Here is a 41,734-nt window from a genome sequence, read left to right on the forward strand (position 1 = left end):
CGAGGAGGTCTGACGCCCCACCGCCGGGGAGGCGTGATCGTCTCCCTGGCGGCCCCCGTCACCCGGCCGCGTCGTCGAGCACGGCCTTGAGCGACGCCTCCAGGATGTCCACCCCGGCGTGCAGGTCGTCCTCGCTGATCGTGAGCGGCGGGGCGATGCGGAAGATGCCCCCCATCCCGGGCAACTGGACGATGTTCATGTGCAGGCCCCGTTCCAGACAGGCCGTGGTGACGGCGTTGCCCAGCGCGTCGGCGGGCGCCTTGCTCGTCTTGTCCTTCACCAGCTCGATGCCCTGGAGCAGGCCACGGCCGCGGACGTCGCCGACGACCTCGTACCTGTCGTGCAGCGCCCGCAGCCGGTCGGCGAGCAGGCCACCCAGCTCCGCGGCGCGCGCGACGAGGTTCTCGCGCTCGATCACGTCGAGGACGGTCAGCGCGACGGCGGCCGCCAGCGGGTCGGAGACGTGCGTGGTGTAGAAGAGGAACCCGCGCTCGTGGCAGGTCCGCTCGATCTCGGCACTCGTGAGGACGGCCGCCACCGGCAACCCGGCGCCGAGGGTCTTCGACAGCGTCAGGATGTCGGGGGTGACCCCGTCGCGGTCGAACGCGTACATCGTCCCCGTACGGCCGAGGCCCGTCTGCGCCTCGTCGAGGATGAGCAGCATGCCGCGCTCGTCGCACATCTCCCTCAGCCGGCGCAGGTAGCCGGGCGGCAGCTCGATGATCCCGCCCGACGACAGGACGGGCTCGATGAGGCAGGCGGCGAGACTGCCGGACGACTGCTGGTCGACCAGGGAGAAGCCGAAGGCGAGCTCGCTCTCCCAGTCGTGCGAGCCGTCGGCTGAGCGGAACGGCGACCGGTAGGCGTTCGGGGCGGGCAGGGCCAGGTTCCCCGGCATCGGCGGGCCGTAGCCGCGACGCCCGGCCGAGAAGGTCGCCGACGCCGCCCCCTGGGTCATGCCGTGCCAGGAACGGTCGAAGGAGACGATCTCGTAGCGGCCGGTGAACAGCTTGGCCATCTTGATCGCGGCCTCGTTGGCCTCCGCGCCCGTGGTCAGCAGCATCATCTTGCCCAGCTCGGGGGGCAGGGTCGCGGTGAGCCTGGCGGCCAGGTCCAGCACCGGAGCGCTGAGCATGCCGCTGAACAGATGGTCGAGCGACGCGACCGCCGAGGAGACCGTCGCCACGATGTCAGGGTGCGCGTGGCCGAGGATGGCGCTCATCTGCCCCGAGGTGAAGTCGAGGATCGGCGTGCCCTGCCGGTCGAAGACGTGCGCGCCGGAGGCGCGTTCGATGACCCGCGGGGTGAAGGCGCCTCCGTAGCGGATCAGCAACCGGTCCGCCTCGTTCCAGAAAGTCTCGTCCCGGAAAGCCTTGTCCCGGAAAGCCTTGTCCCGGAAAGCCTTGTCCATCAGCCACCCCTTCTGCCGACCGCCGGATGCCCTATCTTCGACCGGCCGTACGAGCCGTAACAAGCGGGATGACCGCTTGACCCGTACCCCGAGGTACGGGTTTAGGGTCTGGCTGTGCGAGTGGGAGAGCTGGCCGTGCGGGCCGGGGTGACCATACGGGCGTTACGTTATTACGAGGCCGCCGGGCTGGTGGTGCCGACGCGGCTGGCCAACGGCTATCGCGACTACGATCCGCGGTCCGTCCGGCTGGTGGCGGAGATCCGGGCGCTGACCGGGCTGGGTCTGTCGGTGGAGGAGACGCGGCCGTTCGTGGAGTGCCTGGCCAGCGGGCACGGCGCGAGCGACGAGTGTCCCGCGTCGCTGGCCGCCTACCGCCAGGTGATCGACCAGCTTTCGGAGCGGATCGCCTCGTTGACGCGGCGGCGGGACACACTGGCCGCGCACCTGGAGTCCGCGGCCAACCGGGCGGTCGCCCCGGCCACGGCCGTCGAGCTGACCGAGTTCCCCGCTCCGGCCGACGACGGGGCCGCGGACCATCTGGCCGGGACGGCGATGCCCGGCGTGCGGTTGCCGACCACCGGCGGGACGACGATCCGGCTGGACGAGCTCGGCGCGGGGCGGACGGTGCTCTACGTGTATCCCCTGAGCGGTCGTCCCGGAGTGGATCTGCCGGAAGGATGGACGAGCATTCCGGGCGCCAGTGGCTGCACGCCGCAGGCGTGCGGCTTTCGCGATCACTACGACGACCTGCGCGCGGCCGGCGCCGAACGGGTGTACGGGGTGTCCTCGCAGCCGAGCGACTACCAGCGGGAACTCGTCGATCGGCTGCGGCTGCCGTTCGCGATGGTGTCGGACGAAGCCTTCGGCCTGCGGGACGCGCTGCGTCTCCCCACGTTCGAGGCCGGTGGCCTGACGCTCTACCGCCGGCTCACCCTGATCGTGAAGGACGGGATCATCGAGAAGGTCTTCTACCCGGTGTTCCCGCCGGGGCGGCATGCCGCAGAGGTGCTCGACTGGCTGGAGGAGCGGCGATGACCACGGTGGCCTGGCTCGGACTCGGCGCGATGGGCTCCCGGATGGCTCTCCGGCTCGTCCGCGCGGGCCACGAGGTGGTGGTGTGGAACCGCTCGCGGGCCCGAGCCGAGGAGCTCGCCGGCGCGCGGGTGGCCGCCACCCCCGCCGACGCCGTACGACACGCTGACCTGGTCGTCTCGATGCTGGCCGGCCCGGCCGCCGTGAGAGAGGTCGGCCCGGCGATCGCCGCGCAGGCCCGCGCCGGGACCACGGTGATCGACATGTCGACCATCGGACCGGACACGGTGACCTGGCTGCGCGACGCACTGCCCGACGGGGTCACCCTGCTGGACGCGCCGGTGCTCGGCAGCGTGGCCGAGGCCGAGGAGGGGACCCTGACCCTGCTGGTCGGCGGGCCGGACGACGCCGTCACGCGATGGACACCCCTGCTCTCCGAGCTGGGCCGCCCCGTCCACCTGGGGCCGTCGGGAGCCGGTGCGGCGGCCAAACTGGTGGCCAACAACGCCCTCATCGGGACCGTCGGCGTGCTCGCCGAGTCGCTGAGCCTGGCCGACGCCCTCGGGCTCCCCCGCGACGTGGCCTGGCAGGTCCTCGGCCTGACCCCGCTGGCGGACCAGGCCCGGCGACGCCGGCCCGCGATCGACTCCGGCTCCTACCCGCCCCGCTTCGCCCTGTCGCTGGCGCTGAAGGACGCCGGCCTCATCGTCGCCGCGGCCGAGAACGCCGGCCGGCGGATGCCGCTCGCCCGTGCCGGCCGTGCGTGGCTCACCGAGGCCGACGCGGCCGGCAGGGGAGGCGAGGACTACACCGCGCTCCTCGGCCACATCCTGGGCGAAGAAGATCAGCGGTGACGGTCCGCGCGGTCGTGTTCGACCTGGACGGCACCCTCGTGGACACCATGGCCGCGGCCCCGCAGGCCTACGCCGCCACCGTCCGCAGCCTCGGAGGGCCCCGGGTCTCCCCCGGTCAGATCGTCGAAACCTGGCACATCGGGCCTACCCCGACCGTGCTACGGCACTTCCTGGGCAGGGACATCACCGATGACGACCTCTCCTGCTTCTACGACCACCTCACCTCGTCCGTCACCGGTGTCCGCCCCTTCCCGGGAGTGGTCCCCATGCTCGACACACTCACGAGAAAGGGATACGGCCTGAGCGTCGTCACCGCCGCGACCAGACGCGCCGCTCTGTGCACGCTGAACGCGACACGCCTGGAGTCCTACTTCCCCGTGCTCATCTGCGGTGACGAGGTGAGCCGGCCGAAGCCCCACCCCGAAGGACTCCTGCGAGCCTGCCTGCTCCTGGGCGCCGACCCCACCGACGCGATCTATGTCGGTGACTCCGAGGTGGATCTCCACTGCGCTGTCGCCGCACGCGTGCCCGGCGTCCTCGCGGGTTGGGGCGGCTCAGCCGTACGAGCCCGCACGGTGGCGCGGCACCCGCACGACGTCGTCCACGTCGTCAACGCGGCCGGGCGCTGACGGGCTCGGGTACGTGAGCGCCGTGGGTCCGTCCCCTCCGGCGCCGTGCGGTCAGCAGGGCCTGAGGCGCTCGGCAGGCCACCCGGCAGGCGGAGGCAGGGATCTGCAACGGGCTTCCTCACTCGGCTGTGTGGGTGAGGATCGCGTCGGCCAGTTCCTGGTGGGTCTCCGGCGGCAGCGTGTGCCCCATGCCCGCCACGATCATCAGCCGTGCTCCCGGGATCTGTTCGGCGATGATCGCGCCGTGACCCGGTTTGACCGGCTCGTGGCTGCCCTCGATGACCAGCGTGGGCGCCTTCACCCGGTGCAGCGCGCCCACCGGCTCGAAGTCGGGGCCGGCCGCCGCGGCCAGCCGGTGGTTGGCCGCCGTCGACAGGTCGCGGGCCCGGTCATAGACGCGTTCCTGCAGCCGGCGGGCCGCGTCCTCGTCGAACGGCAGCCCGGTGCCGTGCAGCACGCGCTGCTCGGCGATCATGCCGTCGATCAGCGCGCGGCGGTCCTGGGCGGGCGGGGCGGTCATCAGCGTACGGAAGAACTCCACGAACTCCGGCTCCGGCTCCGGCAGGCTCCCCTCGGGCTGCGATTGCCCCGTCAGGGCCCGCAGGAGCACCCCGCCCTCGCCGCCGCCGAGCGGCGAGGAGGCGATGACGGTCAGCGACCGCACCCGCTCCGGCGCCTCCACGGCGATGAGCTGGCCGAGCAGCCCGCCCGCCGAGTGGCCCACCAGGTGGGCGCTGTCCAGTCCGTGGGCCTCCATCACACGGTAGACGTCGTTCTTGATGTCGTCCCAGGTGTACGGCTCGGCGGCGAAGTCGACGGTGCCGGACCTGCCGGTGTCGCGGTGGTCGTACCGGATCACCCTGCGGCCCCCGGCGGTCAGCCGGCCGACGAGCTCGTCCGGCCACAGGATGCCCTGCGACATCGAGCCCATGATCAACAGGATCGGCGTGTCCGTCTCGGCGCCGAACTCTTCGCTCCAGATGGTTACGTCATGCATGACTCAGAGCATGCCGTCCCGGGCTACGGGCGCCTTCTGTAGAACTACCAGCCGCGCCAGCTCCGTACGGGTGCCGATGCCCAGCTTCGGATAGATCTTGTACAGGTGGTACTCGACCGTGCGAGGGCTCAGGAAGAGCTGCGCGGCGATCTGCTTGCTCGACAGCCCGTCCGCGACCAGGCCGGCGATGCGCAGCTCCTGCGGGGTCAGCGCGTCGAGCACGCTGGGGGGCGGGGCGCCGCCGCTCTCGCCCGCCGCCCGCAGTTCCTCCTGCGCGCGCCGCGCCCACGGCCGGGCGCCGGCCCGTTCGAAGGTCTCCCACGCCATCCGCAGATGCGCTCGCGCCTGGCCCGGCCGCTGCGCGCGGCGCAGGCGCTCACCCAGCAGCATGGCTGTCCTGGCGGCCTCGAACGGATTGGTGTGCAGCCGCAGCGCCTCGCCGAAAGCCTCCTCGGCCGATTCGGTCAGGCCCCGGCAGCGGGCCAGCAGCGCGCGCGACTCGGGCGTCGCGGCGTGCTCGGCCGCCTGCTCGTAGACCGCAAGCGCCGCCCGCGCGCCGGCCGCGTCGCCCGCGCCCACCGCCGCCTCGATCCGATCCGGCATCGCCCGCCACGCCACGTTCGGATGCCCAGCGCCCGGCCCCGCCACCGCGATCGCCCGGAAACGGTCGTGCGCCGGCCCGTAGCGGCCCAGGCACAGCTCCAGCATCGCCAGCGCGTACGCGGCCACCCCCGCGCGCAGTCCCACCCGGTGCGGCAGGGCGATGGCCAGCGCCTCCCGGGCCAGCCGTGCGCAGGGCTCCTCCTCGCCACGCAGGGCCGCCAGCACCGCGAGGTTGGCCAGGTGCGCGGCCACCGTGTTCTCGTACCCGGCCTCCCGCGCCAGTGCCAGGCCCTCCTCCGAGACGGCTTGGCTGCGCGCGAGCCGCCCGGCGAGGCGGTCGGCGGTCGCCACGAACTCCAGCACGACGGGCAACTGACCGGTCATCCCCGACACCCTGGCCACCTGACCGGCCCGGGTGGCCAGCTCGGTGGCCAGGTCCCACTCACCCAGCGTGCCGGCCGCGGACGTGGCCCACAGATAGCCCGCCGCGTCCCCCAGCTCGCCGACCCGCGCCAGTGCCCGCCGCAGCAGGCCGGGACCGGTGGCCTCGCCGTCCAGCGTCAGACCGATCCCGGCGACCGTGTCCCGCAAGAATCCTTCGGGGTGCGCGGCCGCCCGCCGGCCGAGCTCGACCATGGCCGCCGTGTCGCCGACGTACGAGGCCGCCTCCATGGCGTCGGCCAGCATGTCCAGGCTGTCGCCCGCCGCCAGGATCCGCACGGCCTCGGCGGCGTTGCCCGAGTTCAGCTCGAACCGGCCCCGGAGCTGGGCGAGCTCCATCGCGAGCGTGACGTCCCCGCCGGCCCCTTCGCGTGCCTCGGCCAGCAGCGATTCCGCCTGTCCCGGCCGGCCGCCGAGCCAGGCCGCCACGGCGGCGTCCTTCAGCCGGACGGCGCGGGCGCCCGGCTCGGGGGTCAGCTCGGCGGCCCTGGTGAGGGCGACGGCGGCGGCGCCGTACCCGCCACGGTCACGAGCCCGCCCGGCGGCCTCCGTCAGAGCGGCGGCGACCGGCTCGGCCCGGCCCAGGGCGGCTCCGGCCAGGTGCCAGGCCCTGCGGTCGCCCGTGGTCAGCTCCGCCAGGACGGCGTGCGCGTGGCGGACCTCGGCGGGGGCGGCCGCCTCATGGATCGCCGATCGCATGAGCGGGTGACAGAAACGCACGCCGGTGCCCGACATTTCGCCCAGCCCGCTCTCCTCCAGTTCGGCGAAGGCCGCCGCCACCGACCCGGGCGTCAGCCGCTCGGCGGCACGCAGGACCACCGTGAGGTCGGTCTCGACGGCGGCGAGCAGGGCGACCTGCCGGGCGGGGGCCGACAGCGCGGTCACCCGGTCACCGAAAAGCCGGGCGCCGCCGGGCAGCGGGTCGGGCAGCGGCTCGCGGCCGGCGAGTTGCGCGGGCGTGAGCCGGGCGGCGATCTCGTTCAGTGCCAGGGGGTTCGCCCCGGTCAGCGTGATGAGTTCCCGTCTCACCGGGGCCGACAGCGGCCCGTGCCGGGACTCCAGCAGCTCGGCCGCGGCGTCCTCGGGCAGGCCGCGCACCTCCACCGTCGACGGCACGCCCTTGACGGAAACGTCGCCGCGGACGGCGAGCAGCATCGCGATCCGTTCGGTGCCCAGCCGCCTGGCGGCGAACAGCAGCGCGTCGGCCGAGGCCCGGTCGGCCCATTGGAAGTCGTCGACCACGCAGATCAGGCCCTCCGGGTCGGCGGCCTCGGCCAGCAGCGACAGTACGCCGGCGCCCAGCAGGAAGCGGTCGCCCGTTCCGCCGGCAGCCTGCCCGAGGGCCGCTCGCACGGCGTCGCGCTGCGGCCCGGGCAGCGCGTCGAGCGATCCGGCCACCGGCCGCAGCAGTTGGTGCAGCGCCGCGAACGCCAGGTCCGACTCGGACTCGACGCCGGTGGTCCGCAGCACCCGCATCGCCCCGCCCCGCGCGGTCGCCGCGTCGAGCAGGGCGGTCTTGCCCGCGCCGGCCTCACCCCGGAGCACCACCGCCCCGCCGCGGCCGTGGCAAGCCTGTGCGATCACCTCGTCGAGCGCACTGATTTCCGCATATCTGCTGTAAAGCACAGAAACCCACTGTAAAGGGGGCGCCAGTCCAGAAAGCCCTGCCGTAGATCGACGCCCCGCGCGCCCTTCCTGCGCCGGGCCGCGGCGGGTCAGGGCGCGGGGTGGACGAGGGCGACGCGCAGGATCCGATCGTCGCCGGGGCGGGCCGGGGTGCCGCCCCAGGTCGCACCGTCGGTGTTGGAGGTCGTGATCCACAGCGAGCCGTCGGGCGCCGGCTCGACCGTGCGGATCCGTCCGTAGCGTTCGACGAAGTAGGCGACGGGGTCGCCGTCCGCCCGGGGTCCGTCGACGGGCAGGCGCCAGAGCCGCTGCCCGCCGAGCGCCCCCATCCAGACGGCCCCGCCCGCGACGGCGATGCCGGACGGCGAGGCGTCGTCGGGATGGATGACGGCGATGGGGCGTTCGCCGTGCCCGCCGTCGCGGCCTTCGGACTCGGGCCATCCGTAGTCGCGCCCCGGGCGCAGGACGTTCAGCTCGTCCCAGGCGCGGTGGCCGAGCTCGGAGGCGTACGCGGTGCCGTCGGGGCCGAACGCGATGCCCTGCACGTTGCGGTGGCCGCTGGAGTAGACGGCGGTCCCCGAGGGGTTGTCCGGCGGTACGGAACCGTCGGGCCGGATCCGCAGGATCTTGCCGTTCAGTGACCTGTCGTCGGCCGCGTTCTCGGGCGAGAAGGCGTCACCGGTGCCGATCCAGAGGTTGCCGTCCGGCCCGAAGCGCAGCCGCCCGCCGTGGTGGCGGTCGGCGGTTTCGATGCCGTCCAGGACCACCCGGTCCTGGCGCAGGGAGCGCAGGTCAGGGGCGAGACGCAGCGCCACGACCCGGTTGGCGGGCGAGGACGACACGTACGCGTAGACGGTGCGGTCCCGCGCGAAGGACGGTGAGGCGGCCAGCCCGAGCAGGCCGCCCTCCGCGCTCGCCTCGACGCGGGGCACGGTGCCGATCGGCTCGGGGTCGCCGCCCTGCGGGATGCGCAGGACGCGGGCCGACGACCGCTCCGACACCAGGGCCGAGCCGTCGGGGAGGAACGTCAGGCCCCACGGCATGGCCAGGCCGCGGGCGATCTCGGTGACCTCTCCGGGGACCAGACCGCGCGTGAGGCGCTGGGACGCGCGGGGCTCCGGCGCCGCGCATCCCGGCAGCGAGACCAGGACGCAGAGGGCGGCGGCGGCGCCGAGGCGGCGGGTGCGGGAGTTGAGAAGCATGGCTGATCGGTCCCTTCATCTCGTTCGGTTCATGCGGCCGCGCCGTTGACGAAGACGGTCTGGCCGTTGACCCAGCGGCCGGGGCCGGCCAGGAAGGCGACGACCTCCGCGATGTCCTGCGGGGTGCCGAGCCGGTTCATCGGGCTCAGACCGGCGATCCGGTCGACGACCTGCTGTGGCTTGCCGTCGAGGAACAGGTCGGTGGCCGTGGGGCCCGGCGCCACCGCGTTGACCGTGATGTCACGTTCGCCGAGTTCCTTGGCGAGGATCGGGACGAGGGCCTCCACCGCCCCCTTGCTCGCGGCGTACGCGCCGTAGGTCGGCAGGTGCAGGCGGGTGACGCTGGTGGAGAAGGCGACGATGGCGCCACCCGGCCGGACCCGGCGCGCGGCCTCCCTGGCCATGACGAACGTGCCCCGCACGTTGACGCGCATCTGCCGGTCCAGCTCGGCCAGGTCCAGCTCGCGGACCGGTCGCAGCGCCATCACCCCGGCCGCGTTGACCACGACGTCCACGGGGCCGAGACGCTGCTCGACGGCGTCGAACGCGGCGGCGATCTCGGCCTCCTCGGCCACGTCGGCCCGCAGCGCGATCCCGCGGGCGCCGGCCGCCTCGATCTCGGCGACGGCCCGGTCCGCCTCCTCGGCGTTGGACGCGTACACGACGGCGACGTCCTGTCCCGCCGCGGCAAGCCGCGAGGCGACGGCCCGGCCGATCCCCCGTGATCCCCCGGTGACGATGGCGACGCGCGATGTGGTGCTCATGACTCCCCCTTGGGATCTACGCTAACAGTTTCATGTTAACGACGATATATCAACGCTATCATGACTTCGTTAGCGTTGGTGGGAGGCGTGGCGGGCGCACCGATCAAGTTTTCGCGCCGTACTCGTCTGTACAGATGAGATCGACTCACGGAGGCTGACACGATGCGGAAACTGATCTTCGCCATGAACGTGGCCCTGGACGGCTACATCGCCGCGGCCGGCGACGACATCGGCTGGAGCGGGCCGCCGAGCGACGAGCTGTTCCAGTGGTGGCTCGACCGCGAGCGGGCGAACGAGCTGCTGCTGTACGGGCGCAAGCTGTGGGAGACGATGAGCTCCTACTGGCCGACCGGCGACCAGCAGCCCGACGCCACCCCGGCGCGGATCGAGTTCGCGCGCAACTGGCGGGACACGCCGAAGGTGGTGTTCTCCTCGACGATCGACCAGGTCGACTGGAACGCCCGCCTGGTCACCGGCGACGCGGTCGCCGAGATCACCCGGCTCAAGGCCGGGGACGGCGGCCCGATGGCCATCGGCGGCGCGAGGCTCGCCGGAGCGGCCATGCGGGCCGGGCTGATCGACGAGTACGCCCTGGCCACCTACCCGGTCCTGGCGGGCGGCGGCACGCCGTTCTTCGGGTGCCTCCGGAATACGGCAGAAACGGGCCGCGCTCTTGATCACCGGTCGTTAAACTCCTGACTTCACGCTGGTTAGTGATGGTTCCGGAGGTTTGGGTGGCGTCGATCGATCGGACGGCGTACCCGAGGTTCGCGCGGGCCGTGTCGGCGCGGGAACTGGCGGAGGTGTTCACTCCGTCGGCAGTCGAGGTGGAGTGGGCGCGCGACAAGACGCAGGATGATCAGCATCTGCTGGCGTTGCTGGTGTGGTTGAAGGCCTACCAGCGGCTGGGATATTTCCCGAAGCTCAAGGACGTCCCTGCGGTGGTCTCCGAGCACATCCGAGAGGTGATCGGCCTGCCGGACAGGGTGGCGCTGGAGGATGTCGCGGAGCGGTCGGCCAAGCGGCATCGGTCGTTCGTGCGCCAGCGGATGGGCGTGACCTATGACGCGGCCCGGGTTCGGGAGGTGGCCGATGAGGCGATCCGGAAGGCGGCCGAGGCCAAGGACAACCCCGCCGACTTGATCAACGTGGCGCTGGAGGAGCTGGTTCGCGCGGAATGCGAGCTGCCCGGCTACACGACGCTGGATGAGATGACCAAGAAGATCCGCACCGAGGTGAACCGCGGGTTCTTCACGCTGATGTCCGCCCGGGTCGATGCCGGAGCCCGGACGAGGCTGGCCCAGCTGCTGTTGGTCGACCCCATCACCCGGCGCAGCGCGTACGACGGGTTGAAGGACGTGGCACAGGCCGCGTCGCTCAACAAGTTCAAGGGCCGTCTGGCGTTCCTGCGGGAACTGGACGCCCTCGGGCCGACCGAGGCGTGGCTGGAGGGGATCCCGCCGGGGAAGATCGCACATTTCGCCGGAGAGGCTAGGGTCACGGATGTCGCTGACCTGCGGAAGGTGCTGGACGAGGACAAGCGCCTCACATTGATCGTGAGCCTGCTGCACACGGTGCGGACCGGAGTGCGGGACGACGTGGTCACGATGTTCTGCAAGCGGCTCGCGACAATCCACAAGAAGGGCCGCGACCAGCTGGAAGCCTTACGGGAGGCGCACCGGGCCGAGTCCGAACACCTGCTGGGTGTGTTCGGCAATGTTCTGGACGGCGTCCGCGAGGCCGTCACACCCGCGGAGCCCGACGCAGCCGGTCCGCTGGCGGACGGCGCGAGTACCGATCCTGCTGCGAGCGCGGGCTCCGGATCCGGGGATGTTGCTGAGCGGGCGGGCCGGCTGGTGTTGAAGGCGCTGGAGGAGGCCGGCGGCCTGGACGTTCTGGCGGCCGCGCACGAGGCGGTGTCGGCCTATCACGGCAACAACTACCTGCCGCTGCTCGACCAGCACTACCGGTCCCACCGCTCGGCGCTGTTCACCCTGGTTGACTCGATCGACCTGGAGTCGACCAACGCCGAGCGGAGCGTGCTGGACGCGGTGGAGTACCTGCAAGCCCAGCGGAACGCGCGGGCGACGTTCGTCCCCGACCGGATCAGCGTGAAGCTCACGGGCGCGGACGGCACCCCGGTCACGGTGGAGTTGGTGGTGGACGTGGACGCGTTCGCTTCGGCGATGTGGCGGAAGATCCTCAAGGATCCGGACCGGCCAGGCCTGCTGGTCCGCCGCCACCTGGAGGTGTGCGTGTTCTCCTACCTGGCTTCGGAGCTGAAGTCGGGGGACATCGCGGTGGCCGGGTCGGACTCCTATGCCAACCTGCACGATCAGTTGATGAGTTGGGAGGAGTGCGAGCCGCTCGTGGAGGGGTTCTGCGCCGAGGCCGGCCTGCCGACCGACCCGCGCGAGTTGACTCGCCACTACAGGCAGCTCCTGACCGACACGGCGGCCGGGGTCGACGCCGGGTACCCGGCCAACACGGACCTGACCCTTGAGGGCGGACGGCCGGTGCTCAAACGGCGCAAGGGCGCCGAGCGGAGCAAGGAGGCACTCAAGCTGGAGGAGGCCGTGCACGAACGGCTCCCGCAGCGGGACCTGCTCGACATCCTCACCCGCACCGCCTACCAGACCGGCTGGACTCGGCACCTCGGCCCGGCCTCAGGCTCCGACCCGAAGATCAAGGAAGCGCTCGGCCGGTACGTGCTGATGGTGTTCACCTACGGGACGCTGCTCGGCCCGGCCCAGGTCGCCGCGCACATGCGCGGCAAGGTCAGCGCCGCTGAGCTCGCCATGACCGCGAACAAGCACTCCACCAGCGACAAGATCTCCAAAGCCTCGACTGATGTCATCAACGAGTTCAACAAGCTCGACATCGCCTCGGTCTGGGGCGACGGCAAGACCGTGGCCGCCGACGGCTCCCAGATCGAGACGTGGGAGAACAACCTGCTTGCTGAGAGTCACATTCGGTACGGCAAGTCGAAGCGCTCGGCGGACTATTCGTTCGAGGGCGCCGTCCGGGACCTGGCCACCGTTCCCCCGATTCACTTCTGAGAAAGGCAGACCATGACCATCAAGCGATCCCCCTGGACCGGCATGATCCCCGTAGACGATACGGCCTTAGCCGTCACCGACACCGACGGCGACGGCGACGGCGTTCCCGTGATCTACCTCAACGGCCACGCCGGCGTTCAGCGGCAATGGCGGCGGGTCCTCGCCGAGTTGGGGACGGAGTGGCGGCATATCACCTACGACATGCGGGGGCGTGGTAGGTCGAAGCGCTCGGCGGATTATTCGTTCGAGACGAACATCCGAGATGTCGATGCTGTCCTCGCAGCCCGGGGCGTGGCCCGGGCGGTGGTGGTGGGCTGGTCCTACGGAGCGTTTGTCGCGGCGCACTGGGCCAGCCGGAATCCGGGCCGTACCGTGGGCGCGATCTTGGTGGAGGGCGCGCAGCCCTACGACTGGTTCGACGAGTCCATGGAACCAGGGATGCGCAAGATATGGAAGCGGCTCTGGTGGCCCATGCAACTGCTGCGACCGTTCGGTATGGCTCCACGGATGACCGGCGACCATCTGGCAGACAGCAACATCGAGGTCGGCAAGATCGCCCGAGAGCGTGACCTGGGCCCCGTGCTGGACAGCATCACCGTCCCGGCGCGCTACGTGGTCGCTTCCGGGGAGTCCTTCGGAAGCCAGGGCGGGCACGAACAGGTACGCGCCAGCCTCCCTGCGGTGACTGCCCGCAATCCGAACATCCAAATCAGCGCGAAAGTCGCCAGCAACCACAGTTCGATCCTGCGTAAGGACTATCGCGCCATCGCCGCGGCCGTACGTGAGGTCGCCGCCCTCGACCACGAGGGGAACTGAAGACGCCGCCGTCACGGTGAACCCCGCACGGGAGAATCACCGAACCTTCCTGGCTAACCCCACCGCGGGGCCGCAGCGGAGGGCGGCCTAGAGTTTCGATAGCGATCGAACATTTCGGACCTCGGTATGCGCGCTGTGCGAATCGACCGCTTTGGTGAGCCTGCTCGCCCATTCGGTGGCGAGATACTGGTGCGTGTCGTCGCCTCCGCCATCATCGCCCTCGCCTGGTGTGCCGGCATCCTCATCGTCGCGTACGCCTTCGCCATGAACACGTACCGCCGCAAGATCTCCTCGGCGGAAGGACTCAAGACGAACGGAGAATCTGATGACGACACGCGCGATCCACGTGGAGGGTCTTGAGAAGACCGGCTCACCCGCGCTGCGCGCGTCCGACGCGGACCGCGACCGGATCATCGAACTGCTGCGCGCCGCCGTCGCCGACGGCCGGCTCGACCCGGTCGAGTTCGACGAGCGGCTGGACGCGGCGCTGGCCGCCCGCACCATCGACGCGCTGGCCCCGCTCGTCACCGATCTGATCGCGGCGCCAGGCAGCGACGGCGCACTCACGCTGCCGCTCGCCGAGCCTGCCGCCGAACTGCTCACCATCAATGAGCGGCACGGCTCGGTGCGCCGGGACGGCCGGTGGACGCTGCCGTCCCGGCTGGCGCTGCGCACCGCGTGGTGCGACGTGCTGCTGGACCTGACCAGCGCGGTGCGCAGCGCGCCCGAACTGGTCATCGAGCTGCGGGTGCGCGGCGGCAACGTGGAGTTGGTCCTCGCGCCGGGCATGGTCGTGGACGCCAACGAGCTGTCGGTGCGGCACAGCCTGGTGGCGATCAGCAGGGACGCGGGCGACAACACGCCGGAGACGCTGCACGTTCGCTTGGCAGGCCGGATGCGGCACGGCCGGCTCGAAAGCCGATGGCAGGCACCGCGCCGGTGACCGGATCGCACACCGTCATCAGCTCCGCGTCCTGCCCTTCCGCGATGATCGCCGCTCGTCACCACCATGAAGGTCGAGGGCAACCATGTGGACTCCCACAGCCAGCCGGTCGCGTGGGGCGACGGCGCTGACGCGGTCGTGGCCAAGGCCGTTGGTCAGCCAGGCGCGGAAGTGTTCCAGATGGTAGGGGATCTTGGCTGCGACTTCCGGTGAGCGCTCGCCGCAGACCGCGAGCTGCAGGTAGCGCGTGGGTGTGTTTGCCGCCGATCGCCGGGGCGGATCCTGGGCCGGCAGATGGTCTGCGATCCGCCGGAAAAGCCGGCAGGCCAGATCAGCGCCACCATCGGCGCCAGCCGCGCGTCTTTGACCATGAATCTACGGCTGCTGACCGGCTTGGGCTTCCTCACCTGGAGGACCCGGCCGGGCGATCGCACCATGTACTACCGCATGGCCGACGACGCTTCCGTACCGGCGGCACTGGACGTCTACGATGCCCAGTGCCACCCCCGCACCCAGGCCACCACCCGCAATGCTCACCAGGCCGGTCTTCAAGTGATCAACGCCTCGCACCCCGCGCGCTCGGTCCCCTGTGGGACTGGACACGCCCGACCCTGCCAGGAATGCCTGACGCATAGCTGACCTAGTCCGAGCCTCCCAGGCCGAGCTACCCGAACCCGGGAAACCGTCACCAACCAGCGTGAATGCCAAGATCGTAGTGACGGTGATCAAACACGCGGCCCGTTTCCGCCGTATTCCGGTGGCACCCCTTCTTCACCTCACTGGACCACTGGGTGAACCTGAACCTGGTGGAGACGCGGACGTTTCCCAGCGGCGTGGTGCTGACCCGCTACGAGACCAGACGATGAGCACGGCGTGAGGCCGGGTCGACATCCCTCCTGGCGTGCTCACCGCGAGCCTCGGCCCCCGCCGGCCGGATTGCTCATTCCGCGGTGACATCGGCGACGACGGAGAGCGTCGGAGGCAGGCCCGGCCAGGGCCTGCCGGCCGCGTCGAACCCGGTGAGCTCGGCGATCTTCCCGTCGACGACGCGCAGGACCGCGATGGCGAACAGACGGTACTCCGGGTCGTCAGGGCTGCGCAGGTACAGCGCGGCGGCGGGCATGCGGTTGAACGTCGTGGCGACACCGCGCCAGTCGTCGCGGCCGCGCTGGAAGAGCCCGCCGGAGACCCAGCCGTCCACGGCCTCCTCGGCCGTCATGACCAGGGTGCCCGGAGCGGGCAGCATCGCGAACCGCAGGTCCTCGCGCAGCAGGGACATCAGCCCGTCGAGGTCGTTGCGCTCATGGGCGTCGATGTACGACTTCACCACGCCGCGCTCGTCATCCGACAGCTCGTGGGTGGCGGGACTACGCCAGTCGAGGCGGCGGCCGGGCAGCCGCCGGCGCATCGTCACCCGGGCCCGCTGCAGCGCGCTGGTCACCGACGCGACGGTCAGCTCCAGGGCGTCGGCGGCCTGCGACGCCGGCCAGCCGAGAACGTCGCGCAGGACGAACACCGCCCGCTGCCGCGGCGGCAGGTGCTGCACGGCGACGATGAACGCCAGCTCGATCGTCTCCCGCGCCACCGCCGATTCCTGAGGGTCCTCGGGGAGCATCCGGTCGGGGTACGGCTGCAGGTGCGGCACCTCGGAGCCGGGGTCCGGCAGCTCGAACGGCACGGGGATGCGATCGTTGCGCTTGTCCAGGAAGTCGAGGCAGGCGTTCGTCGCGATCCGGTACAGCCAGGTCCGCAGCGTCGCGTCGCCCCTGAGCGACTCCCGCTTGTGCCACGCCCGCAGGAACGTCTCCTGCGTCAGGTCCTGCGCGTCCTCGTAGTTCGCGAGCATCCGGTAGCAGTGCACCTGCAGCTCACGCCGGTGGCGCTCCGTGATGAGCGCGAACCGCGCCGCGTCGCCTGAGCGGACCGCCGCGATGAACGCGGCCTCGTCGGCGCCCGGAGGTCTGGCGTCGGTCATGGTCATCCATCCTTCCACCGGTACGAGAGAGCCAACAGAACTGACGACGCGGCGGAGGATCACTGATCGGTGAAACCGCAGGCCGGCCGGTGGACGTCCTCACGCCGGATCAGCCGTTCCGGAAGCCGTACGAGCCGCTGGTCAGTTGCACCGCGATGTTAATTTTCTTTGACATCATGTCCGCTAAGCTTTACTTTAGGCAATGTCAGCTTTGTTTTACATGAGGAGCGGGCATGGCCTTCGAGGAGAAGCGCGCCTGGGTGATGATCGTGGTCACCGTGATCGCGTACGCGATCTACGTGACGACCGTCCTGAGCAGGGCGGGCGGCGGCCCGCTCGCCGACGTCGCCTACGCGGGCGTCCTGCTGTGGACCATCGGCGGCGCCATCGTCGCGGCGATCGTGGCCAACATCGCGATGGCCATCACGGGCGGCCACGGCGCCGACCGCACCGACGAGCGCGACCGTGAGATCAACCAGGTCAGCGAGCGCATCGGACAGTCGTTCGTCGTCATCGGCGGGCTCGCCGCGTTGATCATGGCCGTCGCCGAACTGCGCCACTTCTGGATCGCCAACGCCGTCTACCTGGCGTTCGTGCTGTCCTCGGTGCTCAGCTCGGTCGCCAAGATCATGGCTTACCGGAAGGGCGGCTTCCAGACGTGGTGAAGCCGACGCGGGTCACCAACACGATCCGGGCCCTGCGGTTCGCGCACGGCGAGATGACCCAGGCAGAGCTGGCCGACCGGGTCGGCGTCACCCGCCAGACCATCATCGCGATCGAACAGGGCCGCTACTCCCCCTCGCTGGAGATGGCGTTCCGCATCGCCCGGGTGTTCGGCGTCGGGCTCGACGACGTCTTCCAGTACCCCGACACAGAAGGAGACCCATCATGAAGGCGATCGTCCAGGACGAGTACGGTCCTCCCCACACGCTGCGCCTCGGCGAGGTCCCGATCCCGGCGCCCGGGGCCGGCGACGTGCTGATCCGGGTGCGCGCGGCCGGCGTCGACTACGGTGTGTGGCACCTCATGACCGGGCTGCCGCTCATCGGCCGCCTCGGCTTCGGCCTGCGCCGGCCGCGCAACCGCGTGCCCGGCATGGACGTGGCCGGAGTCGTGGAGTCCGTGGGGGTCAAGGTGACCGCGTTCCGGCCCGGCGACGAGGTGTACGGCGCGGGGACCGGCACGTACGCGCAGTTCGCGCTCGCCCGCCCCGGCAAGCTCGCCCGCAAGCCCGCCAACCTGAGCTTCGTCGAGGCGGCGGCCGTCCCCGTGTCGGGAGTGACCGCGTTACAGGCCGTCGGCCAGGTCACCGAAGGCGAGAAGGCGCTGATCATCGGCGCCGGCGGCGGAGTGGGCAGCTTCGCGACGCAGCTCGCGGCCGCCGGCGGCGCCCACGTCACCGCCGTGTGCAGCACGGCCAAGGCCGACCTCGCCCGGTCGCTGGGCGCCAAGGCCGTCATCGACTACACCCGTGAGCCGCTCACCGGGACGTACGACCTCATCGTCGACATCGCGGGCCTGCGGCCGATGGCCCAGCTGCGCGGGCTGCTCGCCGAGCGCGGCCGGCTGGTCCTCGTCGGCGGTGAGGGCGGCGGCCGGTGGTTCGGCGGGCTCAGCCGGATGCTGACCGTCCGGCTGAGGGCCCCGTTCACGCGCCAGCGTCTGGACGCGCCGATCTCGCTGACCCGCACCGCCGACCTGGACGCGCTGCGCGACCTCATCGAGTCCGGAGCCGTGCGACCGGCCGTCGGGCGCACGTACCTGCTGGCGGAGGCCGCCGCCGCGGTGGGTGACCTGGCGGCGGGCAACGCGCCCGGCAAGCTCGTCATCACGGTCGACTGACCCCGAGAGCATCATCCTGCCGCGCATGGGGTGGGTCCACGCCTCACCCCACGGTGCGCGCGGTTCCGTCCTGGGGACAACACCGAGGAAGATGATCATGGACGCATTGAAGGCCATGTGGCAGGCCGTTCCCCCGGCCGGCCCAGACGAGCTCGTCGGAGCACGGCACCTACTTACGCAGTGACGCGCCCGCCAAGGCAGGGCCAGACCACATCGCGGACAAGGTGGCCCGGAGTGAGACGGTGGTGTTCGCGATCGTGGAGCGCTATCTCGTCGGCGGGCACGCCGAGATGCTGGACGACGCCATGCTCACCGCCCTCGACCGAGCGCTCTGAACCTCATGGCCGGCAGGTCTTCGTCCCCGGTCACGGTTCCGTCGGCGGGACGCCCCGCCAGCGACACAGCCGGTACGCGGACTCCTCAGCTGTCGGGGTGCACCATGAGCAGGACGGCCCGGTTGTGGGCGGCGTGACCCTGGTACTGGTGCGGGCGGGCGGCATCGAACCGGATGGAGTCGCCTTCGGCCAGGTCGGTGAGGGAATCGGCGGGTCCGATGGTGACGCGTCCACTGGTGAGCACGAGGCACTCCTCGACGCCGGGCAGGTGGGCGTCGGAGTGCTGGGGGTTCTGGCCGATGGCGATGTCGTAGACCTCCACGGTGCCGCGCAGCCTGATGCGGTGAAGGAGTCGCGCGCTCACCGCGTCGCCCTCGATCCTCGGCCGGCTGTCGCCGACGCGTACCACCTCGACCGTCGTGGCAGCCGTTTCCAGCAGCTCGCCCAGGGACGCCTTCAGCGCGGTGGCCAGGGCCCACAGGGTGCTCAGGGTCGGGTTGCCCTGGCCCTGCTCGATGCCGTGCAACGTGGTCTTGCTGATGCCGCTGGCTGACGCCAGGTCGGCCAGCGATATCCCGGCCGCCGTGCGGAGCCGGTGCACGTTCTGCCCCACCACTTGCGCAAGATCCATGCGTATCAGCATAGTGAAATGTCCGTACCAGTAAAAGGTCCGACTGTGGAGGCGACATGACGGTGACGCGGCTACGCGACATCCCGGGCATCGGTGTGGATGCCGTTGGGGACGCGGCCGACGCCGCAGGAGATCCGGATTTCCTGCGGCTGGAGAATCTCGACACCGACCTGCGTCCGCCCGCCGTCGCACTCGCCGCCACCCATGCCGCCGTAGATGCCGACTCGGCCAACAGCTATCTGCCGTTCCAGGGGCACCGCTCACTTCGCGCGGCAGCCGCGGCGCATGTCGGCCGCCTCTCCGGGCACGCGTACGACGCCGACACCCAGTGCGTCAGCGTGGCCGGCGGGCTCAACGGCATCCTCAACACGCTGCTCGCAACCGTGGAGAACGGGCAGGAGGTCGTGCTGTGCGACCCCGTCTACGCCGGCCTGGTCAACCGCGTCCGGCTCGCGGGCGGCATCCCCCGCTTCGTCCCCGCACAACCCACCGCGGACGGCTGGACCATCGACCCCGAACGACTCGCCAAGGCCGTCGGACCCGGCACGGCAGCGGTCCTGATGATGGGACCGGCGATGCCGACCGGCCTCGTCCTGGACGAGCGCCACTGGTCCGCCCTCGCCGACGCCTGCGAACGCCACGACGCCTGGTTGATCTACGACGCGGCCATGGAACGCATCCGCTTCGACGGCCGCCCTCCCAGCCACCCGGCCGCCCACGAGAAACTGGCCCGGCGCACCATCACCGTCGGTTCGGCCTCCAAGGAGCTGCGGCTCATCGGCTGGCGCGTCGGCTGGGTCGTCGGGCCTGCCCCCATCATGGCCGACATCCGCCTCGTCGGTCTGACCAACGTCGTCTGCCAGGTCGGCCTGGCCCAGCAGGCCGTGGCCGCCGCGCTGAACGCGCCCGACGCCGAGGCCGACGTCGCCGCCGCCACCGCCGAATGGCAGCGGCGCTGCGAGACGGTTCTGGACCAGCTTGCCGCCTACCCGGTCATCCGGCCGCACGGCGGCTGGTCACTTCTCCTCGACACCAGACCCCTGGAACTGACCGCCTCCGACCTGTCCCGGCGCCTGTTCGACCGGGCGAAGGTCGCGGCCACCCCCATGGACGGCTGGGGCCCGAGCGGGCGGCGCTATCTGCGGATGGTCTTCGCCAACGAACCCGTCGAACGCCTCACCAGCCTCGGCGATCGCTTCCGCCTGGCCCTCTGATGACAGGCCGCGAACGGCCGGGGCGACACCATGCCGGCCGCTCCCCCTCGTGCTCGCCGGGTGAGGAGCCCCGTGTTCTCAGGACAGGCTTCCTGCTGATCACGTCAACCCGCGCGGCGGCATCAGCCCTTGCGCCACCGCTCCGGATCCGACACACGTGATCACGGCGGAACCTCCAGCAGCTGATCCATGAATGTCGAGGGAGAAGGTCGAGAACCGGCGCGCTGTTGCGTCCCCGGACAGGAGAACCGCTCCAGTACCTCCGGTATCGGGTCCGCCACGGAGGCTCCGTACCGGCGGGCCTGCTCAGCCGCCAGATCCTCGAGAGGACACTGTCAGTGACGCGAAAGCTCATAGTCCAGCAGTGGGTGACCGTCGACAACACCACCGCGCAAGAGGACGACGGGCTCAGCTTTGTGTCATGGGAGCTCTTTCCCAAGACCACCGACCCGATTCTCGGCGCGAATACCCCCTCCCAGGCGCAGGGCTACTGGCCCTACGCCGACAAGCAGGGCGACTACGGCAACGTCACCGAGTTCGTCGCCTCGTCGAAGTTCTGGATGACGCCCTCGACGAGGTAGGTGCCGTGGGGGGATTAGGCAGCCTTGGTGGCGGGCGCCAGGGCCGGGTCGTCGGCCGGGTGGGGCTGGACGGGCGGATGCAGCAGGGCTCGGCGGAGATCTTGCAGGATGCGTTGGTGAAGCCGCGCCAGCCCCGGGACGGCCATCGTCTGGTTCTCCTTTCGATCTTGATCTAGCTACTCGAAGGATCACGCGATGGCCTTCTTCATTCACGGCACCACGCCTATGACCAGGTCAAACTCGTACACCACGCCCGTGGACCCAACCCGCCGATAACCTTGACGTGGCGGTGGTGCCTCCACCGCCACCACAGGCGGGCCGAGGCCTTGGCCAGCTCCGCCCGCCCTGCCTCGTTAACGCCACTGGCCGATTGGTCGCTGCTCAAGGGCCGGAACAAGCGGAAGTTCCGCGCTTTCGCGGAGTCGGACCGGCGCCTCAGCCCCGCCTCAGTTCGGCCGCGACCGCCCTTTCTCGCAATTGCGCGGCCTCGGCGCGGGCCGCCTCCAGCTCGGCCCGCAGGTCGTCCACCCGTGACCGTTCGAGCCGCAGCTCCAGCAGCGCCTGGTCACGCTCCCGCACCGCGGCCGCGGCCTCCTTCTCACCTCTTTCCCGCTCGCGTCGCGCGTTCTTCTCGGCCTTGGTCGTCTCCGCCTCGGCCGCCTTGCGCGCCCGGGACACCTCGGCGTCGGCCGTGGCGCGCGCGTGCTCGGCCGCCTCCCGCGCCGCCGCCGCCTCGTTCAGGGCGATGGCGCGTTCCCGCTCGGCGACCGCCGCCGCGCGCTCGGCGCTCTCGGCACGCGCCACGGCACGGTCGCGCTCCTGACCCGCCGCCTCCGCCCGGGCGATGGCCGCGGCGGCGTCGCGTTCGGCCTGCTCGCGGGCGCGCATGGCCGCCGTCGTCTCCTCACGGGCGCGGTCACGCTCCTCCTCCGCCCGCTCGGCGTCCTTCCTGGCCCGTACGGCTCCCGCCCGCGCCTCCTCGGCCAGCGCCTCGGCCGCCTCGACCCGCTCGGCCAGTTCCCGAACGGCCTGGTCGCGGGCCCGCTCGGTCACCTCGGCCCGGTGGAACGCCTCGTCGGCGCGCCGTTCGGCCGCCTCCGCCCGCCGGCTCGCCTCCTCGGCCGCCTGAAGCGCCTGGCGCTCGGTGCTGGCCGCCTCCCGCAGCGCGGCCAGCGCCTGCTCGCGGGCGCGTTCGGCGTCGGCCAGCGCGGTGTCGCGCTCGGCCTCGGACTCCTCCACGCGCGCCCGCATCTCCTGGGCCTGCCGCCGCGCGTGCTCGGCCGCCTCGCGCGCCAGCCGTACCTGCTCGAACGCCTGCTCACGCTCGGTACGGGCGATGGCCACCCGGGTGTGGGCCTCGGCCTGAACGGCGCTGATCCGCGCCTCGACGCCCGCCGGGCTGAGCTCGTCGGCCAGCGCCCGCGCCAGCGGTTCGATGGCCGCGGACAGGCCGCTCTCCATTCGCTCGTACAACTGCTCGGCCCTGGCCAGAGCGCCTTCGAGCCCGGGGGTGGCCTTCCGCAGCTCGCGCTCCCGCTTGGCGGCGGCCTGGCAGTCGCCGTCAGGACAGTACTCCTTCGGCCTGCCCCGCCCCCGCCGCTGCTCGATCGGCGCACCACAGTGCTTGCAGGGCGTCACCAACGTGTCGATCTCCGTCACCACATGATCATAACATTATTGATTTTCTAGAAAATAGAATTCAGAAAATCGGATCTGTTGCGCGTGTCGGTGAGGCAGGTTACTTGCGAGAAGGCAGGATTCCCGCAAGTAATTCTGGAGGGAAGCCCGCGGCACGATCGCGGGCCGCGCAACTGAGGATTGCCGCGCAGTCGTCCGGCGGGTTTGCCACTCCCGATTTTGATCCGTCACGAACGACGGCTGACGCCCGCCTAGTTCTGCATGTGGCGACGGCAATCCATGTATGCCATTTGGCCTCGTCAGAGCCAGGGCTCGCTCGCCCAGCGCCACTCCTTCCGGGGCCGCAAGCAGACCGTGCTGTTGCCGGTCGAGGCGGCCGCGGTATGGCAGCGCCACCTCCGCCGAGCAGGAAGCCGCCAAGTACGCGAGAAGACGCGCGCCGAGCGGCTGGCTCGCGGCGAGCCCTACGACTACGACCTGTGGGACGGCGATGAAGCCTGACACCCACACTCCAAGCAGGGAAAAAATTGCCATAGGCGTATAGAGCGTCGTTTCGGCTAGCCTCGGCGCACTCCCTGGATCCGGGAAGCCCTCACCTTTCACCCTGCGCGCCGGACGAGCGCGCGTAACGCAGGAGGACGAAGATGGCTGACCGTTGCGACATCGCCGTGATCGGCGGAGGTGTCATGGGGCTCGCCCTGGCACCTGATCGAGGCAGGTGCCGGTGACGTGCGGCTCGTGGAGCGCGACGGGGTCGGAGAGGGAACCACCGCCGCTGGCGGCGGCTTCCTCGGCGACTGGGCGCCGTATGAGCAGGAGAGCACCGCCGCCCGCTACGGCCACGCCTTCTACGCACACCTGCAGGAGGAAGGCGACGACGTCGGCTACCGCGCGGACGGCATGCTGTACGTGGCCATCAGCGAGGCGGCATGGCAGGAACTCATCGCCTGGCAGACGGGCACGCCGCTGACGGCCGCCGAGGTCGAGCGCAGGACCGGCGGCGTCGTACGCGCCGGCGGCGTCCGTGGCGGGGTGCTGATCGGCGACGGCGGCCAGGTGCACGCGCCGAAGGTGGCAGCAGCGCTGGCCAAGCGCTTTCGCGCGAGTGGCGGCCGATTGGACGCCCGGCGGCCCGTCACCGCGATCTCCACGAATAAGGGAAGGGTCCGCGCCGTGGAGACCGCCACCGGACCCATCGCCTGTGGCGCGGTGGTCGTGGCCGCCGGCGCCTGGAGCGGCGCGCTCACCCGCGATCTGGGCTTCTTCCTGCCCACCGCCCCGCAGGTCACCTCGCGCGTGAGCACCGGACCGCTGGGCATCCCCGGCACGCTGCCCCTGCTCTTCCTGACCGGCCTGACCGCCGGCGAACCCGACGGCGACACCCTGCTCTGGGTACGCGAGCACGAAGGCGGCCTGCTGTGGGGCGGCACGTACCCCACCTTCCCGCGCGGCGTGCTGATCGACGCGCCCGTCCCTGACCGCCTGGACGAACTGCCTCTCGACGGCGTCTTGGAGATCCTGCGGATCGCCGCCCATGGCGCGCCGCTGATGCCCGCCCTAGCCGGCCGGTCGAAGCTGCGCGTCAAGCACGGAGCCCCCTGCCACACCCCGGACTCCCGCGCGCTGGTCGGCCCCGTCCCCGGCGTGGACGGCGCCTACGTCCTAGCCGGCGACAACGAGGCCGGCATCACCTACGGACCTGGCTACGGCAAGGCTCTGGCCGAGCACATCACCCACGGCACGCCTCTGGACCAGTGGCGCCCCGACCGCTTCGGCGACCGCTTCAGCACCCAGCAGCAAGTCCTGGACGCCCAAGGCCTGAGTCGGTGAGGCATTGAGCGGCCCGGCGCGCGTCTTGCTCATCCTGGATCAGCGCCCCGGAACATCGACGACAGCGAATCTGAGGAGCTCGGCCCGAAGTGGACACTGGCTGTCATGCGGCTGGGGTCTCCATCGAAGGTTCTCCGTCAGCGACGACGGTGCCGCGGTCGCTGGGTTCCCCGATTCCCGAACTCTGTCACCCAAAGGCGCCTCCTGGGCGGTAGTTCCGGAGAGCGCCGTCAAAGGAGTGGGGATTGTGGACTCGTTTGCTTCGTATGTCGAGCAGCGGCATGAGCGACTGTGCCGTATGGCGTTCCTGCTCACCCGGGACTGGGCGGCGGCGGAAGATGTGGTGCAGACCTCGCTGATCAAGGCGTGGGGGGCCTGGTGCAAGATCGAGAGTAACCCTGATCCGTATGTGTACCGGATCATCGTCAACACGCACGCCTCCTGGTGGCGGCGTCGGTGGCGGGGTGAAGTGCCCACCGAAGCGATGCCGGAGGGGCCCGGGCAGCGGGACATCGCCGGGGCGGTGGCCGACCGCGCCGCCTTATGGGCGGCGACCTGCGCCCTCCCGGCTCGGCAGCAAGCGGTCGTCGTGCTGCACTACTTCGCCGATCTGCCGCATGAGCAGATCGCCGGCGTTCTCGGATGCTCACTTGGAACGGTGAAGAAGCAGCTCAGCCGGGCGTTGGCACGGCTTCGTGTGGATCCGGCGGTGCGCGAACTGAATGTGGAGGCGAGCCGATGACTCAGTACACCGAAAGCGACCTGCGCGCGGTGTTCGAGGAGTACAGCGCAGAGGGGCCGAGTGGACCCGCGCGCCTGCAGGAGATCACCCGGCGAGGGCGGGCCGCCCGCCTGCGTAAAAGGGGGATAGCCGGGGCGGTGCTGGTCGGGGCCGCCGCGGCGGCCGTCGGTCTCGTCGCGACCTTCGGACCGTACGGCGGTGCGTCCACGCCGGAACCGGCCTCCTCCATGCGGATGACGAACGGCGTCGATCTGCCCGGGACAGTCGTCGACATGAACGGAGACACCCTGGAGTTGATTCACTCCGAGAACCACTCGACGGTCGGCGAAGGGATCGAGGTGATCTTCCAGCCGGCCACCTACAACACTGGCTACTCCATCCGCTGCGCCGATCCCAACGTCTGGGTGTTGGTGAGAAAGGGCAGTGAGGCGAGTTTCGGCCGGTGCGGGGATGCTCGTGGAGACCGTCTCGATAGCCAGTACGACCGGCAGTCCGCAGGCGCGGGATGGCTCGGCCACTTTCAGCACCTGGAGGTCTGGATCTTCCCTTCCGATGCCCCCGTCGATCGGAAGGTCGAGGACGGCAATGGCACCTATGACCTGGAAATGATCACCAAGTCGCCGGAACGCCTTGCCAAGGTGGTGAACCAGCGTCCCAGCGAGTGGACGATCGGTGTCTACGACAACCCGTTCCACAAACCACAGTCTTGATAACCAGCCCTGAAACCGCTCATCGAGCTTCCCGGCCTGCGCGTTCAGGCCGTGGCGGCCGCGCGGGTCGTCGCCGCCTCTTCAGCCTTCCGGGTAGAAGAGGAACAGGCTGCAGCCCGTGGTCGTCTGCGGGATGTGCGAGGAGCCCGCGGGGGCGTGGATGAAGGTGCCGGCGGGATAGTCGCGTTCGCCGTCGTTGAAGACGCCGGAGACCACGTAGACCTCTTCCGGCCCTGGTTCGTGCACGTCGATGCCCTGCCAGCGGCTGCCGGGGTCCATCTCCAGCACGGCGGCCTTCGCACCGTTCGCCCCGTTCCACAGCATCCGCGCCCGGATGCCGGGGAAGAGGTCGCGGACCGGGGCGTCCTGAACGGCGGACCACACATAGTCATCAGTCATGAGGCCAGCGTGGCAGTGCGCGCGTTCCCCCGCCGAGTGTCTGGAAAGACATCGTGCGGTACTTTCCGGTCATGCATCGTGTTGTGGCACTCGTCCGCCCGCCGCAGTCGACGTTCGAGCTCGCCTGCGCGGCCCAGGTGTTCGGGATCGAGCGGGCGGGGCTGCCCACGCGGTACGCCTTCGGCGTGTGCACCGAGCGTCCCGGCCCGGTCGCGACGTACGCGGGGTACGACATGGTCGTGACCGACGGGCTGGACGTCCTCGGCGAGGCGGACACCGTGGTGGTGCCGGGCTGGCTGCCCGCCGGGGAGCCGCCCTCGTCCGCCGTGGCCGAGGCGCTGCGCCGCGCGCACCGCCGGGGCGCGCGGGTGGTCAGCATCTGTTCCGGCGCGTTCGCGCTGGCGTACGCGGGTCTGCTGGACGGGCGGCGGGCCACCACCCACTGGAACCTGGCCGGCCGGCTCGCCGCCAGCTTCCCCCAGGTCCTGGTCGAACCCGACGTGCTGTACGTGGACGACGGCGACGTGGCCACCAGCGCCGGCTCCGGGGCGGGCTTCGACCTGTGCATGCACCTGGTCCGCCGGGACCAGGGCGCGGGGTACGCGGCGCACATCGCGAGGACGATGGTCATGCCGCCGCACCGCGAGGGAGGGCAACTGCAGTACGCGGCGCCGCCGCGCCCCGAGCACTTCGACGCCACGCTCGCGCCGGTGCTGGAGTGGGCCACCGCCCGGCTCGGCGAGCCGGTGGCCGTGGACGACCTGGCGGCGTACGCGGGCGTCTCGGCGCGTACGCTCACCCGGCGGTTCGCCGAGCAGCTCGGCACCAGCCCAGGCAGGTGGCTGCTCGCCCAGCGCATCGCCGCGGCCCGTGACCTGCTGGAGTCCTCCGACCTCCCGCTGGACGCCGTCGCCCGCCGGGCCGGGCTCTCCTCGGCCACCAATCTGCGCCGGCGCTTCCTCGACGCGCTGGGCACGACGCCGGGCGCCTACCGCCGCCTGTTCCGCGCCGCTCCCCATGGGGGTCAGACCAAGAACCCCCGCATAGAGATGATCTTGAAGAGAGATGAATCACCAGCTCACCAGGCCGTCACAGCCACTCGCGCCGTTGCGCCTCCACGCCGGCCTGGAACCGGCTCGTGGCGCCCAGGCGCTCAGTGATGGCGGTCATCATGCGCTGCACGCTGCGCGTCGAGACGGCCAGCTGGCGGCCCGCAGACTCGTCGGTGTGGCCGTCGGCGAGCAGCCGTAACAGCTCGCGTTCCTGCTGATTGAGCCCGTGTTCGTCCTTGGGCGGCGCCTCACCGAGCGGAGTTCCAGCGGCCCAGAGCTGTTCGAACAGCGCCACGAGAGCGGTGATCACGCCGGGACTGTGCAGTTCCAAGGCTCCGTCTGCGGAGCGGTCGGGATCGATGGGGACCAGGGCGATCCGGCGGTCGATGATGACCATCCTGAGGGGCAGGGTCGCCGTGGTCCGGCTCTGTCCGCCGTGTTCCGCCATCCAGCGGGCGTGGGCCAGCGTGGCGGGGTCGTTGCGGTAGCTGTCCAGGTAGATGTTGCGGATGGCCACGCCGCGCTGTAACGCCGGCAGATTGAGTTCCTTCTCCGCGGCCATGGCCTCGGGCTGCTGCGGTCCTGCCGGGGTGAGGGACAGGCATTCGGTTTGGGCGCTGCGGGACAGCTCGGCCAGGTAGTCGCGCACCTCGTCCAGGCCGTTGAGCCTGCGGATCGCCTCCGGCTCGTCGCGGTCGTCGTATTGGGTGGCGAGGGCGACCACCGCGGCCTTGGTGGCCTCGATTCGCTGCTGCCGGGCGGCTATCTCAGCCTCGGCCTTGGCCAGGAGCGCCTGCAGGGCCGCCTGGGGGCGTACAACGTGGAAGCCTCCGCCGTTGACGCGCACCAGCGCGAGGTCGACGAGGCGATCCAGGGAGGCGCGTACGGAGTCGGTGCCGGTGCCCAGCCGTGCGGCCAGGCCGACGAGGTCGAGCTGCGGATGGTCCAGCACAGCGCGATAGACGGCCTCGTCGACCGTGGACATTCCCAGCGCATCGAGCATGACTTGTCCTCGTCACCATCAGGACGGCACGCAAGGCTCACGTGATGGCTTGTGACGGGATTGTGACACGTCCTGGTCGTTTGCTGAAGGCCCCGAAGCTCCACTCTGCCGCTGGCGCGTCTGCGCCAGGCAGGATCACGCCAGGCCGATCATGGTGACAGCGGGCCCGGGCGGCGGCACCCTCGAAACAGGCAGCAGTGAGCGGCGTAACACCCCCCGCCACCGCCTTCATCCCCCCATGACCTGGCAAGGAGTCATGCTCATGCAAGGACGCGCAGCACATGCCGGAAAACGAACGTCGGCCGCCGCGAACGGGTTCGGCTGGGGCAGCCCCTGATGGGCAGTGGCAACGCCAGATGATGATGGCGGTGGCCTGGGTCGGCCCGCTCGTCTCGACTCTCGCCCTGCCGCCTGAGGAACTCACCGACTTCCTGTGGCGGCACGCGACCGACGATGACGGGTTGCAGCACCTCCGCGTCAGGTCGGTCCAGGACGAAATGATGATCTTCGGCTTTCTCATGGCTGACAGCGAGCCGCAGGCTCGCACCATCCTCAGGAATCTCACCCGGAAGACGATCAGCAACGAGCCGCGACTGTGGCTGTGGCGGATCGTCTGAAGCCGGACCACCACACCCCGGAAGGGAACTCTCACCATGCTTGAAGACGCCCGTCAGCGCCTCGCCGCCGGCACACTCGGCGTTCTCGCCACCGCCGCGTTCGGCACCATCGTCGCAACCCCGGCGCAGGCCGCCACCACGCAGGAGGTGTCGACCGCCGACAGCGCGCAGTCCGACATCCGCGCCTCCCTGGCGCTGGCGACGGTCAGCAGCATCGACACCGCCCCTGCCGCCAGCGTCGCCTGCATCGTCGCAGGCTGATCCCGGATCTCAACAACAGGAGGCCGATCGTGTCGCCCACCTCGGACGCCCTGCACGTCGACTGCCACGCATACGGAGTCTTTCCGTACGTGGGGTGCAACGAGCTGATGAACCAGTTGCTCCCGCGCATCCAGCGCGAGCGCCCCGACTTCATCAGGCGGTTCGCCAGAACCATCGTCACCCTGGCCCCGGACAGCCACGCGATCGTCCTCCAAACGGCCCCTGACCTCGCCTCCATCATCGGTCCGCCAGGCCGGATCCCCTTCACCGCCAACGGCCGTGACGAGGGACTCCATCCCCGCGGCCGCACCAGATGGCTGGCGCACGCCATGGTGGAGCTCCTGGGGCTCTGGTGGCGGGACGGCGAGCAAGTCGTGTTCACCAACGTGGACCAGGCTGACCCGCTCCAGCGGGAGTTCCTCGACATCCTCAGCCGGCGCATCCGTCCGGACCAGGCCCGCATCGTGCTGCAGGGGCACGGGCCGCGCCCGGATCCGGACCTCGCCGGCCCGGACGCCCACGCCGGGCGGGCGGACGAGCTGTCGCGGCTGGGGCGCAGATCACTGGAGCTCACCCTGGTGCCGTACCACCTCGAACGCAGTTCGGCTGAGCCCACCCGCATTGTCGAGGCGTTGGCGGAGGCCGCCCATCACTACTCCGTCGTCGGCTTCTACGAGATCGCCATGCGGCTGGCTCGCGAGGCCCTACGGCACTCGCCGCAGGACGTCCTTACCGAGGGCCGCATGCACAGGATCGTCATCACCTCGCTCATGATGCTGGGACAGCTACGGGAGGCCGAGGCGCTCTGCGCCGACCTGCAGCAGCACACAGACAACCCCGTCACGCTGCTCAACTGTGCCAACGCCCGGGCGCTGATGCACGCCCGACTACACGACCCGCAGGACCGCGACTACGAGATCGGAATCCGCCAACTGGAGGAGTGCCTGCGGCACCTGCGCGACGTCCCAGAGAGCCTGAACCCGGAAGCGAACGCCATCTTCATCGACACCAATCTGCGCGCACTGCTCGAACTGCGTGCCAAACGCCCAGACAGCGCCATGCGGCTGCTGCGCAGCGGGCTGCGGGACCTGAAGCGCGACTTCCCTGACCTCTACGCCTGCGAGGCCGGGGTTTACCTGCAGAACGTCGGACGCCTGCACTACCGCACCCGCAGGTATGCCCTGGCGGCCGAGGCGTTCACCGAGGCCATAGAGCACGAGCCGATGTCCCCCGAGATCTACTTCGAACGGGCCAACAACTGGCGGGCTGCCGGGGACCACCTCCGGGCAGTGCGTGACTACCAACTGGCCGCGGCTGCAGGGCCGGCCTTCCCTCAGATCTCTTTCAACGCCGCCCTGTCGTACGCGGCGATGGGCCGAGACGTTGAGGCGGTCGAGGAGTACGGCAGGGCGCTGGAGCTGGATCCTGGATACGTGAACGCCCTGCTCAACCGCGCCAACCTGCACCACGCGCAGGGCCGCTTCGGCGAGGCCAGACAGGACGTGGAACGAGGCCTCGAACTGAGTCCTGGCCACCCCGACCTGCTCTGCACGCTCGGACTCCTGGCATTGCAGGATCGCGACCACCGGGCCGCGCTGGCCGCCTTCACCGCCGCGCTGGCGGCCCGCCCGGCGATGACGGAGGCCCTGATGAACCGGGCCACGACCTGGTTCGACATGGGACATCCCGCTCAGGCGCTCAAGGACCTCACCCGTGCGCTGTCGATCAGACCAGACGCCGCCACCTACACCAACCGAGGGCTTGTGCATCAATTCATGGGGCGGTGGCAGGAAGCGATCGACGACTACGACCAGGCGCTGCTCCATGAGAGCGTCGACACCGCCATGGTCACCCGCCGTCGCGCCAACTGCACGCGCTCGCTCGCCGGCACTTGAGGCCAGGGCGATGGCCTAGGCATCCACCCTGCAGGGGGTTGCTCCGGGTTCGCCGTCGCCCGCCGCGCCGGCTCACGATGACCCGCGGCGGGGCCGGCACTCCCCTTGCTCCAGGTCAGGGCCGTACGTGCAGCCGGAATCCCGAGCGGCCCGGCGGCTCCAGCCCCTGCTTCAGCTCCAGCGACGGGATCTCGTAGTCGCCGGAGTTCTGCGGCCGGAACGCGATCGGCTCGGTCGACTCCAAGGTCAGCAGCCGCTGTTCCCACGCCTTGGCGATGTCCTGGAAGCCGTCGTCGTCGACCCGGTCCGCGCTGTACAGCACGAACGGCGGCAGCACCTCCAGCCCCGGGTAGTACAGGATCCCGTGCTGGATCGGGAACAGCAGGTCGTCGATCGGCCCGGCGACCCCCCGCTCGGCGTAGTGCGACTCGCGGCCGCCGACGGTCACCGACAGCAGCGCCCGCCTGCCCGCGAGGGTCCCCTCGCCGAACCGCTCGCCGTACTTGACGTCGCTGTGCTCGCCGACGCCGTAGGCGAAGTTGTACGTGAAGACCCGGTCGAACCAGCCCTTGAGGATCGCCGGCATGGTGTACCACCACAGCGGGAACTGGAAGATGACCGTGTCCGCCCACAGCAGCTTGTCCTGCTCGGCGCGGACCTCCGGGGCCAGGGTGCCGGTGTCGAAGGCCCGCCCCGAGTCGGCGGTGACCTTCAGCGGGCTGGAGGCGGACGTCCCGAAGTCCCCGGCGTCCACCACCGCCTTCCAGCCCATCGCGTACAGGTCGCTGACCCGCACCTCGTGCCCGGCCCGCTCCAGCGTGGACACCGCCAGGTCCTTCAGCGCGCCGTTGAGCGAGCGCGGCTCCGGATGCGCATGGACGATCAACGTCTTCATACGAGACTCCTTCCGATCAGGTGCCCCCGATCCTGCGCCTCCGGGCGGCCGGTGTTCAGGGCCGCCGTTTCCTGGGACCGGCAGGGCCACCCTCACCGCGACCTGTCCGCGCGATAGTGGGACCATGGACGATCTCGCGGGTTTCCTGCGCACCCGCCGCTCCCGGATAGACCCGGCCGCGGCGGGCATCCCGGCCGCCGGCCGCCGGCGCGTCCAAGGGCTGCGCCGCGAGGAGGTCGCGCACCTGGCCGGGGTGAGCGTGGACTACTACGTACGCCTCGAACAGGGCCGCGCCACCCAGCCCTCGGAACAGGTCCTCGACGCGCTGGCGCGGGTGCTGGAGCTGGACGACACCGAACGCGATCACCTGCACCGGCTGGCCCGCCAGCGCCGCCGCACGGCCAGGTCACCCACGGGGCGGCTGCGGCCCGAACTGCTGCGCGTCCTGGACCTGATCAGCGGCGCGCCGGCGCTCATCCTGGACCACCGCCTCGACGCCGCCGCCGGCAACCGCCTGGCCGAGCTGCTGTACGGCCGCCCGATGAAGGGCCTGAACACGGCCCGGCACCTCTTCCTGCAGGAGAGCGGGCGCGGCCTGTACGGCGACTGGGACCAGTGCACCCGCGACGTGGTCGGGCACCTGCGTCTGGCGGCCGGCAAGTATCCCGAGGATCCGCGCCTGGCCTCGCTGATCGGGGAGCTGGCGATGGGCAGCGAGCGCTTCCGGCGTCTGTGGGCCCGCGCGGACGTGCGCACCCGGACCCACGCGCGCAAGGCCTACCGGCACCCCCTGGTCGGCGACCTGGAGCTGCATCAGGAGAACTTCACCCTGCCGGATGAGTCGGGCCTGGAACTGGTGGTGCTCTCGGCGGCTCCCGGCAGCCCCGCCGAGGACGCCCTGCGGCTCCTGGCCGGGCTGGACGCCGACGCGCGCCCCGCGGCGGACGCGCGACGGGGCAGGTGACGGCCGTCAGGCCGCGTCATGTGCCTGAGGTCTCGGCTCGTCGCCGCGGTGGTCCTGGCGGGTACGCCCCCGGTAGGCGCGGCGGTAGGCCGTCGGCGTGGTGGCGGCGTCGCGATGCAGGTGGGTGCGCAGGTTGGCCGCCGTGCCCAGTCCGGAGCGTCGCGCCACCTCGTCCACGGGCAGGTCCGTCTGCTCCAGCAGGCGCCGCGCCTCGAGAACGCGCTGGGCGGCGAGCCAGCGGTGCGGCGTCATCCCGGTTTCGGCGGTGAACCGGCGGGCGAAGGTGCGCGCGGACCAGCCCGCCTGCCGGGCGAGGCCGGCGACGGTCAGCGGCTCGGCCAGGTGCCGCAGCGCCCACTCGCAGACGGCTGCCAGGCCTTCCCCGCCGGGTGGCAGCGGGCGTTCCAGGAACTGGGACTGGCCGCCCTCCCGGTGGGGGGCGACGACCAGGCGGCGGGCGACGCGGACCGCGGCCTCCGCGCCGTGGTCGGCGCGCACGAGGTGGAGGCACAGGTCGATGCCGGCCGCGAAGCCGGCGCTGGTGAGGGTTCGTCCGCCGTCGGCGTACAGCACGTCGGGGTCGACGTCCACCGCCGGGTAGCGCGCGGCGAGGGCGGGGGCGTCCACCCAGTGCGTGGTGGCCGCGCGGCCGTCCAGCAGGCCGGCCGCGGCCAGCGCGAACGCGCCCGTGCAGATCGAGACGACCCGGGCGCCGCGCGCGGAGGCGGCGCGCAGGGCGTCCAGCACCCGGGCGGAGGGCTCCTCCGGCGGCGCGTAGCCGGGCACGACCACGGTGTCGGCCGTGTCGAGCGCGTCGAGCCCTCGCGTGATCCGCACGTCGAACCCGTTGGTCGTGGGAACGTGCCCGGGAGTCTCGGCGCACACGGCGAAGGAGTAGCCGTCCCCGCCGAACACCTCGGCCGGGATGGCCAGGTCGAACATCACCACCGACGGCAGCGCCAGGGCGACGACACGATGCATGGCAGGATTCTTGCGTATCGGGGCATTTCTGTCACTCGTCGCCTCCCCGTCCCGTGGCCCAGGATCTGGTGCGGGGTCACCACTGGTACATCTGACGGAGGAATGACGTGATCTTCCTGGACGCGCGCACGTTCCACGCCGAGCGGGCCTGGGGCGCCGCCGACATCACCGAGATCGACACCGCCACAGTGCGCCTGCACTGGACCGACAGGCCGTACGTCTGGCACGTCAACGACGGGCCGGAGGTGTTCGTCGTCCTGGACGGCGCGGTGGACATGCACTACCGGAGCGACGGCGAGGAACGCGTCCGGCGGCTGACGCCCGGCGACGTCTGCGCCGTCGAGCCCGGCGACGAGCACGTCGCGCATCCCGCGCCGGAGGCGCGCGTCCTGGTCATCGAGCGCAAGGGCAGCGTCTGAGTGCCGGCGTCGGGCGTCAGCCGGCTCACCGCCCGGCGGCCCGCGCGGGGATGACGGCGTCGAGCAGGCCGGGGAACGCCTGGTCCATCTCGGTGCGGCGCAGCGCGTTCAGGCGCGAGGTGCCCACGTAGTACTGCCTGATCAGGCCGGCCTCGCGCAGCACCTTGAAGTGATGGGTGGCGGTGGACTTGCTGACGGAGATGTCGAAGGCGCCGCAGGCGATGTCCTCCCCCGCCGCGTCGAGCTGCGCGACGATGCTCCGGCGGACCGGGTCCACGAGCGCCTCCAGCACCCGCTGCAGGTCGAACCGGTCCATCTCCGGGTGGGGCGGGGTACGTTCCATGACTTCATAGTACGATGACCGTCGAAATTCGATGACTATCGTACTTGTGCGGCGGGAAGGAAGGCGCATGGCCAGGACCGTGCTGTTCCACGAGCTGGGCGGGCCCGAGGTGATGAGGCTGGAGGACCACGACCCCGGTGAGCCGGGACCGGGCGAGGCGCGCATCCGGGTAGAGGCGATCGGCGTCAACAGGGCCGAGGCCCTGTTCAGGAGCGGCCACTACATCGAGCCGGTCAAGCGGCTGCCCGCCAGGCTCGGCTCCGAGGCCGCCGGCACGATCGAGGCGGTCGGCCCGGGCGTGACCGGCTTCGCACCGGGACAGCCGGTCAGCGTCGTGCCGAACTTCTCCCAGAACGACTACGGCGTCTACGCCGAGCGGGCGATCGTGCCGGTCACCGCGCTGCTGCCCCGGCCCGCCCAGGTGGACGCCGTCTCGGGTGCGGCCGTGTGGATGCCGTACCTGACCGCCTACGGCGCGATGGTGGAGATCGGCCGCCTGCGGGCGGGCGACGTGGCGGTGGTGAACGCGGCCTCCAGCAGCGTCGGCCTGGCCGCGATCCACACCGCCGACCGCCTGGGCGCCGTCCCGGTGGCCGTCACCCGCACCCGCGCCAAGGCCGGGCAGCTGATCGACGAGGGCGCGGCGGAGGTCATCGTCTCCGACGAGGAGGACGTGGCCGGACGCGTGCTGGAGCTGACCGGCGGCCGGGGAGCCCGGCACGTCTTCGACGCCGTCGCCGGTCCTGGCGTGACCGAGCTGGCCCGGGCGGTGGCGGCCGACGGGACGCTGTGGCTGTGGGGGGCGCTCAGCGGGCAGCCGACCCCGTATCCCGGGTTCGAGCTGGGCATGCCCGCCCTGAACATGCGGACGTACACGATGCTGGAGATCGCCAGGGACCCGAGGCGGCTGGGCCGCGCCACCGCGTTCGTCGGCTCGGGGCTGCGCAGCGGAGCGTTCCGGCCGGTGGTGGACCGCGTGTTCCCGCTGGAGGAGATCGTGCGGGCGCATCGGCACCTGGAGTCCAACACCCAGTTCGGCAAGATCGTGGTCACGGTGGACCATCGGTCATGACAGGGCCGTTTCGCGGGGTGCGGGCCAGCGCTCCAGCACGGCGTGCAGGGCGTCGAGGCAGCGGGTCCAGGAGTCCTCGGCCGGGCGCGGGTGCGCGAACCCGCCGGCGGCCTCCAGGCTGACGAAGCCGTGGAGCGTGCTGCGCACCAGCCGGGCCGCGTCGGTCAGGTCGGGCTCGTCCAGCGCGTAGGCGCGCAGCATGCTGGAGGTCAGATCGACCGCACGCAGCGGTCCGGGCGCCCGCCCGGCCGGCCCGGGATCGGGCCGCGCCGTGAGCTGGGTCGCGCTGTAGCGGCCGGGATGGGCGTGGGCGTAGGCCCGCCAGGCGTTCGCGAACGCCGTCAGCGCGTCCTTCCCGGCCCGCCCGGCGGTGGCCTCGGCGATGCGGATCGTCTTCTCGTCCGCCGCCAGGAGCGCGATCCGGCCGCGCAGGTCCTCCAGGCCGCGTACGTGCGCGTACAGGCTCGCGTCCCTCACCCCGAGCCGCCGCGCCACCGCCGACATGGTCACGTGGTCGAGCCCGACCTCGTCGGCCAGCTCGGCGCCCGCGAGCGTGACCCGATCCGTCGTCAGCCCCGCCCTGACCATGCGGCCACCATTCCTAGAGCCATCAGCCCCCAACCAGCGGGCCTAGATTAGCGGGTCAGGCGCGAGATCCGGGATCAGGAGGCGCCGGGCAGCATCGGCCGCATGAAGGTGCGCTCGTAGCGCAGGACGCAGCCGCTCTCGTCCCTGATGCGATCCGCCTCGACGAACTCGGGGTCGCGTCCGAACAGCGTCCGGTACTCCTCGTACGCGGCGAGGCTGGGAAAGCTGAACAGGGCGAGCGCCCTGTCGCTGGCGCCCTCCGCCGGCAGGAAGTACCCGTGGTGCGTGCCGCCGTGCCGGTCGACCAGGTCCATCCAGCGGCGCCCGAAGCGTTCGAACGACTCGATCTGCGCCGGGTCGATCACGTACTCCACCACACAAGTAATCACGGGCACCAGGCTAACGGCGGGTCAGTCGATCACCTTGATCTTCTTCATGGTCGGCTGGGAGATCACCCGCGCCACGCCGGGAATCCCGATGATCTTGCCGGTCTGGAACGCCTCGTAGGCCGCGTAGTCGGCGACGAGGACGCGCAGGTGGTAGTCGGGCGTGGCGAACAGCCTGCGGAACTCGACCACCTCGTCGTAGGCGGCGATGGTCCTCTCCAGCTCCTCCAGGGTCTTCAGATCGCTCACGCTCACCTCGATGGAGACGATGACCTCCAGTCCTCCGCCGAGCAGCTCGTGGTCGACGGTCGCCCGGTAGCCGCTGATGACCCCGCTCTCCTCCAGGCGCTTGACCCGTCGCAGGCACGGCGGCGGCGTGAGGCCCACGCGCCTGGCCAGCTCGACGTTGGTCAGCCGGCCGTCACGCTGCAGATGAAACAATATCTGCCGATCGATGTCATCCAGTGCCAGAATATTGCGCATATGTGCAGCGTACAGCCATGACTCGCAACCACATGAGGCCTTTCACGTCCTAGAATTGCTTGGTCACTTACGGCTGAGCCCTCAGCAGAGAGATGGTCGCTATGGATCGTGTGGCACAGGTCGAAGCCTGGCTGGACAGCCGGAGTGAGGAGATGGCCCGGCTGCTGGAGCGGCTGGTGGCCGTGGAGTCCGAGAACCCGCCCGGCCGCGCGCTGGGCCGGTGCGCCGCGATCCTGCGGCAGGAGATGGAGCGGCTCGGCCTCTCCCCGGAGGTCATCGACATCGCCGACGCGCCCGCCCACCTGGAGGACCCGTGCGTCGTGCGCGGCACCACCAGTGGCACCGCCGGCGACGGCGACCGGCTGGTCTACTTCCACGGCCACTTCGACGTGGTCCCCGCCCAGCACCCGGCCCAGTTCACCGCGCGGCGGCAGGACGGCAGGATCATCGGGCGCGGCGCCGCCGACATGAAGGGCGGCATCGTCAGCATGCTGTACGGCGCCGCCGCGGCCCAGGAGCTGGGCCTGCTCGGCGACGGCCGGATCGTCGTGCACCTGGTCTGCGACGAGGAGACCGGCAGTGTGGTGGGCGCCGGGCACCTGCGCGCCGCCGGGCTGATCGACCCGGCCGCGCTCGCCATGCTCACCGCGGAGCCCAGCGGCGGCGGCATCTGGAACGCCGCCCGCGGCGCGATCTCCCTGCGCGTCGACATCCAGGGGCGCGAGGCGCACGTCGGCCAGGCGAACACCGGCGTGAACGCCTTCGAGCACCTGCTGCACGTCGCCCGCCCGGTCGAGCGCTACGCCGCCGAGATGGCCGGGCGGCACACCGCCACCCCGATGCACCCCGACGACGCCACCGGCACCATGATCGTGGTCGGCGGCCTGTTCGGCGGCGGCTCCAACTTCAACGTGGTGCCCGGCTCCGCGTACTTCACGGTCGACGGGCGCTACAACCCGGAGGAGGACCTGGCGGTCGAGCTCAAGCGGCTGACCGCCCTCATCGAGGACGCCGCCGCGGAGGTCGGCGCGCGGGTGTCGATCACCACGACGCAGTCGCAGCCCTCCGCCCACACCGCGCCGGACCACCCGGCCGCCGCCGCGCTGGCACGCGTCGTCGCCGGCGTCCAGGGCGCCCCGGCGCGCTTCGAGATGTGCGCGGGAATCCTGGAGATCCGCTGGTACGCCCAGCTCGGCATCCCCGCCTTCGGCTTCGGGCCCGGCCGGCTGGACGTCTCCCACGGTCCCGGGGAGTACGTCGAGGAGGCCGCCGTGCGCCGCTGCGCCGCCGTCTACGCCCTGTACGCCGGCGACCTGCTGGCCTGACCTCCTGCACCCGTGCCCCGCCCAGGCCCTCGGCCCGGGCGGGGCACGGGTCCGCGTCAGTCCAGGTAGTCGCTGACGTAGTCCTCGCACTCGACCTTGAGGTTGCTCTCGGACTGCTTGCAGCCGCGCCAGATGAACTGCTGCCTGCTCACGTCACCGGAGATGGACACGCTGAGCTCCCTGGGGCTTCCGGTGCAGGACACGCCGTCGGTGTACTTCCAGCCGACGAGGGGGTTGTTCCATGAGCTCTTCTTGTACTGCGCGTACACCGTCCAGCCGTCGTTGCACAGGACGTCCTTCACCGTGAAGGAGTTCCGGCCTTTCGTCATGTTCGACGTGCCGGAGTTGAACCAGACCGTGCCCGCCACGTTTCCGGCCGCGTGATAGACGTGCATGCTGCTGGTGGCCGCGTGCGCCACCCCGGTCGACATGACGGTCATGGCGGTCACGCCGAGCACGACCATCGCTTTGGCGACGCTGAGCCGCTTGCGCATACTGGACCTCTCCCGATCCCCCGTGTGCCGGGCCGTCCCGGCACGTTCTCGCGATCATGGGCGATGCTACTGAGACGAAAGCGGGAAAGATAGATCATTATGCGGGATTTATGACCGTATGTTATGGATGCCGTGTTTGCGTGCCCTGGCGAGGTTGGCGGCCAGCTCGTCCCGAGTCTGGTGCTCGTGCGCCAGCCACGCGGGCTGGCCTGGGCCGCTGCGCCAGGACTCGCTGAGCGGGCTGTTGTCGACGGTGTCGAAGCCGAACTGGTCGTACAGCCGCGTCACGAGTTCCACGGCTTCGGGAAAGTCGCTCGAAGCCGACAACGCCAGCCGGCCGGGGGTGCCCGCCGGGAGGCCCGCGGTGGTGATGCGGGGAGCCTGGATGTGGGTGAAGGCCTTGACGACCTTGGACCTCGGGAGATGCTCCTGGCGCAGCTCGTGCACGGTCTTCTCGCCCGAGTCGAGGACCGGGATGTGGCCGTCGCGCCAGACCATGTAGTTGTTCGTGTCCAGCACGATCTTGCCCGCCAGCTCCTCCGCCGGCATGTCGTTGACCACCTTGAGAGGGACCGCCACGACCGCGAAGTCCCCGGCCGCGGCGGCCTCGGCGGCGGTCGCGGCACGCGCCGACGGGCCGAGCTCCGCGACGAGGTCCCGCAGGGTCTCGGGTCCTCGTGAGTTGGCGATGACGACCTCGTACCCGTTCGCGATCGCCGCCCGCGCGATCTGACTGCCGACCTCGCCCGCGCCGATGATGCCTATGACTGTCATGGGTTCTGCCTGTCTCTCGTGGATGTCACCGGACGCCCCGCGCCTCGCCGGATGGGGCTCAGATCTGGTTCAGGCCGCCGTCGACGTACAGGCTCGAACCGGTGATGAAGCTGCTCTGGTCCGAGGCCAGGAAGGCCACCGCGGCGGCGATCTCCTCCGGGCGGCCGAGCCGGCCCAGCGGCACGTGCGCGGCCAGCTGCCGCCTGAGACCCGCGGCCTGCTCGGGGTCGGGAGCGAGCCCCGACAGGCCGGGGGTATCGGTCGGGCCGGGGGTGATGGTGTTGACCCGGATGCCGCGGCCCTTGAGCTCGTTGGCCCAGGTCCTGGAGAACGACCGGGTGGCGGCCTTGGTCGCCGCGTACACGCCGAACGCCGCGTCGCCGGCGTCCACGTTGGTGGAACCGTTCAGGATCACCGAGGCGCCGTCGTTGAGCAGGGGCAGCGCTTTCTGGACGGTGAACAGCGTGCCCCGGACGTTGACGCCGAAGAGCGCGTCGAAGTGCTCCTCGGTGATCTGCTCCAGCGGCACGAACGCGGCGATGGAGGCGTTGGCGAACAGCACGTCCAGCCCGCGTCCCCGGCCGCGGATCGTCTCGTAGAGCCGGTCCAGGTCGGCCAGGTTGGCGATGTCGCCGATCACCGCGGTGGCCGCCTGCCCGATCACGTCGACGGCCGCGTCGAGCTCTGCCCTGCGCCGGCCGGTGATGAACACGTGCGCGCCCTCGGCCGCCAGTCGGACGGCACTGGCCAGGCCGATGCCGGTGCTGCCTCCGGTGACCAGAGCGGTCTTGCCCTCCAGCAGTCCCATCTCCATGACCTCCTGTTATTTTTGTATCGATCGATGCGGAATTCGAACCCTAGCACTTCTGTAGCGATCGATGCGAAAGAGGTAGGCTGCCGGTGTGGAGACCAGACGGAGCGGCCCCATTGGACGGCCGCGAGGATTCGATCCCGACGAAGCACTCGAGCGCGCCATGCTGGTCTTCTGGGAGCACGGCTACGAGGGAGCCAGCCTGGCCGGTCTGACCGGCGCCATGGGGATCTCCACCACCAGCATGTACGCGGCCTTCGGCAACAAGGAGGAGCTGTTCCGCAAGGCCCTGCAGCGCTACAGCGAAGGCCCGAGCGCCTACCTGCCCCGCGCCCTGGAGGAGCCGACCGCCCTCGGCGTCGCCACCGCGATCCTGACCGGCGTCATCCGGGCCACCACCCGCCCGGCCGCTCCCCGAGGGTGCCTGGGCGTCCAGAGCGCCCTGGTCACCGGCGACTCCGGGGGGGGCGTCCGCGACCTACTGGCCGCCTGGCGCAACGACGGCTGCGCCCGCGTCAGGGAACGGTTCCAGCGGGCCGTCGACGACGGCGACCTGCCTCCGGAGACCGATCCCGGGCTCCTGGCCCGCTACGTCACCACCCTGGTCTTCGGCATCGCCGTGCAGGCCGCGAGCGGTGTGGGCCGCGACGAGCTCCAGGCCATGGCCGACGCCGCCCTGCGCGCCTGGCCGCCCCGCTGAGCCTCCGCGCCGCGCTTGTCCCGTACGGACCTCTCCTGGGCGTCGGCGAGCTCGTCGCCGTGGTCCTGGACCCAGCGGCCGAGAGCCCGCAGCGGGCCGTCGACCAGGCTCTGCCCCAGGCCGGTGAGGCCGTACTCGACACGCGGCGGAGCTTCGGCGTGGGCGCGGCGGTCGATCAGCCCGCTGGCGAGCAGCCGGTGCAGCGCCTGGGTCAGCACCTTGTCGCTGACGCCGCCGATGGCCTCGCGCAGCTCGCGCCGCCGGCGCGGCCCGGAGGTGAGAGCCATCAGGACCACGGGATCCCACGTGTGGGCGAACAGATCGGTCGCCGCGCGGATGCGGCAGTCCGCCACGAACTCCTCGCAATCCATGGTCGACTCCTCTCCCCCGGCCATTG

48 protein-coding genes and 1 pseudogene are annotated in these 41,734 nt (G+C 71.0%); 29 read left to right on the forward strand and 20 right to left on the reverse strand.

From position 1 onward, the window contains the following. Nucleotides 1–58 precede the first annotated feature (58 nt). On the reverse strand, nt 59–1,411 hold the full coding sequence (locus tag OUY22_RS13965; protein WP_270155343.1) for an aspartate aminotransferase family protein: 1,353 nt from the start codon (nt 1,409–1,411) through the stop codon (nt 59–61). Between the two features lie 114 nt (nt 1,412–1,525). On the opposite strand from OUY22_RS13965, the gene OUY22_RS13970 reads away from it, so the two are divergent. The 3 genes from OUY22_RS13970 to OUY22_RS13980 are packed head-to-tail and all read left to right on the forward strand — an operon-like array spanning nt 1,526 to nt 3,926. After that, entirely contained in the window at nt 1,526–2,446 is a 921-nt protein-coding gene (locus OUY22_RS13970) for a MerR family transcriptional regulator (protein ID WP_270155344.1), read from the forward strand. Then, on the forward strand, nt 2,443–3,297 hold the full coding sequence (locus OUY22_RS13975; protein WP_270155345.1) for an NAD(P)-dependent oxidoreductase: 855 nt from the start codon (nt 2,443–2,445) through the stop codon (nt 3,295–3,297). Before OUY22_RS13970 ends, OUY22_RS13975 begins: the two co-directional genes overlap by 4 nt. Beyond that, nucleotides 3,294–3,926 carry an HAD family hydrolase gene (locus tag OUY22_RS13980; RefSeq protein ID WP_270155346.1) on the forward strand — a complete coding sequence of 211 codons (633 nt, stop codon included), beginning with the start codon at nt 3,294–3,296 and terminating at the stop codon, nt 3,924–3,926. Before OUY22_RS13975 ends, OUY22_RS13980 begins: the two co-directional genes overlap by 4 nt. A gap of 118 nt (nt 3,927–4,044) precedes the next feature. Here OUY22_RS13980 and OUY22_RS13985 read toward each other — a convergent pair whose 3' ends face one another. The 4 genes from OUY22_RS13985 to OUY22_RS14000 all read right to left on the reverse strand — a co-directional run bounded on the left by OUY22_RS13985 (nt 4,045) and on the right by OUY22_RS14000 (nt 9,559). Next, nucleotides 4,045–4,923 carry an alpha/beta fold hydrolase gene (locus OUY22_RS13985; protein ID WP_270155348.1) on the reverse strand — a complete coding sequence of 293 codons (879 nt, stop codon included), beginning with the start codon at nt 4,921–4,923 and terminating at the stop codon, nt 4,045–4,047. A 3-nt stretch (nt 4,924–4,926) separates the two neighbouring features. Further along, nucleotides 4,927–7,593, reverse strand: coding sequence for a LuxR family transcriptional regulator (locus OUY22_RS13990; RefSeq protein WP_270155350.1), 2,667 nt, complete (start codon nt 7,591–7,593; stop codon nt 4,927–4,929). Between the two features lie 89 nt (nt 7,594–7,682). Beyond that, entirely contained in the window at nt 7,683–8,795 is a 1,113-nt protein-coding gene (locus tag OUY22_RS13995; RefSeq protein ID WP_270155351.1) for a PQQ-dependent sugar dehydrogenase, read from the reverse strand. Nucleotides 8,796–8,824: 29 nt separating this feature from the next. Further along, nucleotides 8,825–9,559, reverse strand: coding sequence for an SDR family oxidoreductase (locus OUY22_RS14000; RefSeq protein WP_270155352.1), 735 nt, complete (start codon nt 9,557–9,559; stop codon nt 8,825–8,827). 162 nt (nt 9,560–9,721) lie between these two features. Between OUY22_RS14000 and OUY22_RS14005 the strand changes: the two genes are divergently transcribed. From OUY22_RS14005 to OUY22_RS36780, 8 genes and pseudogenes are all read left to right on the forward strand, one after another. Next, entirely contained in the window at nt 9,722–10,258 is a 537-nt protein-coding gene (locus OUY22_RS14005) for a dihydrofolate reductase family protein (protein WP_270155353.1), read from the forward strand. A 35-nt stretch (nt 10,259–10,293) separates the two neighbouring features. Next, nucleotides 10,294–12,618: a Tn3 family transposase gene (locus OUY22_RS14010; protein ID WP_270155354.1), complete on the forward strand. Its 2,325-nt coding sequence runs from the start codon at nt 10,294–10,296 to the stop codon at nt 12,616–12,618. A gap of 12 nt (nt 12,619–12,630) precedes the next feature. Continuing rightward, nucleotides 12,631–13,434 (forward strand): alpha/beta fold hydrolase, encoded by an 804-nt coding sequence (locus tag OUY22_RS14015; RefSeq protein WP_270155355.1) that lies wholly within the window; start codon nt 12,631–12,633, stop codon nt 13,432–13,434. Nucleotides 13,435–13,560: 126 nt separating this feature from the next. After that, nucleotides 13,561–13,794 carry a hypothetical protein gene (locus OUY22_RS14020; RefSeq protein WP_270155356.1) on the forward strand — a complete coding sequence of 78 codons (234 nt, stop codon included), beginning with the start codon at nt 13,561–13,563 and terminating at the stop codon, nt 13,792–13,794. After that, complete coding sequence (locus OUY22_RS14025; RefSeq protein ID WP_270155357.1) at nt 13,760–14,377, forward strand: DUF1707 SHOCT-like domain-containing protein; 618 nt, start codon at nt 13,760–13,762, stop codon at nt 14,375–14,377. Before OUY22_RS14020 ends, OUY22_RS14025 begins: the two co-directional genes overlap by 35 nt. 66 nt (nt 14,378–14,443) lie before the next feature. Continuing rightward, nucleotides 14,444–14,590, forward strand: coding sequence for a hypothetical protein (locus tag OUY22_RS14030; RefSeq protein ID WP_270155358.1), 147 nt, complete (start codon nt 14,444–14,446; stop codon nt 14,588–14,590). Between the two features lie 81 nt (nt 14,591–14,671). Then, the gene (locus OUY22_RS14035) at nt 14,672–15,016 is read left to right on the forward strand and encodes a hypothetical protein (protein WP_270155359.1); all 345 of its coding nucleotides are present in this window, start codon (nt 14,672–14,674) and stop codon (nt 15,014–15,016) included. Nucleotides 15,017–15,141: 125 nt separating this feature from the next. Beyond that, nucleotides 15,142–15,243 (forward strand): annotated as a pseudogene (locus OUY22_RS36780) (dihydrofolate reductase family protein); the annotation flags it as partial. Nucleotides 15,244–15,317: 74 nt separating this feature from the next. Here the strand turns inward: OUY22_RS36780 and OUY22_RS14040 are convergent. Next, nucleotides 15,318–16,352, reverse strand: coding sequence for an RNA polymerase subunit sigma-70 (locus OUY22_RS14040; protein WP_270155360.1), 1,035 nt, complete (start codon nt 16,350–16,352; stop codon nt 15,318–15,320). Nucleotides 16,353–16,585: 233 nt separating this feature from the next. On the opposite strand from OUY22_RS14040, the gene OUY22_RS14045 reads away from it, so the two are divergent. Genes OUY22_RS14045 through OUY22_RS14055 form a run of 3 tightly spaced genes read left to right on the forward strand, consistent with a single transcriptional unit; the run spans nt 16,586 to nt 18,194 of the window. Then, on the forward strand, nt 16,586–17,017 hold the full coding sequence (locus tag OUY22_RS14045) for a hypothetical protein (RefSeq protein ID WP_270155361.1): 432 nt from the start codon (nt 16,586–16,588) through the stop codon (nt 17,015–17,017). After that, entirely contained in the window at nt 17,011–17,244 is a 234-nt protein-coding gene (locus OUY22_RS14050) for a helix-turn-helix transcriptional regulator (protein ID WP_408638158.1), read from the forward strand. The genes OUY22_RS14045 and OUY22_RS14050 overlap by 7 nt, the downstream gene beginning before the upstream one ends. Further along, complete coding sequence (locus OUY22_RS14055) at nt 17,241–18,194, forward strand: NAD(P)-dependent alcohol dehydrogenase (RefSeq protein ID WP_270155362.1); 954 nt, start codon at nt 17,241–17,243, stop codon at nt 18,192–18,194. The genes OUY22_RS14050 and OUY22_RS14055 overlap by 4 nt, the downstream gene beginning before the upstream one ends. A gap of 420 nt (nt 18,195–18,614) precedes the next feature. Here OUY22_RS14055 and OUY22_RS14060 read toward each other — a convergent pair whose 3' ends face one another. After that, nucleotides 18,615–19,160, reverse strand: a complete 546-nt coding sequence (locus tag OUY22_RS14060; protein ID WP_270155363.1) for a helix-turn-helix domain-containing protein — start codon at nt 19,158–19,160, stop codon at nt 18,615–18,617. Between the two features lie 56 nt (nt 19,161–19,216). Here OUY22_RS14060 and OUY22_RS14065 point away from each other — a divergent pair, with 56 nt between their 5' ends. Both OUY22_RS14065 and OUY22_RS14070 read left to right on the forward strand, forming a co-directional pair. Further along, nucleotides 19,217–20,374: a pyridoxal phosphate-dependent aminotransferase gene (locus OUY22_RS14065; RefSeq protein ID WP_270155364.1), complete on the forward strand. Its 1,158-nt coding sequence runs from the start codon at nt 19,217–19,219 to the stop codon at nt 20,372–20,374. Between the two features lie 368 nt (nt 20,375–20,742). Next, a complete protein-coding gene (locus tag OUY22_RS14070; protein ID WP_270155365.1) occupies nt 20,743–20,955 on the forward strand; it encodes a hypothetical protein in 213 nt (70 codons plus the stop codon). A 435-nt stretch (nt 20,956–21,390) separates the two neighbouring features. Here the strand turns inward: OUY22_RS14070 and OUY22_RS14075 are convergent, their stop codons facing one another. Further along, the gene (locus OUY22_RS14075; RefSeq protein WP_270155366.1) at nt 21,391–22,614 is read right to left on the reverse strand and encodes a coiled-coil domain-containing protein; all 1,224 of its coding nucleotides are present in this window, start codon (nt 22,612–22,614) and stop codon (nt 21,391–21,393) included. A 258-nt stretch (nt 22,615–22,872) separates the two neighbouring features. Here OUY22_RS14075 and OUY22_RS14080 point away from each other — a divergent pair, with 258 nt between their 5' ends. From OUY22_RS14080 to OUY22_RS14095, 4 genes are all read left to right on the forward strand, one after another. Next, nucleotides 22,873–23,094, forward strand: coding sequence for a hypothetical protein (locus OUY22_RS14080; protein ID WP_270155367.1), 222 nt, complete (start codon nt 22,873–22,875; stop codon nt 23,092–23,094). Nucleotides 23,095–23,274: 180 nt separating this feature from the next. Beyond that, complete coding sequence (locus tag OUY22_RS14085; protein WP_270155369.1) at nt 23,275–24,423, forward strand: NAD(P)/FAD-dependent oxidoreductase; 1,149 nt, start codon at nt 23,275–23,277, stop codon at nt 24,421–24,423. Between the two features lie 247 nt (nt 24,424–24,670). Then, nucleotides 24,671–25,165, forward strand: a complete 495-nt coding sequence (locus OUY22_RS14090) for a SigE family RNA polymerase sigma factor (RefSeq protein ID WP_270155370.1) — start codon at nt 24,671–24,673, stop codon at nt 25,163–25,165. Then, nucleotides 25,162–25,875, forward strand: a complete 714-nt coding sequence (locus OUY22_RS14095; RefSeq protein WP_270155371.1) for a hypothetical protein — start codon at nt 25,162–25,164, stop codon at nt 25,873–25,875. The genes OUY22_RS14090 and OUY22_RS14095 overlap by 4 nt, the downstream gene beginning before the upstream one ends. A gap of 81 nt (nt 25,876–25,956) precedes the next feature. On the opposite strand, the gene OUY22_RS14100 is transcribed toward OUY22_RS14095, so the two are convergent. Beyond that, on the reverse strand, nt 25,957–26,274 hold the full coding sequence (locus OUY22_RS14100; RefSeq protein ID WP_270155372.1) for a cupin domain-containing protein: 318 nt from the start codon (nt 26,272–26,274) through the stop codon (nt 25,957–25,959). Between the two features lie 71 nt (nt 26,275–26,345). On the opposite strand from OUY22_RS14100, the gene OUY22_RS14105 reads away from it, so the two are divergent. Continuing rightward, nucleotides 26,346–27,434: a helix-turn-helix domain-containing protein gene (locus OUY22_RS14105; protein ID WP_270155373.1), complete on the forward strand. Its 1,089-nt coding sequence runs from the start codon at nt 26,346–26,348 to the stop codon at nt 27,432–27,434. On the opposite strand, the gene OUY22_RS14110 is transcribed toward OUY22_RS14105, so the two are convergent. Then, entirely contained in the window at nt 27,364–28,329 is a 966-nt protein-coding gene (locus OUY22_RS14110) for a LuxR C-terminal-related transcriptional regulator (RefSeq protein ID WP_270155374.1), read from the reverse strand. The genes OUY22_RS14105 and OUY22_RS14110 overlap by 71 nt on opposite strands. A 281-nt stretch (nt 28,330–28,610) precedes the next feature. Between OUY22_RS14110 and OUY22_RS14115 the strand changes: the two genes are divergently transcribed. Genes OUY22_RS14115 through OUY22_RS14125 form a run of 3 tightly spaced genes read left to right on the forward strand, consistent with a single transcriptional unit; the run spans nt 28,611 to nt 31,102 of the window. Further along, the gene (locus tag OUY22_RS14115) at nt 28,611–28,946 is read left to right on the forward strand and encodes a hypothetical protein (RefSeq protein ID WP_270155375.1); all 336 of its coding nucleotides are present in this window, start codon (nt 28,611–28,613) and stop codon (nt 28,944–28,946) included. A gap of 36 nt (nt 28,947–28,982) precedes the next feature. Then, nucleotides 28,983–29,207, forward strand: coding sequence for a hypothetical protein (locus OUY22_RS14120; protein ID WP_270155376.1), 225 nt, complete (start codon nt 28,983–28,985; stop codon nt 29,205–29,207). 29 nt (nt 29,208–29,236) lie between these two features. Next, entirely contained in the window at nt 29,237–31,102 is a 1,866-nt protein-coding gene (locus OUY22_RS14125; protein ID WP_270155377.1) for a tetratricopeptide repeat protein, read from the forward strand. A 115-nt stretch (nt 31,103–31,217) separates the two neighbouring features. Here the strand turns inward: OUY22_RS14125 and OUY22_RS14130 are convergent, their stop codons facing one another. Continuing rightward, nucleotides 31,218–31,997: an NAD(P)H-dependent oxidoreductase gene (locus tag OUY22_RS14130; protein ID WP_270155378.1), complete on the reverse strand. Its 780-nt coding sequence runs from the start codon at nt 31,995–31,997 to the stop codon at nt 31,218–31,220. Nucleotides 31,998–32,121: 124 nt separating this feature from the next. Here OUY22_RS14130 and OUY22_RS14135 point away from each other — a divergent pair, with 124 nt between their 5' ends. Then, a complete protein-coding gene (locus OUY22_RS14135; protein ID WP_270155379.1) occupies nt 32,122–32,961 on the forward strand; it encodes a helix-turn-helix transcriptional regulator in 840 nt (279 codons plus the stop codon). Nucleotides 32,962–32,967: 6 nt separating this feature from the next. On the opposite strand, the gene OUY22_RS14140 is transcribed toward OUY22_RS14135, so the two are convergent. Next, complete coding sequence (locus OUY22_RS14140; RefSeq protein WP_270155380.1) at nt 32,968–33,942, reverse strand: helix-turn-helix domain-containing protein; 975 nt, start codon at nt 33,940–33,942, stop codon at nt 32,968–32,970. A 107-nt stretch (nt 33,943–34,049) separates the two neighbouring features. Between OUY22_RS14140 and OUY22_RS14145 the strand changes: the two genes are divergently transcribed. Beyond that, nucleotides 34,050–34,361: a cupin domain-containing protein gene (locus OUY22_RS14145; protein WP_270155381.1), complete on the forward strand. Its 312-nt coding sequence runs from the start codon at nt 34,050–34,052 to the stop codon at nt 34,359–34,361. Nucleotides 34,362–34,386: 25 nt separating this feature from the next. On the opposite strand, the gene OUY22_RS14150 is transcribed toward OUY22_RS14145, so the two are convergent. Then, the gene (locus OUY22_RS14150) at nt 34,387–34,704 is read right to left on the reverse strand and encodes an ArsR/SmtB family transcription factor (RefSeq protein ID WP_270155382.1); all 318 of its coding nucleotides are present in this window, start codon (nt 34,702–34,704) and stop codon (nt 34,387–34,389) included. A gap of 67 nt (nt 34,705–34,771) precedes the next feature. On the opposite strand from OUY22_RS14150, the gene OUY22_RS14155 reads away from it, so the two are divergent. Beyond that, nucleotides 34,772–35,776, forward strand: a complete 1,005-nt coding sequence (locus OUY22_RS14155; RefSeq protein ID WP_270155383.1) for a zinc-dependent alcohol dehydrogenase family protein — start codon at nt 34,772–34,774, stop codon at nt 35,774–35,776. Here OUY22_RS14155 and OUY22_RS14160 read toward each other — a convergent pair. From OUY22_RS14160 to OUY22_RS14170, 3 genes are all read right to left on the reverse strand, one after another. Further along, complete coding sequence (locus tag OUY22_RS14160; protein ID WP_270155384.1) at nt 35,771–36,364, reverse strand: TetR/AcrR family transcriptional regulator; 594 nt, start codon at nt 36,362–36,364, stop codon at nt 35,771–35,773. The two genes, OUY22_RS14155 and OUY22_RS14160, sit on opposite strands and share 6 nt — an antisense overlap. A gap of 74 nt (nt 36,365–36,438) precedes the next feature. After that, on the reverse strand, nt 36,439–36,753 hold the full coding sequence (locus tag OUY22_RS14165; protein WP_270155385.1) for an NIPSNAP family protein: 315 nt from the start codon (nt 36,751–36,753) through the stop codon (nt 36,439–36,441). 21 nt (nt 36,754–36,774) lie between these two features. Then, nucleotides 36,775–37,233, reverse strand: a complete 459-nt coding sequence (locus OUY22_RS14170; protein WP_270155386.1) for an Lrp/AsnC family transcriptional regulator — start codon at nt 37,231–37,233, stop codon at nt 36,775–36,777. Between the two features lie 101 nt (nt 37,234–37,334). Between OUY22_RS14170 and OUY22_RS14175 the strand changes: the two genes are divergently transcribed. Beyond that, nucleotides 37,335–38,558, forward strand: a complete 1,224-nt coding sequence (locus OUY22_RS14175; protein WP_270155387.1) for a M20 family metallopeptidase — start codon at nt 37,335–37,337, stop codon at nt 38,556–38,558. Between the two features lie 56 nt (nt 38,559–38,614). Here the strand turns inward: OUY22_RS14175 and OUY22_RS14180 are convergent, their stop codons facing one another. The 3 genes from OUY22_RS14180 to OUY22_RS14190 form a co-directional block, all read right to left on the reverse strand. Further along, on the reverse strand, nt 38,615–39,052 hold the full coding sequence (locus OUY22_RS14180) for a hypothetical protein (RefSeq protein ID WP_270155388.1): 438 nt from the start codon (nt 39,050–39,052) through the stop codon (nt 38,615–38,617). Between the two features lie 108 nt (nt 39,053–39,160). After that, the gene (locus OUY22_RS14185) at nt 39,161–39,826 is read right to left on the reverse strand and encodes an NADPH-dependent F420 reductase (RefSeq protein ID WP_270155389.1); all 666 of its coding nucleotides are present in this window, start codon (nt 39,824–39,826) and stop codon (nt 39,161–39,163) included. Nucleotides 39,827–39,884: 58 nt separating this feature from the next. Further along, complete coding sequence (locus OUY22_RS14190) at nt 39,885–40,634, reverse strand: SDR family oxidoreductase (RefSeq protein WP_270155393.1); 750 nt, start codon at nt 40,632–40,634, stop codon at nt 39,885–39,887. Nucleotides 40,635–40,800: 166 nt separating this feature from the next. Here OUY22_RS14190 and OUY22_RS14195 point away from each other — a divergent pair, with 166 nt between their 5' ends. Next, on the forward strand, nt 40,801–41,337 hold the full coding sequence (locus tag OUY22_RS14195) for a TetR/AcrR family transcriptional regulator (protein ID WP_270155390.1): 537 nt from the start codon (nt 40,801–40,803) through the stop codon (nt 41,335–41,337). Here the strand turns inward: OUY22_RS14195 and OUY22_RS14200 are convergent. Then, nucleotides 41,226–41,734 (reverse strand): winged helix-turn-helix transcriptional regulator (locus OUY22_RS14200; protein WP_270155391.1); only part of this gene is annotated, 509 nt, incomplete at its 5' end. The two genes, OUY22_RS14195 and OUY22_RS14200, sit on opposite strands and share 112 nt — an antisense overlap.

Source organism: Nonomuraea corallina (assembly GCF_027620315.1).
Lineage (GTDB): Bacteria > Actinomycetota > Actinomycetes > Streptosporangiales > Streptosporangiaceae > Nonomuraea > Nonomuraea corallina.

Bases quoted from the DNA above. Each gene is read 5' to 3' on its own strand.
- OUY22_RS14120 (WP_270155376.1), top strand. From the start codon at position 28,983: ATGCTTGAAGACGCCCGTCAGCGCCTCGCCGCCGGCACACTCGGCGTT.
- OUY22_RS14195 (WP_270155390.1), top strand. From the start codon at position 40,801: ATGCTGGTCTTCTGGGAGCACGGCTACGAGGGAGCCAGCCTGGCCGGT.
- OUY22_RS14030 (WP_270155358.1), top strand. From the start codon at position 14,444: ATGAAGGTCGAGGGCAACCATGTGGACTCCCACAGCCAGCCGGTCGCG.
- OUY22_RS13965 (WP_270155343.1), bottom strand. From the start codon at position 1,411: ATGGACAAGGCTTTCCGGGACAAGGCTTTCCGGGACAAGGCTTTCCGG.
- OUY22_RS14140 (WP_270155380.1), bottom strand. From the start codon at position 33,942: ATGCATCGTGTCGTCGCCCTGGCGCTGCCGTCGGTGGTGATGTTCGAC.
- OUY22_RS14190 (WP_270155393.1), bottom strand. From the start codon at position 40,634: ATGGGACTGCTGGAGGGCAAGACCGCTCTGGTCACCGGAGGCAGCACC.
- OUY22_RS14060 (WP_270155363.1), bottom strand. From the start codon at position 19,160: ATGGATCTTGCGCAAGTGGTGGGGCAGAACGTGCACCGGCTCCGCACG.
- OUY22_RS14105 (WP_270155373.1), top strand. From the start codon at position 26,346: ATGCATCGTGTTGTGGCACTCGTCCGCCCGCCGCAGTCGACGTTCGAG.
- OUY22_RS14155 (WP_270155383.1), top strand. From the start codon at position 34,772: ATGGCCAGGACCGTGCTGTTCCACGAGCTGGGCGGGCCCGAGGTGATG.
- OUY22_RS14160 (WP_270155384.1), bottom strand. From the start codon at position 36,364: ATGGTCAGGGCGGGGCTGACGACGGATCGGGTCACGCTCGCGGGCGCC.
- OUY22_RS14110 (WP_270155374.1), bottom strand. From the start codon at position 28,329: ATGCTCGATGCGCTGGGAATGTCCACGGTCGACGAGGCCGTCTATCGC.
- OUY22_RS14185 (WP_270155389.1), bottom strand. From the start codon at position 39,826: ATGACAGTCATAGGCATCATCGGCGCGGGCGAGGTCGGCAGTCAGATC.
- OUY22_RS14015 (WP_270155355.1), top strand. From the start codon at position 12,631: ATGACCATCAAGCGATCCCCCTGGACCGGCATGATCCCCGTAGACGAT.
- OUY22_RS14175 (WP_270155387.1), top strand. From the start codon at position 37,335: ATGGATCGTGTGGCACAGGTCGAAGCCTGGCTGGACAGCCGGAGTGAG.
- OUY22_RS14080 (WP_270155367.1), top strand. From the start codon at position 22,873: ATGTATGCCATTTGGCCTCGTCAGAGCCAGGGCTCGCTCGCCCAGCGC.
- OUY22_RS14040 (WP_270155360.1), bottom strand. From the start codon at position 16,352: ATGACCGACGCCAGACCTCCGGGCGCCGACGAGGCCGCGTTCATCGCG.
- OUY22_RS14135 (WP_270155379.1), top strand. From the start codon at position 32,122: ATGGACGATCTCGCGGGTTTCCTGCGCACCCGCCGCTCCCGGATAGAC.
- OUY22_RS14130 (WP_270155378.1), bottom strand. From the start codon at position 31,997: ATGAAGACGTTGATCGTCCATGCGCATCCGGAGCCGCGCTCGCTCAAC.
- OUY22_RS13975 (WP_270155345.1), top strand. From the start codon at position 2,443: ATGACCACGGTGGCCTGGCTCGGACTCGGCGCGATGGGCTCCCGGATG.
- OUY22_RS14045 (WP_270155361.1), top strand. From the start codon at position 16,586: ATGGCCTTCGAGGAGAAGCGCGCCTGGGTGATGATCGTGGTCACCGTG.
- OUY22_RS14100 (WP_270155372.1), bottom strand. From the start codon at position 26,274: ATGACTGATGACTATGTGTGGTCCGCCGTTCAGGACGCCCCGGTCCGC.
- OUY22_RS14095 (WP_270155371.1), top strand. From the start codon at position 25,162: ATGACTCAGTACACCGAAAGCGACCTGCGCGCGGTGTTCGAGGAGTAC.
- OUY22_RS14170 (WP_270155386.1), bottom strand. From the start codon at position 37,233: ATGCGCAATATTCTGGCACTGGATGACATCGATCGGCAGATATTGTTT.
- OUY22_RS14115 (WP_270155375.1), top strand. From the start codon at position 28,611: ATGCCGGAAAACGAACGTCGGCCGCCGCGAACGGGTTCGGCTGGGGCA.
- OUY22_RS14035 (WP_270155359.1), top strand. From the start codon at position 14,672: ATGGTCTGCGATCCGCCGGAAAAGCCGGCAGGCCAGATCAGCGCCACC.
- OUY22_RS14065 (WP_270155364.1), top strand. From the start codon at position 19,217: ATGACGGTGACGCGGCTACGCGACATCCCGGGCATCGGTGTGGATGCC.
- OUY22_RS14020 (WP_270155356.1), top strand. From the start codon at position 13,561: ATGCGCGCTGTGCGAATCGACCGCTTTGGTGAGCCTGCTCGCCCATTC.
- OUY22_RS14025 (WP_270155357.1), top strand. From the start codon at position 13,760: ATGACGACACGCGCGATCCACGTGGAGGGTCTTGAGAAGACCGGCTCA.
- OUY22_RS14150 (WP_270155382.1), bottom strand. From the start codon at position 34,704: ATGGAACGTACCCCGCCCCACCCGGAGATGGACCGGTTCGACCTGCAG.
- OUY22_RS13995 (WP_270155351.1), bottom strand. From the start codon at position 8,795: ATGCTTCTCAACTCCCGCACCCGCCGCCTCGGCGCCGCCGCCGCCCTC.
- OUY22_RS14000 (WP_270155352.1), bottom strand. From the start codon at position 9,559: ATGAGCACCACATCGCGCGTCGCCATCGTCACCGGGGGATCACGGGGG.
- OUY22_RS13985 (WP_270155348.1), bottom strand. From the start codon at position 4,923: ATGCATGACGTAACCATCTGGAGCGAAGAGTTCGGCGCCGAGACGGAC.
- OUY22_RS14055 (WP_270155362.1), top strand. From the start codon at position 17,241: ATGAAGGCGATCGTCCAGGACGAGTACGGTCCTCCCCACACGCTGCGC.
- OUY22_RS14005 (WP_270155353.1), top strand. From the start codon at position 9,722: ATGCGGAAACTGATCTTCGCCATGAACGTGGCCCTGGACGGCTACATC.
- OUY22_RS14180 (WP_270155388.1), bottom strand. From the start codon at position 39,052: ATGCGCAAGCGGCTCAGCGTCGCCAAAGCGATGGTCGTGCTCGGCGTG.